Source organism: Enterococcus sp. S183_ASV_20 (assembly GCF_018919685.1).
Classification (GTDB): Bacteria; Bacillota; Bacilli; order Lactobacillales; family Enterococcaceae; genus Enterococcus; species Enterococcus faecalis.
Genome location: NZ_JAHLRI010000002.1, coordinates 115344 through 173014, shown reverse-complemented (window position 1 = coordinate 173014; position 57671 = coordinate 115344). Strand labels below are relative to the sequence as shown.

General features: G+C 37.5%; 52 protein-coding genes and 1 pseudogene (2 of these 53 cut by a window edge). 43 read left to right on the top strand and 10 right to left on the bottom strand.

Translation table 11 applies throughout. The features are described from left to right. A protein-coding gene (locus KQI94_RS02000) for a hydroxymethylglutaryl-CoA reductase, degradative (protein ID WP_002390162.1) crosses the window boundary here: on the top strand, positions 1-1806 show its 3' portion. 606 nt of this gene lie to the left of the window's left edge; 1806 of the gene's 2412 nt are visible here — the last part of the coding sequence; its start codon lies off the left edge, out of view; its stop codon occupies positions 1804-1806. Between the two features lie 19 nt (positions 1807-1825). Here the strand turns inward: KQI94_RS02000 and KQI94_RS01995 are convergent, their stop codons facing one another. The 5 genes from KQI94_RS01995 to KQI94_RS01975 all read right to left on the bottom strand — a co-directional run bounded on the left by KQI94_RS01995 (position 1826) and on the right by KQI94_RS01975 (position 6564). Then, positions 1826-2878: an AI-2E family transporter gene (locus tag KQI94_RS01995; RefSeq protein WP_002357754.1), complete on the bottom strand. Its 1053-nt coding sequence runs from the start codon at positions 2876-2878 to the stop codon at positions 1826-1828. A gap of 16 nt (positions 2879-2894) precedes the next feature. Continuing rightward, positions 2895-4100 (bottom strand): YdcF family protein, encoded by a 1206-nt coding sequence (locus KQI94_RS01990; protein ID WP_002382277.1) that lies wholly within the window; start codon positions 4098-4100, stop codon positions 2895-2897. Positions 4101-4255: 155 nt separating this feature from the next. Further along, positions 4256-4456, bottom strand: coding sequence for a cold-shock protein (locus KQI94_RS01985; RefSeq protein WP_002357750.1), 201 nt, complete (start codon positions 4454-4456; stop codon positions 4256-4258). 297 nt (positions 4457-4753) lie between these two features. After that, a complete protein-coding gene (locus KQI94_RS01980; protein WP_002369484.1) occupies positions 4754-5875 on the bottom strand; it encodes a hypothetical protein in 1122 nt (373 codons plus the stop codon). Between the two features lie 338 nt (positions 5876-6213). After that, on the bottom strand, positions 6214-6564 hold the full coding sequence (locus KQI94_RS01975; RefSeq protein ID WP_002357747.1) for a helix-turn-helix transcriptional regulator: 351 nt from the start codon (positions 6562-6564) through the stop codon (positions 6214-6216). 191 nt (positions 6565-6755) lie between these two features. Between KQI94_RS01975 and KQI94_RS01970 the strand changes: the two genes are divergently transcribed. The 5 genes from KQI94_RS01970 (at position 6756) to KQI94_RS01950 (ending at position 11816) form a co-directional block, all read left to right on the top strand. After that, the gene (locus tag KQI94_RS01970) at positions 6756-8189 is read left to right on the top strand and encodes an MFS transporter (protein ID WP_002369482.1); all 1434 of its coding nucleotides are present in this window, start codon (positions 6756-6758) and stop codon (positions 8187-8189) included. Positions 8190-8393: 204 nt separating this feature from the next. Further along, entirely contained in the window at positions 8394-9068 is a 675-nt protein-coding gene (locus tag KQI94_RS01965) for a metal-dependent hydrolase (protein WP_002357744.1), read from the top strand. Between the two features lie 9 nt (positions 9069-9077). Then, the gene (locus tag KQI94_RS01960) at positions 9078-10397 is read left to right on the top strand and encodes a DRTGG domain-containing protein (RefSeq protein WP_002357743.1); all 1320 of its coding nucleotides are present in this window, start codon (positions 9078-9080) and stop codon (positions 10395-10397) included. A 13-nt stretch (positions 10398-10410) separates the two neighbouring features. After that, positions 10411-11364 carry a bifunctional oligoribonuclease/PAP phosphatase NrnA gene (locus KQI94_RS01955; RefSeq protein ID WP_002357742.1) on the top strand — a complete coding sequence of 318 codons (954 nt, stop codon included), beginning with the start codon at positions 10411-10413 and terminating at the stop codon, positions 11362-11364. A 113-nt stretch (positions 11365-11477) separates the two neighbouring features. Beyond that, entirely contained in the window at positions 11478-11816 is a 339-nt protein-coding gene (locus KQI94_RS01950; RefSeq protein ID WP_002357741.1) for a zinc ribbon domain-containing protein YjdM, read from the top strand. A 60-nt stretch (positions 11817-11876) separates the two neighbouring features. Here KQI94_RS01950 and KQI94_RS01945 read toward each other — a convergent pair whose 3' ends face one another. Beyond that, entirely contained in the window at positions 11877-12188 is a 312-nt protein-coding gene (locus tag KQI94_RS01945) for a hypothetical protein (RefSeq protein ID WP_002357740.1), read from the bottom strand. Between the two features lie 142 nt (positions 12189-12330). Here KQI94_RS01945 and KQI94_RS01940 point away from each other — a divergent pair, with 142 nt between their 5' ends. The 33 genes from KQI94_RS01940 (at position 12331) to KQI94_RS01780 (ending at position 49460) form a co-directional block, all read left to right on the top strand. Further along, positions 12331-13512 carry a VanZ family protein gene (locus tag KQI94_RS01940; protein ID WP_002369481.1) on the top strand — a complete coding sequence of 394 codons (1182 nt, stop codon included), beginning with the start codon at positions 12331-12333 and terminating at the stop codon, positions 13510-13512. Between the two features lie 62 nt (positions 13513-13574). Further along, a complete protein-coding gene (locus KQI94_RS01935) occupies positions 13575-14924 on the top strand; it encodes a DEAD/DEAH box helicase (RefSeq protein WP_002357738.1) in 1350 nt (449 codons plus the stop codon). Positions 14925-15470: 546 nt separating this feature from the next. After that, positions 15471-16154: a helix-turn-helix domain-containing protein gene (locus tag KQI94_RS01930; protein ID WP_002381934.1), complete on the top strand. Its 684-nt coding sequence runs from the start codon at positions 15471-15473 to the stop codon at positions 16152-16154. 345 nt (positions 16155-16499) lie between these two features. Beyond that, entirely contained in the window at positions 16500-19142 is a 2643-nt protein-coding gene (gene alaS / locus KQI94_RS01925) for an alanine--tRNA ligase (RefSeq protein WP_002369479.1), read from the top strand. 202 nt (positions 19143-19344) lie between these two features. Beyond that, a complete protein-coding gene (locus tag KQI94_RS01920) occupies positions 19345-20061 on the top strand; it encodes a tRNA (adenine(22)-N(1))-methyltransferase TrmK (protein ID WP_002369478.1) in 717 nt (238 codons plus the stop codon). Then, positions 20045-21163: a Nif3-like dinuclear metal center hexameric protein gene (locus KQI94_RS01915; protein ID WP_002369477.1), complete on the top strand. Its 1119-nt coding sequence runs from the start codon at positions 20045-20047 to the stop codon at positions 21161-21163. Before KQI94_RS01920 ends, KQI94_RS01915 begins: the two co-directional genes overlap by 17 nt. A 29-nt stretch (positions 21164-21192) precedes the next feature. After that, the gene (gene pepT / locus KQI94_RS01910; RefSeq protein ID WP_002360428.1) at positions 21193-22422 is read left to right on the top strand and encodes a peptidase T; all 1230 of its coding nucleotides are present in this window, start codon (positions 21193-21195) and stop codon (positions 22420-22422) included. Positions 22423-22567: 145 nt separating this feature from the next. Then, positions 22568-22834, top strand: coding sequence for a DUF1294 domain-containing protein (locus KQI94_RS01905; RefSeq protein WP_002360427.1), 267 nt, complete (start codon positions 22568-22570; stop codon positions 22832-22834). Between the two features lie 19 nt (positions 22835-22853). Further along, positions 22854-23882, top strand: a complete 1029-nt coding sequence (locus KQI94_RS01900; protein WP_002360426.1) for a lysylphosphatidylglycerol synthase domain-containing protein — start codon at positions 22854-22856, stop codon at positions 23880-23882. 140 nt (positions 23883-24022) lie between these two features. Further along, positions 24023-24595 (top strand): molybdenum cofactor guanylyltransferase, encoded by a 573-nt coding sequence (locus tag KQI94_RS01895; protein ID WP_002369476.1) that lies wholly within the window; start codon positions 24023-24025, stop codon positions 24593-24595. Between the two features lie 18 nt (positions 24596-24613). Continuing rightward, positions 24614-25438: a formate/nitrite transporter family protein gene (locus KQI94_RS01890; RefSeq protein ID WP_002366617.1), complete on the top strand. Its 825-nt coding sequence runs from the start codon at positions 24614-24616 to the stop codon at positions 25436-25438. Next, positions 25428-26009, top strand: coding sequence for a hypothetical protein (locus KQI94_RS01885; protein WP_002363879.1), 582 nt, complete (start codon positions 25428-25430; stop codon positions 26007-26009). The genes KQI94_RS01890 and KQI94_RS01885 overlap by 11 nt, the downstream gene beginning before the upstream one ends. Beyond that, entirely contained in the window at positions 25997-26485 is a 489-nt protein-coding gene (locus KQI94_RS01880; protein WP_002357722.1) for an NAD(P)H-dependent oxidoreductase subunit E, read from the top strand. Before KQI94_RS01885 ends, KQI94_RS01880 begins: the two co-directional genes overlap by 13 nt. 11 nt (positions 26486-26496) lie before the next feature. Continuing rightward, the gene (locus tag KQI94_RS01875; RefSeq protein WP_002390285.1) at positions 26497-27795 is read left to right on the top strand and encodes an NADH-ubiquinone oxidoreductase-F iron-sulfur binding region domain-containing protein; all 1299 of its coding nucleotides are present in this window, start codon (positions 26497-26499) and stop codon (positions 27793-27795) included. 2 nt (positions 27796-27797) lie between these two features. After that, positions 27798-30518, top strand: coding sequence for a formate dehydrogenase subunit alpha (gene fdhF, locus KQI94_RS01870; RefSeq protein WP_002369472.1), 2721 nt, complete (start codon positions 27798-27800; stop codon positions 30516-30518). Positions 30519-30535: 17 nt separating this feature from the next. Then, positions 30536-31738: a molybdopterin molybdotransferase MoeA gene (locus KQI94_RS01865; RefSeq protein ID WP_002369471.1), complete on the top strand. Its 1203-nt coding sequence runs from the start codon at positions 30536-30538 to the stop codon at positions 31736-31738. A gap of 832 nt (positions 31739-32570) precedes the next feature. Next, positions 32571-33080 (top strand): cyclic pyranopterin monophosphate synthase MoaC, encoded by a 510-nt coding sequence (gene moaC / locus KQI94_RS01860; RefSeq protein ID WP_002369470.1) that lies wholly within the window; start codon positions 32571-32573, stop codon positions 33078-33080. Continuing rightward, on the top strand, positions 33077-34051 hold the full coding sequence (gene moaA / locus KQI94_RS01855) for a GTP 3',8-cyclase MoaA (RefSeq protein ID WP_002369469.1): 975 nt from the start codon (positions 33077-33079) through the stop codon (positions 34049-34051). The genes moaC and moaA overlap by 4 nt, the downstream gene beginning before the upstream one ends. A gap of 2 nt (positions 34052-34053) precedes the next feature. After that, complete coding sequence (locus KQI94_RS01850) at positions 34054-34488, top strand: MOSC domain-containing protein (RefSeq protein WP_216454308.1); 435 nt, start codon at positions 34054-34056, stop codon at positions 34486-34488. Continuing rightward, the gene (locus tag KQI94_RS01845; RefSeq protein ID WP_002361756.1) at positions 34481-34963 is read left to right on the top strand and encodes a MogA/MoaB family molybdenum cofactor biosynthesis protein; all 483 of its coding nucleotides are present in this window, start codon (positions 34481-34483) and stop codon (positions 34961-34963) included. The genes KQI94_RS01850 and KQI94_RS01845 overlap by 8 nt, the downstream gene beginning before the upstream one ends. 3 nt (positions 34964-34966) lie before the next feature. Further along, a complete protein-coding gene (locus KQI94_RS01840; protein WP_002369467.1) occupies positions 34967-35938 on the top strand; it encodes a molybdopterin-binding protein in 972 nt (323 codons plus the stop codon). Positions 35939-35956: 18 nt separating this feature from the next. Further along, positions 35957-36757, top strand: a complete 801-nt coding sequence (gene modA / locus KQI94_RS01835; protein WP_002369466.1) for a molybdate ABC transporter substrate-binding protein — start codon at positions 35957-35959, stop codon at positions 36755-36757. 8 nt (positions 36758-36765) lie between these two features. Further along, positions 36766-37437: a molybdate ABC transporter permease subunit gene (gene modB, locus KQI94_RS01830; RefSeq protein WP_002360415.1), complete on the top strand. Its 672-nt coding sequence runs from the start codon at positions 36766-36768 to the stop codon at positions 37435-37437. Beyond that, positions 37434-38438, top strand: a complete 1005-nt coding sequence (locus tag KQI94_RS01825) for an ATP-binding cassette domain-containing protein (RefSeq protein ID WP_002390519.1) — start codon at positions 37434-37436, stop codon at positions 38436-38438. Before modB ends, KQI94_RS01825 begins: the two co-directional genes overlap by 4 nt. A 121-nt stretch (positions 38439-38559) precedes the next feature. Beyond that, the gene (locus KQI94_RS01820) at positions 38560-40662 is read left to right on the top strand and encodes a heavy metal translocating P-type ATPase (protein ID WP_002369464.1); all 2103 of its coding nucleotides are present in this window, start codon (positions 38560-38562) and stop codon (positions 40660-40662) included. Between the two features lie 268 nt (positions 40663-40930). After that, positions 40931-41374: a cell division protein ZapA gene (gene zapA, locus KQI94_RS01815; RefSeq protein ID WP_002357706.1), complete on the top strand. Its 444-nt coding sequence runs from the start codon at positions 40931-40933 to the stop codon at positions 41372-41374. Between the two features lie 19 nt (positions 41375-41393). Beyond that, a complete protein-coding gene (locus KQI94_RS01810) occupies positions 41394-41942 on the top strand; it encodes a CvpA family protein (RefSeq protein ID WP_002369463.1) in 549 nt (182 codons plus the stop codon). Between the two features lie 110 nt (positions 41943-42052). Beyond that, the gene (locus KQI94_RS01805) at positions 42053-44419 is read left to right on the top strand and encodes an endonuclease MutS2 (protein ID WP_002369462.1); all 2367 of its coding nucleotides are present in this window, start codon (positions 42053-42055) and stop codon (positions 44417-44419) included. A 97-nt stretch (positions 44420-44516) separates the two neighbouring features. After that, positions 44517-44831 (top strand): thioredoxin, encoded by a 315-nt coding sequence (gene trxA / locus KQI94_RS01800; protein ID WP_002357703.1) that lies wholly within the window; start codon positions 44517-44519, stop codon positions 44829-44831. 164 nt (positions 44832-44995) lie between these two features. Then, the gene (gene uvrC, locus KQI94_RS01795) at positions 44996-46792 is read left to right on the top strand and encodes an excinuclease ABC subunit UvrC (RefSeq protein WP_002366633.1); all 1797 of its coding nucleotides are present in this window, start codon (positions 44996-44998) and stop codon (positions 46790-46792) included. Between the two features lie 151 nt (positions 46793-46943). Next, entirely contained in the window at positions 46944-47201 is a 258-nt protein-coding gene (locus tag KQI94_RS01790) for a DUF3884 family protein (protein ID WP_002369461.1), read from the top strand. 104 nt (positions 47202-47305) lie between these two features. Continuing rightward, on the top strand, positions 47306-48205 hold the full coding sequence (locus KQI94_RS01785; protein WP_002357699.1) for an ABC transporter ATP-binding protein: 900 nt from the start codon (positions 47306-47308) through the stop codon (positions 48203-48205). Next, positions 48198-49460, top strand: a complete 1263-nt coding sequence (locus KQI94_RS01780; RefSeq protein WP_002369459.1) for an ABC transporter permease — start codon at positions 48198-48200, stop codon at positions 49458-49460. The genes KQI94_RS01785 and KQI94_RS01780 overlap by 8 nt, the downstream gene beginning before the upstream one ends. Before the next feature lie 35 nt (positions 49461-49495). Here the strand turns inward: KQI94_RS01780 and KQI94_RS01775 are convergent, their stop codons facing one another. After that, a complete protein-coding gene (locus tag KQI94_RS01775; protein ID WP_002357697.1) occupies positions 49496-50494 on the bottom strand; it encodes a LacI family DNA-binding transcriptional regulator in 999 nt (332 codons plus the stop codon). Between the two features lie 141 nt (positions 50495-50635). Here KQI94_RS01775 and KQI94_RS01770 point away from each other — a divergent pair, with 141 nt between their 5' ends. Further along, on the top strand, positions 50636-52030 hold the full coding sequence (locus tag KQI94_RS01770; protein ID WP_002357694.1) for a 6-phospho-beta-glucosidase: 1395 nt from the start codon (positions 50636-50638) through the stop codon (positions 52028-52030). A 25-nt stretch (positions 52031-52055) separates the two neighbouring features. On the opposite strand, the gene KQI94_RS01765 is transcribed toward KQI94_RS01770, so the two are convergent. After that, positions 52056-52562 carry a hypothetical protein gene (locus KQI94_RS01765; RefSeq protein ID WP_002357693.1) on the bottom strand — a complete coding sequence of 169 codons (507 nt, stop codon included), beginning with the start codon at positions 52560-52562 and terminating at the stop codon, positions 52056-52058. 9 nt (positions 52563-52571) lie between these two features. Here KQI94_RS01765 and KQI94_RS01760 point away from each other — a divergent pair. Next, positions 52572-53240: pseudogene (locus KQI94_RS01760) on the top strand (ATP-binding cassette domain-containing protein); the annotation flags it as partial. A gap of 40 nt (positions 53241-53280) precedes the next feature. On the opposite strand, the gene KQI94_RS01755 reads toward KQI94_RS01760, so the two are convergent. Continuing rightward, a complete protein-coding gene (locus tag KQI94_RS01755; protein WP_216454307.1) occupies positions 53281-54567 on the bottom strand; it encodes an NAD(P)/FAD-dependent oxidoreductase in 1287 nt (428 codons plus the stop codon). Between the two features lie 137 nt (positions 54568-54704). Here KQI94_RS01755 and gdhA point away from each other — a divergent pair, with 137 nt between their 5' ends. Continuing rightward, positions 54705-56051 (top strand): NADP-specific glutamate dehydrogenase, encoded by a 1347-nt coding sequence (gene gdhA, locus KQI94_RS01750; protein ID WP_002369453.1) that lies wholly within the window; start codon positions 54705-54707, stop codon positions 56049-56051. Between the two features lie 181 nt (positions 56052-56232). Next, positions 56233-57582 (top strand): glucose-6-phosphate isomerase, encoded by a 1350-nt coding sequence (locus tag KQI94_RS01745; protein WP_002369451.1) that lies wholly within the window; start codon positions 56233-56235, stop codon positions 57580-57582. Positions 57583-57647: 65 nt separating this feature from the next. Here the strand turns inward: KQI94_RS01745 and KQI94_RS01740 are convergent, their stop codons facing one another. Further along, a protein-coding gene (locus KQI94_RS01740) for a hypothetical protein (RefSeq protein ID WP_002357684.1) crosses the window boundary here: on the bottom strand, positions 57648-57671 show its 3' end. It continues 156 nt past the right edge of the window; only the last 24 of its 180 coding nucleotides appear in the window; its start codon lies off the right edge, out of view; the stop codon is at positions 57648-57650.

Genomic DNA, 57671 nt, shown 5'->3' with positions numbered 1-57671 from the left:
TCAGGAACGCTTGTAGAGAAAGATGAAGGGATTCGCCCTAATTCGAGCGTTGAGAAGCTAGGAACGCTTAAAACAGTTTTTAAAGAAGACGGTACCGTGACAGCAGGGAATGCATCAACCATTAATGATGGAGCTTCTGCTTTGATTATTGCTTCACAAGAATATGCCGAAGCACACGGTCTTCCTTATTTAGCTATTATTCGAGACAGTGTGGAAGTCGGTATTGATCCAGCCTATATGGGGATTTCGCCGATTAAAGCCATTCAAAAACTGTTAACGCGGAATCAACTTACTACGGAAGAAATTGATCTGTATGAAATCAACGAAGCTTTTGCAGCAACTTCAATTGTGGTCCAAAGAGAGCTGGCTTTACCAGAGGAGAAGGTTAACATTTATGGTGGCGGTATTTCATTAGGTCATGCGATTGGTGCCACAGGTGCTCGTTTATTAACAAGTTTAAGTTATCAATTAAATCAAAAAGAAAAGAAATATGGAGTGGCTTCTTTATGTATCGGCGGTGGCTTAGGACTCGCTATGCTACTAGAGAGACCTCAGCAAAAAAAAAACAGCCGATTTTATCAAATGAGTCCTGAGGAACGCCTGGCTTCGCTTCTTAATGAAGGCCAGATTTCTGCTGATACAAAAAAAGAATTTGAAAATACGGCTTTATCTTCGCAGATTGCCAATCATATGATTGAAAATCAAATCAGTGAAACAGAAGTGCCGATGGGCGTTGGCTTACATTTAACAGTGGACGAAACTGATTATTTGGTACCAATGGCGACAGAAGAGCCCTCAGTGATTGTGGCTTTGAGTAATGGTGCAAAAATAGCACAAGGATTTAAAACAGTGAATCAACAACGTTTAATGCGTGGACAAATCGTTTTTTACGATGTTGTAAATCCCGAGTCATTGATTGATAAACTACAAGTAAGAGAAGCGGAAATTTTTCAACAAGCAGAGTTAAGTTATCCATCTATCGTTAAACGCGGCGGCGGCTTAAGAGATTTGCAGTATCGTGCTTTTGATGAATCATTTATATCTGTCGACTTTTTAGTAGATGTTAAGGATGCAATGGGGGCAAATATCGTTAACGCTATGTTGGAAGGTGTGGCCGAGTTGTTCCGTGAATGGTTTGCGGAGCAAAAGATTTTATTCAGTATTTTAAGTAATTACGCAACGGAGTCGGTTGTTACGATGAAAACGGCTATTCCAGTTTCACGTTTAAGTAAGGGGATCAATGGCCGGGAAATTGCTGAAAAAATTGTTTTAGCTTCACGCTATGCTTCATTAGATCCCTATCGGGCAGTCACGCATAACAAAGGGATCATGAATGGCATTGAAGCTGTAGTTTTAGCTACAGGAAATGATACACGCGCTGTTAGCGCTTCTTGTCATGCTTTTGCGGTGAAGGAAGGTCGCTACCAAGGCTTGACTAGTTGGACGCTGGATGGCGAACAACTAATTGGTGAAATTTCAGTTCCGCTTGCTTTAGCCACGGTTGGCGGTGCCACAAAAGTCTTACCTAAATCTCAAGCAGCCGCTGATTTGTTAGCAGTGACGGATGCAAAAGAACTAAGTCGAGTAGTAGCGGCTGTTGGTTTGGCACAAAATTTAGCGGCGTTAAGGGCCTTAGTCTCTGAAGGAATTCAAAAAGGACACATGGCTCTACAAGCACGTTCTTTAGCGATGACGGTCGGAGCTACTGGTAAAGAAGTTGAGGCAGTCGCTCAACAATTAAAACGTCAAAAAACGATGAACCAAGACCGAGCCATGGCTATTTTAAATGATTTAAGAAAACAATAAAAAAACAGTTCAGCAGAAATTATTCTGCTGAACTATTTTTTTTCACATTAGGTAGCCGTTTCAGGCCACGAATTGGTTTTACTTTTAAGACATCTAAGAAGAAAGTGAACACAGGGATTCCTACAATAAGTCCCCATACACCAAAGAGACGCTCACTAACTAATAAAATGACAAACGTATAAAAGATTGGTAACTCTGTTTTACTAGACATGAATTTAGGATTTAGCACGTAAGATTCAAATAAATGGACGATTGTAATTAAAGCTAAGATATAAATCACATCGTTCAAGCCACCTTGGGAATAAGCGATGAAACTTAGCGGAATGCAGGAAATAATCACACCAGCAACTGGGACTAAGCTCAAAATGAAGATCATAATGGCTAAACTAGGTAACTGAGTAAAGCCGATTATCGCCAAGGCCAAGGTAGTAATGACTGTATTCACCACAGCAATGAAAAACTGAGCTTCCATTACGACACCAAATGTGTTGACGAACTTGTTGGCAAAATAATAGATATCCTGAAAAAACCAATCAAAATCACTTTTTAAAAATAACTTAGAAAAATCGGCCATTTGCTTCTTCTCAATCATAAAGAAGAAACTTAAAATAAAGGACATGACAAATGATAAACCGACAGCGCCAATATCTTGAATGTAGCGTAAAATCATTGAAGCACCATTCTGGAGTTGAGAGAGTAAGTTAGATTTTTCCAAGTATTGATCAATAAATTGCAATACTTGATTTGTATCTGTATGTGGACTTTGATAAAAATCAACTACAGAATTAATCATTTGAGTCGTTTGGTTAACTAGAACGGGAACATATTTAGTAATCGCTAAATAGATTAGAAAAACAACCAATGCATAGGTTAAGAGAACGATGACAATCGTCGGGATTTTCATATAGCGTTGAACAAAATGGACCAAACGAACAGCTAAATAGGTAAAGATAAATGTTAAAAGAATTGTTGTAATCATGCTTCTGGATAAATAAAGCACAAAAATAATCAAAGCAAGGACGCAAAAACGTCGCAAACGTTCATTTTGAATAAATTTTTGATACAAACTCATAGGGGAAACTCCTTCTTTACTGAATAATCAATCCTGTTAAGAATAACATAACCATACCGATGGCAGCTAGGCCACAAACAATAATATGGCGGCGTTTGTACATCACTACAATGGCGATGAACTCTCGAATAAACGCGTTAGGTAAAAAATAAAAAGCGGTTTTTGCACCAATGCCATCAGCTTTTAAGCCAGCCATTCGAGCGAAAAGACCCGCTCGGAAAAGGTGATAATTGTTTGTAGTAAAAATGGCTTGGAAATTAGCATTTCCAAAATCCTCAATCATTGTTTCTTTGGAAAAACGCATATTTTCTAGTGTGTTTTTTGAATGAGCTTCTACTAAAATATCATCATCAGGAATACCTTGTGTCAAAGCATACATTTTCATCGCGACACTTTCAGGAAGTAATTCATCAGGGCCTTGGCCACCAGACATGACGATTTTTGGTGGATTTAACGTTGCGCGATTTTGAGCCTTGTAAAATTGAATGGCTTTGTTGATACGGGCTTGCAATAACGGCGGCACAATCTCACCATTGATTAACCCCGAACCTAACACAACAATATAATCCTGTGTATATTTTGGCTGATTAAATTGATACAACGTAGAAACAGTTAAAAAATTATAAAAAACAAACGCGAAATAAGTCAAAATAAATGGCGCAATAGTTAAGGGTAAGGAGAGCCAAGTTGGTAACAACGATTGAAAAAAGAAATTATAAATTAATAGTAATGTTAAGCCAATTGCTAGCAACAATGTCAACAAGTTCCCTAGAGACCGACCTTCTTTTCTCATAACAACGACCGCATTCCAATAGAGGAAAATAATTAAGGCATAGAGTCCTAAAGCCAAAGCGATAAAAATTGCCAGCAGGGCAATAATTGCTAAGGTGATTAGAAAGTAGTTGTTTGTACGAATCGCAGTAATCCCTAAATAAGTCGCTAGAACCACAAGAAAAATATTAAATAATGTTCCATTCAGTAAACGCCTTTTTTCTTTGAAGTAGAAGAGCGCAAACAAGCCAAAAAAAGCAATGGGAATTAAAAAGAAGGCTGTGCCACGAATGATTTCTAAATATAAAACATATGAGAAGAACATAAAGACGGTCCAGCCAAACATCCACGGCAACCAATCGTGTTCTTTTTTCTTTTTCCGCCACGAGGGAATGAAAAAGAGACCCAATAAATAAACACCTAAAAAGGTTAAATCACCATAAAATTGCATAAATAAACTCCTTTAAAACATTTTTCCTCTTCAGTATAACGAAAACTCTTCAAAAAAAATAGAGGAAGCACTTAGTTTCAGAAGGTTTTCTTGTTCTTTTTTTTATAAAAAAAACCTGACGATTAACGTCAGGTTTTTGAGTCAGTATTGTTTAATTAAGCTTTAGTAACGTTAGTTGCTTGAGGGCCACGTTGACCTTCTTCGATTTCGAAAGTTACTGCTTGACCTTCTTCTAAAGTTTTGAAGCCGTCACCTTGGATAGCTGAGAAATGTACGAATACATCGTTTCCGTTTTCTGCAGTGATGAAGCCAAAGCCTTTGTCTGAGTTAAACCATTTTACTGTACCTGTTTCCATAATAAATATCCTCCTAGATGTGTGTTATAACACATTCATATTTTGCAATTACTTGAAAGGTGAAAAATGTGGAAGATGTTTATTTGAAACAGCTACCCATATTACCGAACAAAAACTACATCTATTACTATAGCATACTAACTGGTTTTTGTATAGCGATAACCTTATTTTCTTTTTTATCGGATGTTTTTTAAAAACTAGAAAGTGAAGATAAGGCTGTTATAGTGCTGTTTCAATAAGTCTCAGAAAAAAAGCCCATTGTAAGGCGCTTTCTTACAATGGGCTTTTTGCCTGTTTTTAATAACGGAGGATAGCTGCTAAAGATTTTTCATCTGGTGCAGCTTTTTGGTCTAAAACAAAAACTTGCCCGCCGTTTTGAATGACTTGGTAAGCAATGGTGTTTAAAAGTTTGCGACGATCGTACTCTTCAGATGACATTTCATTGTTTTCAGTAACAAAGAGTGACGTTGCAATAAAAAGATGGGAAATTTTGCCGTCAGCTGCCGCTGGCGAAATATCTGTAAATTGATCTAAGAATTTACGATCTAGTAATTTGTTATAAGAAGCTGTTTCTTTTTCTGTTAACTCTGCAGCTATTTTTTCACTAGCGCTGCGGATATCTTGAATGGTTGCTTGTGCAGGTGAAGCAGCAACTGAAATTGAGCAATCATAATAAGGGTTTTTAGCAATCTTTTTAAAGAGTGTTTGGTTTTCTGGTAAAGCATAAAGATAAAGCGGTAATTTTTCAGGATTATCCAGTTGATCTTTTAAGAAAGTATCGACTGCTTGATAGTAGTTCACCCAATCAATTTCAACTTCTTTATCTTTAGTATTGATGCTATGATAAGCGACACCTTCTTTAGAACCGTTAGAACTACCTTGAGTTGAAAAGTTTAAATTACCACCCGTTAATTCATCACCTAAAGCTGTGACCACGTCTGTTGGCGCGTCTTTAGGCAATTCAACAGGAGTCACAGTCGTATGATCGACCTTGTAAAGTTTCATTGAATCACGATTTAGAGCAAGTAGGTAATAATGGTAGTTAAATTGTTTGTCTTTGACTAGTCCAAGTAAATAAGGAATCGTGTCCACGTAATATTGATCGTCAACGGGCACATCTAATCGTTGAACAAAGGTGTTTTCTGGAGATAAGATGATTGAAACACTTGCTGTGCCGTTGCGCCAGAAGGAAGCATCAGCTAGAAGTGCGTCAACTTTTTCTTGGAAAACAGCCCATTTTTCCTCAGGAAATTTTTTTTCAAAGCGTGTTTTTGCCGCTTTTGCAAAATTTTTCAAAACAAGCGAATCTTTTTCTACGTTTTGATGAGCGACATGGGTGTTAAACAAGAAAGTAACAAACGGTCCATGAACTTCTTCAGAAAATAATGTTGATAAGCTATCTTTTTTTTGATTTGCCATAATAAAATCCCCCTTCTAAAAGTAAGTGTAGCACAGGAAATCGAATGTTTAAAACAATATGTTCAATAAAAGAAAACGCTTTAAAGAATCTAAATAAAGGACTGTTAATGGTGTTCTAATAAAAGTTTTATAAAAAATATAGCTGAAACTCATGATAAAAAAGGCACAAACCACTATACTTACGTTATGCCAATTATCCCGAATTGGTTTTTTCATACTTACTCCTACCAAGAGTAAATAACAACCTTCATTTCCACCACAGACGACGGTCGTGGTGGTTTTTTTTGTTTAGGTTCTAGTTTTTTTGCTATCAATTGACTAGGAGAAGTGAACGTTCTTTAAGAATTTGTCATTTCAAATTTACGGAACCGCAAGAAACGATTTGCTTCTTCCTCTAACTGAGTAATTTCTTCTTCTGTTAACTCTTCCGTAGTAATGTGAATATGTAACTCTTTTTGTGTGCTTGTCATAGGTGCCTGATGATTGATCTCTGTTTGTTGGGTGCGGCCCATTAAATAGTCCAAGGAAACAGAAAAATAGTCTGCTATTTTTAAAAGATTCTCTACTTTAGGCGAAGAGGTATCCCAACGACGAATTTGTCCATTGGAAATGCCGACGTTTCTTTCTAATTGGGCGAGGGTTAATTGCTTTGACTGAGCTAGTTGTTTAATGCGAGAAATTAAGGTCATTTCAAGTCCTCCTTGCGTTTTTCGTTTGCTAATTTTAAATTAGCGTAAAAGCGAATGTTTGTCAATTGCGAGCGTGTAATAAGAAGGTGAACATCTCATGAGTGATTTTTTAGAAAATTTCCGATGAAAAAAAGAAGAAATAGAGTTATTATTAGTAAGTAAACTGTTTTGGAGCGAGAGGGGATGAATCAATGGAGAAAATTAAAAGTTACCAAGAGGATTCTGAAGTGCAGAAAAATCGTTGGTGGATCTTAGTTTCTGTGGCTATGTTTACCTTCATGTCTACATTAGATTCCAGCATTGTAAATATTGCTTTACCGACTATTTCAAAAGAAATGTCCGTACCCATGAATCAAGCAGAATGGGTCGTATCTATTTATTTAATGGTTGTCTGTGCTTGTTTATTATTATTTGGAAAAATTGGCGACAGTTTTGGAAAAATAAAAGTTTATCGAATTGGCACGGTTATTTTTACGATTGGTTCATTACTTTGTGGCTTTAATCAATCGCTGAGCTTTCTATTATTTGCGCGAGTCGTTCAAAGTATTGGTGCTAGCATGACCATGGCGACCAATTCAGGAATTATTACGGAAGTATTCCCTTTAAATGAAAGAGGGCGGGCGCTTGGTGCAGTAGGTGCCTTTGTCTCTTTAGGCGCGATTGCTGGTCCTGGGATTGGTGGATTGATCTTATCAAACTTTTCTTGGTCGTATATTTTTTGGATTAATGTTCCTGTGGGGCTAGTTACAATTTTAATTGGCGAAAAGTTTCTACCAAAAGATATTACAAAAACAAAAGAAAAAATAGATTTTCCAGGATTTGCTTGTATTGCCATTGCGATTATGACGTTCTTCGGCGGGATTTTCCTCGGACAAGAGAGCGGGTTTGGCTCGTTACAATCCTATTTATTGTTCATTATTGCAGTAATCGCATTAGGATTATTTATAATGGTTGAACGAAAAAGAAAAAGCCCACTTATTAAGTTCGCAATTTTTAAAAACAAAATTTTTACTTTAAGTTTATTGTCCGCCGTTTTAATTTTTGCCTCAAACTTTTTTGTAAATGTTGTCATTCCATTTTATTTGCAGGATGCACGCAAACTAAGTGCTAGTTATGCTGGTCTATTAATGATGGTATTTCCGTTATTAATGGTGGTTGGGGCTCCTCTGAGTGGCTATTTGACGGATAAAATTGGCCCAGGTATTTTAACATTTGGCGGATTGTTGCTTTTGTGCTGTACGTCGTTAATGTATATGTTTTTAGATATGAATTCGCCCATCTGGTATTATGTGATTGCAACAGCCATTATGGGCTTGGGAAATGCACTTTTCCAGTCTCCAAACAATACAATGGTTATGAGCAGTGTTGAAAAGCAAGATTTAGGTGTAGCAGGAAGTATGAATTCTTTTGCTAGAAACTTAGGAATGGTCATTGGGATTGCGTTGTCAACGACCATTTTATATCGTGGCATGAGCGAAGCCTATGGTGAACGAGTAACCACGTATCTGGCTAATCGCCCAGATATATTTATTGTGGGAATGCGTGAAACCTTTTTTGTCGCCTTTCTATTATGTGTGGCGGCCTTTATATTAACGATTTTACGTTTTCGGAAAACAACCAAATAAGTAAAAAGAAACAGACGAGAAAGATTCATGATTTTTCTCGTCTGTTTCTTTACTAGCTAAGAAAATAAGCAAATGCGATTGTATATTTCTAATTCTCTGTTACAATAAAGAAAGTAAACTGTACTAAACTGTACTACTTTTAAGAATGAATTTGACGATTAATTATCATAAGATTGTGTAGAAAATACCGTAGGAGGAATACAAATGGAACTGATAGGACATGGACATTCATGTATTGAAATTCGTCTAAACGACGGCACGAACCTTTTATTTGATCCTTTTATTAATGGCAACCCTTTAGCGGACGTTTCACTTGAAGATTTACACCCTGATTACATCTTAATCACCCACGGACACAGCGATCATATTGGCGATATGCTAGCAATTGCTCAAGCCAACAAGGCAACGATTATTGCGATAGCTGAAGTGGCTACGTATGCGCAGTCGCAAGGGGTAAAAGCGCATGGAATGAATCTAGGTGGGCGTTATGTCTTTCCTTTTGGTTCGGTTAAATTTGTGCCAGCTTTGCATAGTTCCGGTTATGAAATAGACGGCGTAATGACCTACATGGGCGAAGCAAGTGGGATTATTTTAGAAGCAGAAGATAAAAAAATTTATCACGCTGGTGATACGGCGTTGTTTTCAGATATGCGCCTTTTTGCAAAAGACAAATCCATTGATGTAGCGTTCTTACCAATTGGTGATAATTACACGATGGGACCAGAGGATGCGCTACAAGCAGTCTCTTACTTAAATCCCAAAATAACCATTCCAATTCATTACAATACCTTTCCTGTTATCCAACAAAATCCAGCAATATTCGTAGAGCAAGTAGTTGGCGGGAAAGTATTAAACCCAGGAGAGACGATCCTAGTTTAGGAGGAAATTATGGCGACGAAACATGATCAAATTTTAAAACATATTGAAGAATTACCAATTGGCGATCGAATCTCTGTTCGAAGTATTGCCAAAAGTTTAAGTGTTAGTGAAGGAACAGCCTATCGGGCCATCAAAGATGCAGAAAATATTGGGCTTGTTTCCACCATTCAACGTGTTGGTACGATACGAATTGAGCGGAAGTTAAAAAAACATATTGAAAAATTAACATTTGGTGAAGTGGTCCGGATTATTGAAGGGGATGTGTTAGGCGGTAGCTCTGGTCTAGACAAAGTCCTTAATAAATTTGTAATTGGTGCGATGACAGAAACCGCGATGACGCGATATATTACTCCCGGATCCTTAATGATTGTTGGTAACCGCCAAGGCGTGCAAAAGCTTGCTTTAGAAAATGGGGCAGCCGTTTTAATTACAGGTGGATTTGAAACATCTGAAGAGATTGCGCAGTTAGCAGATCGTCTGGGTATGCCTGTCTTGAGAACCACATATGATACATTTACTGTGGCTACTATGATTAACCGTGCTTTAAGTGATCAGCTGATTAAAAAAGATATTTTACTCGTCAGTGATATTTATACAGCGCTTGAAAAAACCAATTATTTATTGACAACTCAAACGATTGCAGATTATCAGGCATTATCTGAAAGTACCCATCATTCTCGTTTCCCAGTAGTAAATAAGAAATTACGTTTAGTAGGGATTGTCACAGCCAAAGATGTCATTGGTAAAAGTGAACATTTAACCGTGGATAAAGTCATGACAAAGGACCCCAATGTTGTGAAAAAGATGATGAGTGTAGCGAGTGTCAGTCATCAAATGATTTGGGATGGTCTAGAAGTCATGCCGGTGGTGGAAGATGATTTAGCGCTTGTTGGAATTGTTTCTCGCCAAGATGTGATGAAAGCCATGCAATTGGTGCAACGACAACCACAAATTGCAGATACAATTTCAGATCAAATTTCCGGGGAAGTGATGCCTGTTGAAGAAAATGGCAAAGAAACAACCCGTTTTCGTTTTTCGGTTGCGCCCCAAATGGTTAACAGTGTTGGTACCATCTCGTTCGGTGTCCTAAGTGAAATTATTTCTAACGTGACACAACGAACAATGTTGATGAATCAAAAAAGAAATGTACTAATTGAACAAGTGAATCTACATTATTTGCGGCTAATCCAGTTGGAAAGTGAATTGGACATTCGTCCACGTATTTTAGAAATTGGTCGTCGCTCTGCAAAATTAGATATCGAAGTTTATTTAGAAAATGTCATTGTGGCAAAAGCAATTGTTGTTTGCCAAGTGATGGAGAGAACGTAGGAGGCTACAAAGAATGGACGTAGTAAAAGAAATTATGGCAGCAATTAAACAATATGAAACAATTATTATTCATAGACATCAAAGGCCCGACCCAGATGCGATTGGCTCACAGGTTGGGTTAGCAGAACTCTTAAGAGCGAGCTTTCCTGAAAAAAATATTTATCAAGTAGGCGGACCAGTGGAAGGCTTAGAGTTTTTAGCTGAAATGGACGTTATTACTGACGATGTCTATCGAGGTGCATTAGTCATTGTAACAGATACTGCAAATGCTCCACGAATTAGTGATGCGCGTTTTTCTTTAGGCGATCAATTAATTAAAATCGATCATCATCCGAATGATGAACCCTATGGAGATTTAGTTTGGGTGAATACAAATGCAAGTAGTTGTAGTGAAATTATTGTTGATTTTTGGCAACAGCATTTAGCAGAATTAACGATGACAGATAATGCAGCTCGTTTATTGTATGCTGGGATTGTGGGGGATACAGGACGTTTTCTTTATCCTTCCACTTCGGCGCATACACTCGCTGTCGCTGCGCAATTGCGTACGTTTAACTTTAATGCCGCAGACTTAAATCGTGAGTTAGACCAAATGCCTTTAAAGGTTGCTAAATTAGCGGGTTATATTTATCAAAATTTAGAAATCGATGCAAATGGCGCTGCTCGTGTCGTTTTACCACAAAGTATTTTAAACAGTTATGATATTGTCGATTCTGAAACGGCAGCCATTGTTTCAATGCCAGGAAAAATTGAAGATGTTCTCTCATGGGCAATCTTTGTTGAACAGCCGGAAGGTTATTATCGCGTTCGGTTACGTTCCAAAGGACCAATCATTAATACAATTGCTAAAAAACATCATGGCGGCGGCCATCCTTTAGCAAGTGGCGCTAATGCACGTGATGCGGCTGAAATTGAAGTGATTTACCAAGAAATCCAAGCAGCTTGCCAAGAGTGGGCTCAAAAATAAATAAGTAATTAGAAAGTAGTTATCGGTCGTTGATAAATCATTCGGACTACTTTTCATTCACTAGAAAATAAGGTAAAATGAAAAAGAATTATTTTTTACAAAGGAGAACGTTAATGACAGAGCAATTACCAAACTGCCCTGAATGTGGGTCGGCATATGCCTATGAAGATCGCGGATTATTTATTTGTCCAGAATGCGGTCATGAATGGTCACCAACAGAAGAAGTTGCAGAAGAAGGCTTAGTAGTCAAGGACTCAAATGGCAATCTTTTAGCGGATGGTGACAGTGTTACTGTAATCAAAGATTTGAAAGTTAAAGGTGCCAGTGGCGCAATTAAACAAGGCACAAAAGTGAAAAACATTCGTTTAGTGGAAGGTGATCATAACATCGATTGTAAGGTAGATGGCTTTGGTCCAATGAAGTTAAAATCAGAGTTTGTTAAGAAAAATTAAATTTCATTTGAATGATGAGACAGTAAGAGTCTAGGACACAACCATCGTCCTAGACTCTTACTAATGTTTATCGGTCTTGTATTTTATCATTGTACGAAGGCCGTGCCAAGCGTTGTAAAGTGTGAGGATTAACCCGATACCTAAAGGAATCCATAACCATTGCGGAGAATAAGCGGCATCTTTTAACGTTTCAGGGTTGATGGTCCATGATTCTTGCAATACTTGGAAACTAAAAACCATGAGAAATGTTGAAATAAGTAACAAAATAAACCGTAAATAATGAATCGTTGTTTGACGGTGAATCAGTGCAAAGAGTAAGTAGAGCACAAGTAAAAATAGCGGCACTCCAAACGCAAAATATGGCTGTAACATGAGAACGTCCTCCTTTTTCTTAATGATACTGCAAAGGAGAGGATTTGCAAAATAAAATTTATTGTTGGTACATTTTTTTAGAAACAAGTATAGTGTTATTGAGGCATTCATACTTGAAATTGTTTATCTTGGAGGAATTTTTATGGCAGTATATAGCGAACCAATTAAATGGGCAATCATTATTTTCCCGTTTCTAGCATTTTTTATTTCTGGGGCATTATTAATCTATGAATACCGCAAATATGGTTCATTTGTTTGGACACGAGCAATGATTTTGTATTCATTTGTTTTTTATTTATTATGTGCCTATTTCTTGGTAATTTTACCGTTGCCATCTCGGGCAGAAGTGGCTCAATACACAGGACCAACAATGGAACTGCGGCCTTTTCATTTTATTTCAGGGATTTTAAACGAAACTGTTTTTTCGCTCAAAGATCCTAGTACGTATTTGCCAGCATTAAAACAGCATGCCGTTTTAGAACCACTGTTTAATGTTTTATTAGTTTTACCTTTTGGTGTGTATTTACGGTATTATTTCAAATGTTCATTTTTAAAAACAGTTCTTGCGAGTTTTTTATTGTCATTATTTTTTGAATTAACACAGTTATCTGGCCTTTATTTTATTTATCCACGTTCGTATCGCTTGGCGGATGTCAATGATTTAATTAATAATACCGTCGGAGGCATGGTCGGTTATTGGTTGACGCCGCTCTTTACCTTTTTATTGCCAACACGAGAAGAAATTGACGCCACCTCTTATGAAAAAGGGCAGACAGTTAGCCTGTTGAGACGTTTCTTTGCATGGGGGATTGATTGGTTGGTGATTGGCTTTGTGCAAGGCCTGCTCGTTTTTGGACTAAATTTCATTCCAGCTTATAAAAATTGGGCAACCAATTATCCGATTTTTTCAGATCGGATGTGGTTATTTATCATGGTTTTTGCGGTCTTTATCGTCATGATGAAACTGACAAACGGTCAAACGTTAGGGAAAAAAGTTGTTCGCATTCGGGTGGTTGAAACAGGACATGAAAAAATTCGTTTAAAAGCCTTGTTTGTTCGCTACGGTTATTTGTATTTTGTGTATGGTTTAATTAGTATTTATCTAGCCAATGCTACTGATTTATTGAATTCTTCTAATCGGATGTTGCAAATGGTGTCACTGCTTCTGTATTTGTTCTGTTTAATTTTATATTTATTGTTTTTGATCAACGTTTTGTTAACCTTGATTCGTAAAAAACGGCGTTTGTTTTATGAAAAAGCCAGCCATACTTATACAGTCAGTACATTAGAAGTTGCGAAAACAAAGGAATCAGCAGGTGAGTAAAAGTTGTTTTTGTGTTATAATGCCAAAGTGCATAAAGAATTTAACGAGAAGAGGTGAGGCAAGTGCCTTCATTTAAACAATTTCAATTTCAACCTTTTATCAACGAAGCACTCGCAGAAAAAGGGTTTGAAGAACCAACAGAAGTCCAAGAAAAATTAATCCCAATCATTAAGAAAGGGAAAAGTGTCATTGGACAATCGCAAACAGGAAGTGGAAAGACGCATACTTTTTTACTTCCATTAATGGATAAAGTTAAGCCAACTATCGACGAAGTACAAATTGTGATTACTGCGCCTAGTCGTGAATTAGCCAATCAAATTTATCAAGAAGCGCAGCAACTGGCTCGTTTCAGTCAACCAGAAATTCGAGTGTCAAATTTTGTTGGCGGAACAGATAAACAACGTCAATTAAATAAATTAAAGCATCAGCAACCTCATGTGGTGATTGGTACACCAGGGCGTATTTTAGATATGATGAATGAACAAGCCTTGAAAGTGCATACGGCTTTTGCCTTTGTTGTCGATGAAGCAGACATGACATTAGATATGGGCTTTTTAGCAGAAGTCGATCAAATTGCTGGTCGTTTGCCAGAAAAATTACAAATGCTCGTTTTTTCTGCAACCATTCCAGAAAAATTACGACCATTTTTAAAAAAATATTTAGAAAATCCAGTGATTGAACATATCAAACCAAAAGCAGTTATTTCAGAAACAATTGACAATTGGTTGATTTCCACCAAAGGAAAAAACAGCAATCAAATAATTTATCAATTATTGACTATCGGGCATCCTTATTTAGCGATTGTTTTTGCAAATACTAAACAAAGAGTTGATGAAATCACCGATTACTTAAAAGATCAGGGCCTAAAAGTTGCCAAAATTCATGGAGACATTACACCACGCGAAAGAAAACGTGTGATGCGTCAAGTTCAAAATCTTGACTACCAATATGTAGTAGCTACTGATTTAGCCGCACGTGGGATTGATATTGAAGGGGTTTCACATGTCATCAATGCAGAAGTTCCACATGAATTGGACTTCTTTATCCATCGGGTTGGCCGCACAGGACGTAATGGATTGAATGGGACTGCCATAACATTATATTCACCAGCAGATGATGAAGCGATTACTCAGATTGAGCAGTTAGGTGTTTCTTTCAAACCAAAAGAAATTAAAAATGGTGAGATTGTAGAGACGTATGATCGTAATCGTCGAACAAAACGAGAAAAATCTCGAGAAGAATTAGACCCAACGTTAATTGGTTTAGTGAAAAAGAAAAAGAAAAAAATTAAACCAGGATACAAGAAAAAAATTAATTGGGCAATTGAAGACAGCAATAAGAAAAAACGTAAAATTGAACGTCGTCAAAAAGATCGTTCTGCTAGAAAAGCAAAAAAGAATTCTTCTAACTAAAAACGTTGTGGATTATAAAAAGTAAGGGACTAGAATCGTAAAGATTTTAGTCCCTTACTTTTTATATGATAAATATTTAAGTCACTTTTAAAATAACTCTTTTTTAAAAGTAGTTATCGTTAAAAGTAGAGAAAATTACCGATTAATTGTAAAGATTTTTGTCGAAAACATCAAAATGTTAGTGTTAAACATCAACATTTTGATGTTTTCTCGAGAAAAAAATAATAAAATTACAGAATTTTTGGCGTGTTTTAGCAAAAAGTAGGAAGTTTCGGCACTTTTTTTGTTAAAAAATCAGCTTTATTAGTTGATATTAAAGGAAATTCATTTTTTTTTACGGAGGATAAAAAAATTTTACACACAAAAAAAATCATTTTCTAATATAATATAAATAACCACCAAAATAAAGAATAAAGGAGCGAAGAGAGATGAAGATAAAAAGGTGTTTATTAACCAATCGATGGAGAAAACACGCGATTTGGTAACGTATTTTGATTGGTGCGTTTAGTTATTGGTAGCAGAAAGAGTTCTAGGAGGAAAGAAGAAATGAGAAGGATTTTGGTATTAACAAAGAACATTTTAGTTGAGCAAACATTTCAGCAGCAATTACAACATTTAAATTATGAAGTCTTTTGTACGAACTGCTGTGAAGAAACTATAGAACATGAGTTAACTTTTTTTAATTATTTTGATGCAATTGTATTAAGCGAAACACTTTCTCAGAACGATTGCTTGAGATTATTAGGAAGTCTTTCATCGTTAGAGAAGCCGATTTATCGACGTTCACAATCGATGTGTAATAAACGTGAAGCGGAGATTTGGCAGGAAAGAGGTATTATCCGGTGGTTAGGCCTCAAAGATTCATTGGAAGATATTCGTGAAAAAATTGACACGGTCGATCAAAGTTTTGCCGAAGTCACAGCCGAGCTACTTGATGACCAAGTAAAAAAGATTCGCTTTACAAAAAACGAGCAACGCTTTTTAAAAATCTTGTATCAGCATGCCCACGAAGGGTTGGATCGTGATCAAATTTGTCGCTTGCTTTGGCAGAAAGAACCAGATGCTTCTACAAAATCGCAGCTGTCTTTCGTATGTAAACGAGTGAAACAAAAATTTAGTGATGCAGGTATGAACGAAGAGATTATTACAACCTCTTGGGGAAAAGGGTATCAAATAAATGAACAAATTTTGCCTTATTTAGAGCAAACGTTATTTGAAACAGCTCAGTAAGGAAAGATTCCTACGAAAACAATTGACTTTTTAGCAGATCTTTCTTATACTTTTGACTATAAGCTAAAGGATATGAGGAATCTTATTTTGATCACAGAAAGCCGTTCATTGCTGAGAGAAGGGCATCAGATAAATTTACTTGCTCCCTTTAGATGGACTTGATAGAAATATCAACGCGACTCTGCGTTATAGAGCTTAAGAGGTAATGATCCAACATCATTGCAATCAAGGTGGTACCGCGAGCAATCGTCCTTGACTGCAATGGTGTTTTTTGTGTTCACAATCTGCCACTTAAGAGGGTACAAAATATAAATAGTTAATTATTAATAGAAAGTAGGAAAATCAATGAAAGAATTAACAAGTAGTCAAGTTCGCCAAATGTATTTAGACTTCTTTAAGTCTAAAGGACATTCAGTAGAACCAAGCGCTTCTTTAGTACCAGTAAACGATCCAACATTATTATGGATTAACTCTGGTGTTGCAACCTTGAAAAAATATTTTGATGGCTCTGTTGTGCCAGAAAATCCAAGAATTACGAATGCTCAAAAATCTATTCGTACAAATGATATTGAGAATGTTGGGAAAACGGCTCGTCATCATACAATGTTTGAAATGTTAGGGAACTTCTCAATTGGAGATTATTTTAAAAATGAAGCGATTCACTGGGCTTGGGAATTTTTAACTGGTGCTGAATGGCTTGCTTTTGACCCAGAAAAATTATATGTGACTGTTTATCCGAAAGATACAGAAGCAAAACGCATTTGGCGTGATGAAGTTGGTTTATCTGAAGACCACATTATTGATGTAGGGGATAACTTCTGGGATATCGGTGCTGGTCCAAGTGGTCCGGATACGGAAATCTTTTATGATCGCGGCGAAGAATTTTTAGATATTCCAGAAGATGATCCAGAGAATTATCCTGGTGGCGAAAATGAACGCTATTTAGAAATTTGGAACTTAGTGTTCTCTGAATTTAATCATACACCAGAAGATACGTACGAACCATTACCACATAAAAACATTGATACGGGCATGGGCTTGGAACGTGTTGTATCTATCATTCAAGATGCACCAACAAATTTTGAAACTGATTTATTTATGCCAATCATTCATGCGGTAGAAGCTTTAGGAACTAACGTGAAATATGGAGATGCACCACAAACGGATGTTTCCTTTAAAGTGATTGCTGACCATATTCGTGCCTTATCCTTTGCAATTGGTGATGGTGCGCTTCCTTCAAATGAAGGTCGTGGCTATGTGTTACGTCGTTTATTACGTCGTGCGGTAATGCACGGGAAAAAATTAGGCATTAATGAAGCCTTTTTATACAAATTAGTGCCTGTTGTTGGCGAAATCATGGTAAGCTACTATCCAGAAGTATTACAACAAAAAGACTTCATCGAAAAAGTGGTTCGGACAGAGGAAGAACGTTTCCATGAAACCATCAATGAAGGTTTAAGCATGTTAAATGAGGTTATTAAAGAAGTTAAAGATGCAAAAGGCGATACATTAGATGGAAAAATTATCTTCAAACTTTATGATACTTTTGGCTTCCCAGTAGAATTAACGGAAGAAGTTGCAGAAGATGAAGGCTTGAAAGTCGACCATGCTGGGTTTGAAACAGAAATGGAAGCACAGCGTGAACGCGCTCGTTCTGCCCGCAGTAAAGAAACTTCAATGGGTGTTCAATCTGCTTTATTAACAGATATTAAAGTAGAAAGTAAATTTGTTGGCTATACAGAATTAACACATGATAGTGAATTATTTGTTATTATTCAAGGTGACGCACTAGTAAATGAAGCATCTGCAGGAACAGCCGAATTAATTTTTGCTGAAACACCATTTTATGCTGAAATGGGTGGACAAATTGCTGACCGCGGCTATGTAAAAAATACCGCAGGGGAAGTCGTTGCCAACGTGGTGGATGTGAAAAAAGCACCAAATGGTCAATTTTTACACAAAGTAGAAGTTTTGGCGCCATTAGCTGAAGGCCAAATTTATCAATTGCAAGTGGACGAACGGATGCGGACACGTATTTTGAAAAACCATACGGCAACCCATTTATTGCATCGTGCTTTAAAAGATGTGTTAGGGGAGCATGCCAACCAAGCAGGCTCATTAGTTGCACCGGGACATCTACGTTTTGACTTTACTCATTTTGGGCAAGTTACATCAGAAGAACTAGCGCGGATGGAAGCCATCGTTAACGAAAAAATCTGGGAAGCTATTCCTGTTGTCACAATTGAAACAGATATTGATACAGCGAAAAACATGGGCGCAATGGCGTTATTTGGCGAAAAATATGGCAAAGAAGTCCGTGTAGTTAATATTGGGGATTACTCTATCGAATTATGTGGTGGAACACATGTTGCTAATACAGAAGATATCGGGATTTTCAAAATTGTTTCTGAATCTGGGATTGGTGCAGGAGTACGCCGTATTGAAGCAGTGACGAGTAAAGAAGCGTATCAACTTTTACAAGAAGAAGAACGTCAATTGAAAGAGATTGCTACATTAGTTAAATCACCTCAATTAAAAGAAGTGGTTACGAAAACAGAGCAATTGCAACAACAATTACGTGATCTACAAAAAGAAAACGAACAATTGGCAGGCAAATTAGCGAACCAACAAGCTGGTGACATTTTTAAAGATGTCAAAGACGTCAACGGTGTTCGTTATATTGCCGCTCAAGTCAATGTTAAAGACATGAATCAATTACGCCAATTGGCTGACCAATGGAAACAAAAAGAATTGTCTGATGTACTAGTTCTAGCAACTGCACAAGATGAAAAAGTAAGCTTGTTAGCGGCTATGACAAAAGACATGAACGGAAAAGGCTTAAAAGCCGGTGACTTAATTAAAGCAATTGCGCCAAAAGTTGACGGTGGCGGCGGTGGTCGTCCTGATATGGCTCAAGCTGGTGGGAAAAATCCAGCAGGGATTGCGGATGCCTTAGCAGAAGTTGAAAACTGGTTGGCAAATGCCTAATTAAAAATGTTTTCCCTATTATTAATATAAGGAGAATGCTCTTTATAGCAATAATGACAGCCCTCTTCAAAGTTATGAAATTGATTTTGGAGGGGGTTCTTTTTTATAAGTGATTACGGAGAGAAAACAGTAGATTGCACGAATGTGTAAGTTTTCATCTTCAATTGACAATGGTATAATAAGCAACGGAGGAATCAAAAATATGAATGAAAATCAATTATCAAAACGTCTCGCAACGGTTGGTGATTTAATCCCTAGAGGAAGTCGCTTAGCAGACATTGGTTCAGACCATGCTTATTTACCAGTTGCTTTAATGTTAGAAAATAAACTGTCTTTTGCTGTGGCTGGGGAAGTGGTAGAAGGTCCCTATCAATCTGCCAAAACCCAAGTCAGTAAATCCAATTTGACGGATAAAATTATCGTACGTTTAGCGAACGGGCTAGATGCAATTGAACCTGAAGATCAAATAGACGTCATTAGTATTTGTGGAATGGGCGGCACATTAATCCGAGATATTTTAGAAGCTGGACGCAAAAAAAATCGTTTAACAGGGAAGGAGCGCCTTGTTTTACAACCGAATATTGGTGAACCAACTTTACGCCGCTGGTTAATGGCAAATGACTACAGTATTATTGATGAAACAATCGTGGAAGAAAACCGTAAATTGTATGAAATTATCGTAGCCGAAAAAACAGAGCAATCCGTTTCTTATACGGACCAAGAATTACTATTTGGGCCAGTTTTAATTAAAAAACAAGGACCGGTTTTTACCAAAAAATGGCATCGAGAATTAAAACAGCGCAAAACTGTTCTTGCACAACTAGCAAAAGCAAGTGGAGAACATATTGAAAAACAAGTAAAACTACAGCAAGACCAACAATTAATTGAGGAGGTGCTGGCCAATGGCTGTGAACGGTAAGACATTGATTCGACGCTTCAATGACTATTGTCCCGAATGGTTAGCAGAAACGGGAGATCCTGTGGGCTTGCACATTGGTACGTTAGATAAACCAATTGAAAATGTGATGGTTACCTTAGATGTTCGTCCTGAGGTCGTTGCAGAAGCAATTGAGAAGCAGGTTGATTTAATTATTGCGAAACACCCACCTATTTTCCGCCCAGTTAAGCGATTAACTACAGATAATTTTCAAGAAAAAATGTACGCTGATTTATTAAAACACGATATTGCTGTTTATGCAGCGCATACTAACATGGATATTATTGACAATGGGCTAAATGATTGGTTTTGTGAATTATTGGGAATTAAACAGACCACCTTTTTAACTAAAACACATACTGTTCCTTATAAAAAATTAGCCGTTTTTGTGCCAATTGATGAAGCTCCGCAAATGAGAGAAGCTTTAGGTCTAGCTGGCGCCGGGTCTCAAGGTGATTATTCTAAAACAAGTTACTCTTTAATTGGAACAGGACGTTTTACGCCAACACAAGGAGCAAATCCCACGATTGGCGAAATTGGTCAAGAAAGTGTCGTCCAAGAAGCAAAAATCGAAGTGATTTTCCCTGAAACTAAACAAGAACAAGTTCTTGCAGCTATGTTACAGGCGCATCCTTATGAAGAACCGGCGTATGATGTTTATACCATTGAAAATCAATCAAAAGAATTTGGTTTAGGTCGGGTTGGAGTATTAGACAAGCCTGTGAGATTCTCTGATTTTGTACAGCAAGTCAAGGAAGCTTTCCAATTGGACGGCTTGCGGGTCATTGCAAAAGATGATACTAAAATGATTCAACGGGTAGCCATTTGTGGTGGAAGTGGTGAAAAATTCTATCATGATGCATTACGTAAACAAGCCGATGTCTATATTACTGGTGATGTGTATTATCATACGGCACATGACATGATTGCTGAAGATTTACCAGTCATCGATCCTGGTCATTACATTGAAGCGCTTTGTAAGCCAAAACTTGTGGAATTAATGAATCAATGGAAACAAGAAAATGAGTGGGCTGTATCCATTTTTGAATCAGAAGCGAATACCAACCCATTTCGTTTTAAATAAAAAAATGAAGATTAAAGGAGTGTTCTTTTATGTATGAAAATTTATTACCTCGTTTTTTACGCTATGTGAAAACAGAAACACGCTCAGATGCAACTAGCACAACGACACCATCAACACAAACACAAGTAGCCTTTGCACAAACCTTAAAAAAAGAATTAGAAGAATTAGGGATGAGCGATGTTATTTATAACGAAACAAATGGTTTTGTGATTGCTACGTTACCTAGTAACGTGGAGAAAGACGTTCGTTCAATCGGCTTTATTGCCCATATGGATACGGCTGATTTTAATGCAGTGAATGTTTCTCCGCAAATTGTTGAGAACTATGACGGAGAATCAACGATTCCTTTAGATAAAGAAGGCAAATTCACTTTAAATACGAAAGACTTTCCTAACTTAAAAAATTATCGTGGTGAAACACTTATCACAACAGATGGTACCACTTTATTAGGGGCTGATGATAAATCAGGTATTGCGGAAATAATGACAGCCATGGAATATTTAATTAATCACCCAGAAATTAAACACGGCACCATTCGTGTGGCTTTCGGTCCTGACGAAGAAATTGGTGTAGGTGCCGACAAATTTGATGTCGCTCAATTTAACGTGGATTTTGCTTATACAATGGATGGCGGACCAGTAGGTGAATTACAATTTGAAACGTTTAATGCGGCGCAAGCAGAAATTACAATTCAAGGGAAAAACGTTCATCCAGGAACAGCCAAAAATACAATGATTAATGCGTTACAATTAGGAATTGATTTCCATAATGCCTTACCTGCTGACGAAGTTCCAGAAAAAACAGCAGGTGAAGAAGGCTTTTATCATTTAGCAGCGTTTGCTGGAACGCCAGAAGAAGCTACAATGACGTATATTATTCGCGATCACAATCGCGAGATTTTTGAAGCACGTAAAGCTAAAATTAAAGAAATTCAGCAAACATTGAATGCACCATTTGATGAAGAACGAATCAAAGTTGATTTATTTGATCAATACTATAATATGCGAGAAGTGATTGAAAAAGATATGTCCATTGTCGAAATTGCTAAACAAGCAATGGAAGAATTGTCAATTCAACCAATTATTGAACCTGTTCGCGGTGGAACGGATGGCTCAAAAATTTCTTATTTAGGGATTCCAACACCAAATATCTTTGCTGGTGGCGAAAATATGCATGGCCGTTTTGAATTTGTTTCATTACAAGCCATGGAAAAAGCGACCAATGTGATTATTAAAATTGCTGAATTAAATGCAAAATAAATGAGGTACTCAATAGGAAAGTAAGAAAACGGGCAACCGAGAGCTTACTTTCCTGTTGTAGTTTCATGAGTCATTGAAATTTTTTTTGCAATTAGAATCAGAACAAGGTATCCTAGTACAGTAACTAGTTAGGAGGCCAGAAAGAATGCTTCAGTGGATAGTAATCATTTATTTCCTCGTCATTAATTTAGTATTGTTTAGTATGATGGGTTATGATAAAAAACAAGCAAAACGTGGGAACTGGCGTATTCCAGAACGCCGCTTATTGACGATAGGACTTGTCGGTGGCGGTCTAGGTGGGCTAATGGGACAAAAGAAATTTCATCATAAAACCCAAAAACCAGTTTTTGCATTGTGTTATTCAATTGGCGTAATCGCGATGATTAGTTGCATCTATCTAACGTTTAAGTAAGAACAAAAAAGGAGAAGCGATGAAAGGAAAAGTAAAAATTGGCTTAAATATGTTGTTAATGATTATCGTTTTAGGCGTAATCTTTTATGTCATGGATAATTCATTAAGTGATATTTTTGCTCAACTGATGGAAACGAGTTGGCTGGTGCTGATTGCTGTTATTTTTTTTGGAGTAGTTTATCAATTTGCAGAAGGGCGCTCAATCAAGGAAATAGCTCGTTATTTTAACAAAGACTTTACAACAGTGGATGGTTTTTTTACTTCTTGTTATGTAGCATTTTATCGGATTATTTCATTTGGCACGGGAACCTTGCTTTCAGAAATTTATTTTTATAAGAAAAAAGGAATTCCTGTTTCTAAAAGTGTGGGGATAACGGCATTACATATGATTATGTACAAAGCAGCCGTAATTTTTTTAGCAATTATTGGTTTGATTATTCAATTTTCCCTGTTTTATGAAAATGCGCCTAAAATGATTCCATTCATTTTAGCAGGTGTTATTTTAACATTAGTAATAATTGCAGCATTACTTATTTTATCTAGTAGCTTAAAGTTGCAAGTTTTATTGGTTAAGTTTGCCAATCGTTGGTTTAAACGACCAAAACTAAGAGATTGGGTGGATAATTGTAATTTACAAATCTATTCCTTGCGGGCAGCTGTCCAAACAATTACACAAGATCGCTCAGCGTTGCTTCGAATCTTTTCATGGAATGTATTTAAATTATTATTTTGGTACATTATTCCTTACATTGTTTTAGTAGAAAATCACCCGAATATTGATTTATTATTAGTGATGTCCTTTACCAGTTTTGCTGTTATTCTTTCAGGAGTTATTCCGACACCTGCTGGCATTGGTCCATTTGAATTTGTTTACTTATTGTTGTTTAAACCATTGGTCGGAAATGTTGATGCCGTAGCATCTGTTTTACTGTATCGATTTGGTAGCTTTGTGTTACCCTTTTTGATTGGCTTGGTTTATGTCGCCATTGAGAAACGAAAATCATTACGCATTGAGATTGAAGAAATAAAACGTCAAACAGATGAATAAGGTAGAACGAGAAAAAGAGTCGCTCTTTTTCTCGTTCTTTTTTTTTAAAAGGAATTGACTTGTACGAGGGATGTCTTATAATAGACTTAACACATGACTAAAAAATATTTTTTTGAACTAATAAAAATTATGGTAAAGGGGTGGCGAAAATTATTGCTGATTGTACAGCAGTGCTGTTATGCGGCGGGAAAAGTTCACGGATGGGATTTGATAAAGCATTATTGAAAATTCAAGGGCAATACGTGATCTTGCAAACAGCTGAAAAGTTAATGGAACTGTTCGAAGAGGTTATTTTAGTAACGAATGATAGTCAAAAATTTCCTAAGGCGTTTAGAAAATGCACAATCATTCAAGATATGTATCTTGGAAAGGGGCCATTAGGTGGGATTGTGACAGCAATGAACTATACTCAGAAAGCTGAAGTGTTTGTAATTGCCTGTGATATACCAACTTTTTCTCCTAAACTTGTGTATCAGTTAGCCTCTAAGCGTGGACAAAATCAAGTAACAATCTTTGACTTTGAAGGTCGTCAAGAACCATTATTTGGCTTTTATCGATGTTCTTGTTTACCAACATTTCAAAAACAGCTTGCGCAAAATAACTATCAGATTCGGCAAGAATTTGAGCATCTATCTGTAAAAACGGTGCAACTATCAAAAGAGAATCAACTTAAAAATGTCAATCGAAAAGAAGAATTGTCTCAGTGGTATTGATAAAAAGGAGGAATCGTAATGGATTTTTTCAGTAGTGAAGAAATAGTTGCAAGCTTAGGTGATAAGGCAAAAATGAAAGGGAAATTATCGTTTGTTCGACTCTGTATTTTAGGCATCATGGCTGGTTTTTGTATTGCACTAGGTTACTTGGCGTTTATTCGTATCACTGGAACCGCCCCCACAGAATGGGGAAGTTTTAACAATTTTCTGGGTGGAGCTTTATTTCCAGTTGGATTGATAGCGCTTACTTTTGTTGGTGGTGAGTTAGCAACAGGCAATATGATGGTAATGACATTAGGCGTATTACAGAAAAAGGTTCGAGTGGGCGCTCTTTGTTATAACTGGCTAGTTGTTTTATTGACCAATTGTCTAGGCGGATTTCTTGTGGCGTATTTATTTGGCCATATTGTTGGGTTAACTGAAGGTGCGTTTCTGGATAAAACAGTCGCAGTTGCTCAGGCGAAAATTGCTGATCCACCGCTAGTTGCTTTTGTTTCAGGGATTGGCTGTAATATTTTTGTTTGTTTAGCGGTTTATCTCGGAGCGTTGGCAAAATCATATTTAGGTAAAATGTTTGGCTTATGGTTTCCTGTCATGGTTTTCGTTGTTTGTGGGTTTCAACACGTGGTCGCCAATGCATTTATTATTCCAGCGGCAATTTTTTCACAAAGTACCACAATCAGTTGGTGGGATTATTTGCAGAATACATTATGGGTATTTTTAGGCAATGCAGTAGGGGGCAGTCTTTTTATGGCCGTACCATTGATCTTTATGACAAAACCAGCAACTGTCAAACCAAGAGTTGAGAAAACGATTCAGACGGAGGAGCTCTATGGCAATTGAGGTACCAAACATGATTCAAATTGGTTCTACTGGTCGGAATAGTGGCAAAACGACATTAGCCGAAGCCCTTATTAAACAGTACCAAGAAGTCTATCCAATTTATGGCTTGAAGATTATTACGATTAGTGGTCAACGAGGGGTGTGTCAACGAGGCACAAAAGGATGCGGAATTTGTACCAGTATTACAGCTGGTTATGAATTAGTAGAAGAGCAAGAGACGATTGGCAATAAAGATACCATGAAATTATTAGCTGCAGGTTGTCAAAAAGTTTTTCTATTGAAAGTTTTTCAAGAAAATTTGGCGGAAGCCATTCAGCAATTTCTGAAAGCTGTGCCGGCCCAAGCATTAATCATTTGTGAATCAAATTCATTACGTAATGTTGTGCAGCCAGGACTATTTCTTATGATGAATAACCAGAATCGTCAAAAAGAATCAGCAAAAAAAGTCATAGATAAAGCCGATTTTTGTTTACTATCTGCTGAAATACCAAAAGAATTGCGTATCTATTATCAAGGAGAACAACTTCAAGTTTCACTAAAAAGGGGGAATAAAAAGGAATGTGTGCATTAAGCTTAATTGAAAAAGAAGCGATTATTCTAGAAAACGATGCTGATCCACAACGAATTTTAAATATTTTAATTGAATTACAATTTGCTTCAGAGGAAGGGTATATCGATCAGGAAACAGCTCAATTAGTTGCAGAGCATCTACATTTAACGGAAGCGCGAGTCTATGAAATCGTCAGTTTTTATGCCATTTTAAAGACGGAACCGCAAGCGAAGTATGTCTTGAAGATTTGTAACAGTACGCCGTGTCATTATACTGGTGGAGCGATGGTTGCAGAGGTTTTAGAAACCATTTTAGAAGTGCCAGAGAATCAGCCGACACCAGATGGCTTATTTATGTATCACAGTATTCCTTGTATCGGGGCTTGTGATTTAGGTCCAGTAATTAAAATTAAGGACACCGTTTTTAGTCAACTAACAGAAGAGAAAATTTATCAATTAATTCAACATTTACAAAATGATTGCTATGAAGGATTGTAGGAGGTGAGTCAATGCTTAAGAGAAACCAACCAATGTTATTAGAGAGAATGGGGAAAATGCAATCTGCGACCGATGTTTCTGAATATTGTAAATACGATGGATTTGATGGTTTAAAAAGAGCAATTTCACTATCGGATGAAGAAATTTTAAACGAACTGGATATTGCGCACTTAAGAGGTCGCGGTGGAGCAGCCTATCCTTTAGGAAAAAAATGGCGCCATCTTTATCATGCAAAAGGAACCACAAAGTACATTGTTTGTAATGCTGATGAAGGCGAACCAGGGACCTTTAAGGATAAAGTACTTTTATCTGAAGATCCATTGAGTGTGATTGAAGGAATGATCATTGCTGGCTATTTATTTTCAGCAAAAGCAGGTTATATTTATATGCGAGGAGAATATCGCAGAATTCAAAAAACATTTCAAGAAGCACTCGATAATGCACGACAAGCTGGCTTTTTAGGGGAAAACATTTTAGGAATTGAAGGATTCAATTATGATATTACGATTATTTCTGGTGCTGGCGCCTATATTTGTGGGGAAAATTCAGCACTTTTAAATTCAATTGAAGGAAAAACGGGACGGCCGCGTGTCAAACCACCACACTTAGCAGATGTTGGTTTATATTTGCAACCAACATTAGTAAATAATGTTGAATCATTTGCAAGTGTTCCTGTAATTTTACGAGAAGGTGGACAAGCCTTTTTAGAGATGGGTACTGCCGATGGTGGCGGAACAAAGCTAATTTGTTTGTCTGGACATATTAAAAATCGGGGCTTATACGAGGTCAACCTTGGAACACCATTAGAAGAAATAATTTATGGCGAGCAATACGGCGGAGGCTCTGCAACTGGTCGAGCATTAAAATTTATTCACTTCGGTGGACAATCCGGTCCAATTGGTGCTGTCGCAACGTTAAGGGATTGTTTGTATTCCTACGAAGATTTATGGGCGCATGACTTATCTGTCAGCTCTGGCGCAATTGTAGTAATGGATGATTCAGTCAATGTTGTGGACTATTTAGTACACGTGGCGGCCTTTTTTGCTCATGAGTCCTGTGGTAAATGCACCCCTTGTCGATTGGGAACAACTAGGATTTTGGAATTATTGAGTAAATTCAATCGGAACGAGGCAACAGCTAGTGATTTGCCACGATTGGAAAAGATGCTCACGCATGTCACGCGATTATCAGCTTGTGGTTTGGGCCAATCCGTCGCAAATCCAATGAAGAGTGCATTGGCTTTGTTTCCAGAAGAATTTGAAACGACTGCTGAAACAGAAATCTATGCCACCAGCAAAGGAGGTTGGTAAAAATGAAAACAAAGTTGCATACGCAAACAGTTACATTGTCTATTGATAACCAAGAAGTAACTGTGCCTAAAGGGACTACCATTCTCGAAGCAGCGAAAGGGCTAGGTGTTGAAATCCCAACGCTCTGTCATTTAAAGGAATTAGCGCCTGATGGTTCTTGTCGGATGTGCGTGGTTGAGGTGGAAGGCGGCCGACGTGGTGGCTTAACAACTGCTTGTACGGCACATTGTCAAGAGGACATGGTTGTGTCAACACATTCTGAAAAAGTTGCTGATTCCAGACGTTTTATTCTTGATTTATTATTGAGTAATCATAAATTAGAATGTTTTTCTTGTGGAAAAAACGGGGATTGTCAATTACAACAGTATGCGCTAGATTATGGGATTGATGCCACTAGCTTTACCGAGGGAAAAAGAATGCCTTGCCATCAAGAAGATACCAGTAATCCATTTTTCTCTTATGATCCAGAAAAGTGTATCATGTGTCGTCGTTGTGCCCGTGTCTGTCAATTGCGGCAGGGAAGAGATGTACTCAGTATTGCTAATCGTGGCTTTGAAACAAAAATGATGCCGAGTTATGGGCAGGCGTTTGATCAATCTATCTGTGAATCATGTGGCAATTGTGTCTCTTCCTGTCCTACAGGAGCGTTAACAGCAAAAGATACGAAAGAGTACCGCAAATGGGAAACCCAGAAAATTCCTACAACTTGTCCGCATTGTGGGACAGGCTGTCAGATGAATTTACTCGTTAAAAACAATCGTTTGGTGGGTGTTGAACCCCTAGATGGACCAGCTAATAAAAATTTACTTTGTGTGAAAGGAAAATTTGCTTCATATAAATTTGTTGGGTCAGGAGATCGCTTAACGGAGCCATTAATTAAACGGAATGGGATTTTTGAACCTGCTTCTTGGGAAGAAGCCTTAACGCTTGTTTCGTCAAAATTTAACGAAATTAAAGCAGAAAACGGTCCGGATGCTCTTGCTGGTTTTTCGTGCTCTAGAGCGACAAATGAAGATAATTATGTCTTTCAAAAAATGGTGCGTGCTGCTTTTGGTACCAATAATGTTGATAACTGTGCCCGTGTTTGTCATTCGGCTTCGGTCCATGGTTTAGCCCAAACCTTAGGCTCTGGTGCGATGACTAATCCTATTGCTGATATCACTGAAGATGTCGACATGATTTTATTAGTAGGTTCCAATCCAGAAGAAGCTCATCCAGTTATTGGTGCGCAAATTCGCCAAGCCATCCAAAGAGGAACGCAAGTTGTTGTTGTTGATCCGCGGAAAATTAACTTAGTGAAGGATAGTGCGCTGCATTTACAAGTTCAGGCGGGAACGAATGTCGCATTTGCTAATGGCATGATGCATGTGATTTTGAAAGAAGGTTTAGCAGATCGCCACTTTATTGAAGAACGGACAGAAGGATTTTTAGATTTAGAAAAAATGGTGGCTGATTATACGCCGGAAAAAGTCGCAGAAATTTGTCATATTCATCCAGAAGATTTAATTCAAGCAGCACGCATGTATGCAAAAGCAGAGAAAGCACCAATCATTTATTGTTTAGGCGTAACGGAACATTCGACAGGAACTGAGGGTGTTATGAGTATGTCTAATTTGGCAATGTTGGTTGGTAAAGTTGGAAAACCAGGCTGTGGTGTCAATCCTTTGCGAGGTCAAAATAATGTTCAAGGTGCTTGCGATATGGGCTGTATGCCTTATGATTTCCCAGGCTATCAAAAAGTCAATAATCCAGAAGTAATCGACAAATTTGAAAAAGCTTGGCATGTGCCGTTAAATCGAAACACAGGTTTAACTTCTACTAAAGTCTTGCCAGCAGCAACGGCAGGAAATGTCAAAGGCCTTTATATTTTTGGAGAAGATCCAATTGTTACGGATCCAGACACAGGACATGTTCGTCAAGCTTTAGAAAGTTTAGACTTTTTAGTTGTTCAAGAATTATTTATGACAGAAACGGCTGCTTATGCAGATGTCGTTTTACCAGGTATCAGTTATGCAGAAAAAGACGGGACATTTACAAATACAGAACGGCGCGTGCAAAGAGTCCGTAAAGCTGTTGAACCAAGAGGACAAGCGCGAGAAGACTATGAAATTTTTTGTGAAGTCATGACACGAATGGGCTATCCTTGTGCGTATGAATCTGCAAAAGAAATTATGGAAGAAATTTCAGCTGTGACGCCTTCGTTTGGTGGAATTAATTATGAACGATTAGAGAAGGAGAGCTTACAATGGCCTTGTCGTAGCTTGACAGATCCAGGTACGCCGATTATGCATGTGGGCAGTTTTGCTCGTGGGAAAGGTTTATTTAAAGCAATTCCGTATAAGCAAGCACAAGAATTACCAGATGAAGAGTACCCGTATTTAATGTCGACAGGCCGAATGCTTTACCATTACAATACCCGAGCAATGACAGGACGAACGGAAGGGATTAACCAAATAGCGAATCACTCTTATATTGAGATAAATGCAGTCGATGCACAAGCTCTGGGAATCCAAGAAGGTGACAAAGTTGAAGTTCATTCTCGACGTGGCAAAATCGAAACCTATGCGGCTGTCGGAAATCGAGTATTTCCGCAAGAAGTCTTTATGACATTCCACTTTCCAGATGGGAATGTTAACGAAATCACCAATGCTGTATTTGATGATATCGCCACAATTCCTGAATATAAAGTTTGTGCCGTTGCGATTAAACCAGTGAATAAATAAAAAAGGATGGTTAAAACATGATCGAGTTGGAAGAAGCACGAGAGAAAATGACCCAACATATGAAGAGTCAATGTGAAACAGAAGAAGTGGCGCTGCTTGATTCCTTGGGACGGATTAGCGGAGAAACCATTTTTGCAGAGACAGCGATTCCTCATTTTCCTCGTGCCGGGATGGATGGGTATGCCGTTCGTGCAGTAGAAACACGAGGTGCGACTGCTGAAAGCCCAAGTTGTTTAAAAGTCGTCGGTTCTTTAGTGGCAGGGGATTCCATGTTTTATTGTAATCAGACGAATAACTGTGCGATTAAAATAACAACAGGTGCTTTTATTCCAACCGATTTTGATGCTGTAGTGCCACAAGAATGGACGGATTTTGGGCAAGACCATGTTAAAATTTTTCGCTCTGTCACTGCGGGCCAAAACTATGCGGAAATTGGAGAAGATATTGCTTTTCAGCAAAAAATTTTAGCAAAACATCAACAGATTAATAGTCGCATGATTGGTTTGTTGGCAATGCAAGGGATTGATAAAGTTGTTGTTTTGAAGCGCATGAAAGTGGGGATTTTAGCGACCGGTAGTGAGTTAGTTTCTTTGGAAGAACCGCTGTCAGTTGGGAAAATTTATAATAGTAATCTCTACATGTTAGCAGCTTTTGTCAAAGCGAGTGGTAATGAAGTAATCCACCTAGACCATTGTTCAGATGACCCTGAAGAATTAGCGAAGAGGCTGATTGAGATTTCACCGAAACTTGATGTATTAATTACTTGTGGTGGTATTTCGGTAGGTGAAAAGGACAATTTACCTTTAGCGATTAAACGTATCGGAGGAACAGAGTTGTTTCATTTTGTAAATATGAAACCTGGAACCCCAGTTATGGGAAGTAAATTTCAAGAAACACTCATTTTAAGCGTTTCAGGCAATCCGTTTGCGGCAATGGTTAATTTACATCTTTTTTACTGGACATTATTAGCTACTTTTTTTAATTGTGTCGAGTTAAATCTCAAGGAACGAACAGTAATTTTAGCGCATGAATTAGCACCAAGTAGACTACGTCGATTTTACCGATCGAAAGAAATAGATGGCACAGTAAATTTAGTGACAAAAAGTCATCTTTCATCCAATTTATCAAATACTTTAGAAACAAATTGCCTGCTAGAACAACCAGCTGGTGTACTACTCAAAAAAGGCGCGCTTGTAAAAGTCTATTATTGGCAGACTTGATGACAACCTGACCTAAGATTAGTATGAAAGTAAGAGCCTGGAACAAAAATCACTTTGGATTTTTGTTCCAGGCTTAAAAATTGATAAACGGCGGGAACAGAAGCAACACTACGCGTTGCTCCGATCTCAACAACTTCTAAGGTGTTTTCTCGACATGCGTCTCGTCACAGTACAGCCTTCAAAAGAGCTACAGCTCTAAGAGTTGCGATGTTTCACTGTGAAGCATGAACAGATGAAATCATCGTACCTACTTGGTGAAGGTCCTTCGGAAATAAGCCGAAATTGTTGAAAATCACGAAGAACGTAGTGATTCGATGATGAACAATACCTACTTCGCAGAGCTCCGATCTCATCAATCTCTAAGTGATAAATCACTAAGAATTGAAGGACTTGGTCTCCAAAAATTAAAGAACACCGGGTCCTTCAATTCTAGCATGTTCCATGCGTAGAAATTGATGCGAACGAAACGGAGTGTAGTGTATCATGCAACATCAACTCGTTCCTCGTTGTGTTTTATGACAATTTTCGGAAATTTCTTCTTATTGCTGAGAAACACTATTTGCAAAGCAAATAGATGTTGAACAGTACCTACTTGGTTCTCGGAGTTAAGCACTTCTGTCCCGACCTCTTATTGCTTATCAAGTTTTAAGACTTAGACAAAAGTCTGGTCGGGCTAAGCAAAGCACGTAATTTTTGTCGCTTAACTTTTTTAACTTCGATTTCTCGCTAAAAAAAATTATGGATGCCAGATTGTTTTTTTGATGCAAGAGTGATACACTTGAAAAAGAAGTATTGTGTAAACGTTAACAAATGTCAAATGTGAGGTGGAGAAATGGTTCAAAGTAAGGAATTTACGCACTTGAATACACAAGGAGAAGTGCATATGGTTGATATTTCGGAAAAAAATGACACTCAAAGAACAGCCCTCGCTTATGGAGAAATTCACATGTTGGAAGCGACAGCAGAAGCGATCCAGACCCAAATGATTAAAAAAGGTGAAGTATTACAGGTAGCAAGAGTAGCTGGGATTACCGCCGCGAAACGAACGTTTGAATGGATTCCTTTGTGTCATTTGGTTGCTTTGACAAAGTGTGAAATTCAGTTTGATTGGCGCAATCAAACTTGTTTAGAAGTACGTTGCTTTACAAAAACAGTGGGTTCAACTGGCGTTGAAATGGAAGCGCTAACAGGTGTGCAGGCAGCACTCTTAACAATTTATGACATGTGTAAAGCAATTGATCGCGGAATGACAATGACAAACATTGGTTTATTAGAGAAAAATGGTGGACGTAGTGGTCATTTCATTCGTTCTTCAATTAAATCAAAGGAAAGTGATGAGTGAACAGCATGAAAGATGCATTTAACCGTGAAATTGATTATGTTCGTTTGTCTTTAACAGATCGTTGTGACTTACGTTGCACGTATTGCATGCCAGCAACAGGTCTTTGCTTTTTAAAAAAAGAGCAGCTTCTAACAGATGATGAGATTATTTTTTTACTGAGGATATTAGCGAAAGAAGGCATCAAAAAAGTTAAATTAACAGGTGGTGAACCGCTTGTTAGACCGAATTTACTCTCTTTAATTAAAAGGATAAAGCAAATCTCAGGCATCGAAAAAGTAACCCTAACGACTAATGGCATGAAGTTAGCTCGTGAGGCTCAAGGGTTAAAAGAGGCGGGCTTGGACGGCATTAATATTAGCTTAGACACTTTGGATCCAGAAGAATTTCGAGAAATAACAAGAGTTGGTCAGTTAAGGAATGTTCTGGCGGGCTTAGAACAAGCGATTGATGTGGGATTACCTAATATCAAAATTAATACTGTAGCTAGGAAAGAGCTAAGTGAAGCAACAATTGTAGAACTGGCTGAAATCGCTAAGAAAGAGACTGTGCATCTTCGTTTCATTGAAATGATGCCAATTGGATTAGGGAAGGCGCATCCAGGTATGCAACAAGAAGAAGTAGAAGCCATTTTAACCAAACATTATGGAACGTTGCAACCATACCAAAAACCATTGGGCAATGGCCCTGCTAGTTATTACGCCTTAAAAGATTTTAAAGGAAAAATAGGTTTTATTAGTGCATTAGGGCATTGTTTTTGCGAGACGTGCAATCGAATCCGAATTACTGCAGACGGCCATTTAAAAACGTGCCTGCATTCTGCAGACGGCTACTCGTTAAAGGAAGCTTTAGCTAAGGAACAAACAGCAGAATTGTTAGGGATTATTAAGAGTGGCATTGCCTGTAAGCCTGAAAAACATCTTTTCTTGGAACAACAAGGAGAACAACGATTTATGTCACAAATAGGAGGGTAAGTATGAAAACAGGAGAAATTATTGCAATAAATATTAGCCAGCGAAGAGGCACACAGAAAAAGGAAATTCCTGAAGTCAACTTAATTAAAGGTTTCGGATTAGAAAATGATGCGCACGGCGGGAATTGGCATCGACAAGTCAGTTTGTTATCTTTTGAAGAAATAACGGCTTTCAATGAAAAAGGAGCTCGGGTTGGCAATGGTGCTTTTGGGGAAAACATAATCGTCTCAGGGATTGATTTACGTCAATTACCTGTTGGAACGAAAATGAAAATAGGTGATTCCGAATTGGTGGTTACTCAAATTGGGGAAGAGTGCCATAAACACTGTCAGATTTACGCGCGAGTGGGCGATTGCATCATGCCTAGAGAAGGAATCTTTGCAGTCGTTGTGACAGAAGGTCATATTAAAAAAGGAGACCAGTTAGACGTTGTTTAAAGTGGGCATTGTAACATTAAGTGATCGTTGCTTTCAAGGGCTTGCTGTCGACCAATCGGGTCCCTTGATTCGTGAACAGTTACCTGCGCTCTACCAGGTAACCAAACAAACCATTTTACCAGATGAAGAAAATCAATTAGTAGAGCTATTGCAAGAGTGGTCTAAGACCTGTGATTTGATTTTAACGACAGGCGGCACAGGGTTGAGTGAACGGGATCGGACCCCAGAAGCTACCTTACGTGTAGCAGAGCGAATCATTCCTGGGATCAGTGAGGGCTTGCGTCAACTTAGCTTGGAAAAAACACCATTTGCTATGTTAAGTCGAGGCGTTTCTGTTCAAAGAGGACGCACGCTCATTGTTAATTTGCCTGGTAGCCCGAAAAGTGTAACAGAACATTTGCATTTTTTGTTGCCTGTTTTGCCCCACGCTTTGGATTTAATCACAAATAAAAAAATCATACATGATGAGGAATAAACCATGAAAACAATTCGAACAGAAGAGGCAGTTGGCCTTCCATTGAGTCATGATATTACGCGAATTGACTATGGGAAGACCAAGGAAGTGTGTTTTAAAAAAGGACATATAGTTGTTCAAGAAGATATTCCAATTCTTTTATCATTAGGGAAAAAACATCTGTTTGTTTCCTTGGATCCAGCAGAAATACATGAAGAAGAGGCAGCGACATTTTTGTATAACCTGTTAACAGATGACTCATGTCAGCCGAGTGAAGTCCATGAAGGGAAAATTGTTGCTAAAGCTAGCACGAGAGGTCTTTTAAAAGTCAATCGAGAAAAATTAATTGCTTTAAATGAAATTGAAGGTCTTGCCTTGTCAACTAAAATTACCAATATAGAAGTTCAGAAAGATGAAAAAGTTGCAGCCTTTCGAGTGATTCCACTAACAATTTCTAGAGGGCAATTAGAAAAGGCACGCCAGCTCAGCACGTCTGAGCCACTAATCTCTGTGAAACCTTTCAAAAAAATACGGGTCGGGATTGTAACTACTGGCAGTGAAGTTTACACAGGATTGGTTGAGGATGCTTTTTACCCTGTGTTAAAAGCCAAGTTCTCCGCGTATCCTTTAGTTACGATTGTCAAGCAAGAAATTGTCGATGATCAGCCGCAAAAAATTACTGTTGCGATCAAAAAGATGTTAGCACAAGGGCTTGATCTGATTGTTTGTACAGGTGGTATGAGTGTAGATCCTGATGATTTGACACCGTTAGCAATTAAGCAGACAGGTGCTGAAATCGTAACCCATGGGACACCAGTCTTACCAGGCTCAATGTTTTTGCTAGCTTATAAAGGAGAGCAAACGATCATTGGCTTACCAGGTGGTGTTTTATTTTCAGAAAAAACGGTTTTTGATTTGTTGTTACCAAGATTAATGGCCAAAGAAGTGATTAAAAAATCTGAAATTATTGACTTGAGTTATGGCGGGTATTTATAAAAGAAAAGAGGCGTTCAAATGTCTAAACAAAAAAAGACTGTGTTCTTGCTTAGTTTATTCAGTTTAGTTGCCCTAATTGCTGCATGTACAAATCAGCCGCAAAAAGAAACAGTTTCAACAAAAAAAGAAGAAATAACCCTTGCGGCAGCAGCTAGCTTAGAATCAGTCATGGAGAAGAAAATTATTCCAGCCTTTGAAAAAGAGCATCCAGATATTCAGGTAACTGGAACCTATGATAGTTCTGGAAAATTACAGATGCAAATTGAAAAAGGCCTAAAAGCCGATGTATTTTTCTCGGCTTCGACAAAACAAATGAATGCATTGGTTGCAGAAAAACTAATTAATAAGAAAAGTGTCGTTCCTTTATTGGAAAACCAGCTCGTTCTTATTGTGCCTAACCAAGATCAAGCAAAGTGGCATGATTTTTCTGATTTAAAAAAAGCCCAAATGATAGCAATTGGTGATCCTGCAAGTGTTCCAGCTGGTCAATATGCCGAAGAAGGCTTAAAAGCTTTAGGCGCTTGGTCTTATGTAGAAAAACACGCAAGCTTTGGCACGAATGTAACAGAAGTCCTTGAATGGGTAGCTAATGCAAGTGCAGAAGCTGGCTTAGTTTATGCGACAGATGCAGCAACCAATTCAAAAGTAGCGATTGTTGCGGCCATGCCTGAAGCTGCTTTGAAGAAGCCAATCATCTATCCAGTTGGTAAAGTTGCCGCCTCTAAGAAACAAAAATCAGCGGATGCTTTTTTTAATTTTTTACAGAGTCAACAATGCAGAAAATATTTTGAAAATATTGGCTTTAAGTTAACAAAGTAGGTGGGAAAATGGATGTTCGACCAATTCTTTTATCTTTTCAGACAGCAATAATCGCCATTTTATTTACTTTTATTTTAGGAACAGGCGTTGCATATATTGTTTTTCGTTTGAAAAATCGTAAATTAAAAATTCTTTTGAATAGTTTATTTACGTTACCATTAGTTTTACCGCCGACTGTTTTTGGTTTTTTTCTCTTAACTATTTTTGGTGTTCAGCAACCAGTGGGCCAGTTTTTACTTGATTTTTTTGCCATTCAAGTTGTTTTTTCATGGCCAGCTACGGTTATTGCTGCCGTTGCTGTTTCATTTCCTTTAATGTATCGTTCAGCCTTAACGGCGTTTGAACAAATGGATAGTGAATTGTTGGCTGTGGCCCAGACACTCGGATTTTCGGAAAGTCGATATTTTAGAAAAATTGCGTTACCTTTGTCGATGAACGGTCTCTTGGCCGGTGGCGTGTTAGCCTTTGCCCGCGGGTTAGGTGAATTTGGAGCGACGACAATGTTAGCAGGGAATATTGCTGGCAAAACAAGAACGCTTCCTTTAGCTATCTACTCTGCTGTAGCAAGTGGGGATTGGCGTTTAGCCAATCAATATGTTGTGATTATGTTATTACTTTGCCTGATTATTTTATTTTTTACGGAATTTTTTAGTCAGCGCGCTTGGAGAAGATCGGAATGAGATTAATTGTTGATATTCAAAAAGAATTGAAAAGTCATACTTTGCAAATTCAGTTTGAAACAAAGACGCAAACAACAGGAATTTTAGGTGCTTCTGGTTGTGGCAAGAGTATGTTATTAAAATGTATTGCGGGTGTTGAGACTGCGGATAAAGGTCAGATTGTTTTAAATGATCAAGTCTTATTCGATGCTGAAAAAAAGATCAATTTGTCGCCGCAACAACGAAAAATTGGTCTTTTGTTTCAGCAGTATGCGTTGTTTCCTCATTTATCGGTAGTAGAAAATCTCACGTGCGTGACAAAAGATTTACAATTGGTCACTCAATTGCTTGCGTCTTTTCACTTAACTAAAGTCCAACAACAATATCCTAGTCAACTTTCTGGAGGACAAAGACAACGAGTGGCTTTTGCGCGAATGCTAGCGGCTCAGCCGGCTTACCTATTATTAGATGAGCCATTTTCCGCATTAGATGCACCCTTAAAGGAAGAGCTGCAAATTGAACTTCAACAGCGATTAAGTAATTTAAATCAACATGCCTTAATTGTGAGTCATAGTTTAGATGAACTGTATAAGTTATGTCAGAGTTTAGTGATAATCACAAAAAACCAAACACTTTTTGGTGCAACAAATCAATTATTTAACCAACCTCAAACGATTGAAGCAGCTAAACTCACTGGTTGTAAAAATATTTGGCCTGTCAAACGCATAGATGCGCACAGAGTCCAAGTGATTGGCTGGCAACAAACACTAATGGTTACACAAGAAGTTCCTATTTCTTGTCATTCTATAGGTATTCGGGCCCATGATTTCACAACAGAACCGCAGGCAACCAATCAAATCGAAGTGCATCACTTACAAACATTGTCAGCACCTTTTGAACAAAGTGCTTGGTTTCAACACCAACAAACCAAAATTTGGTGGAAAGGGAGCAATAGACTCAATCCGAAAGTTATTACTCAGTTATCCATTCCACCTACAGCAATTATGCCATTATGTCTATAAAATAGAAAAAGATTACGTGAAGCGGTTGACATATGATTGCATCTTCATTTATAATAGATTCATGAAAGGTTATTCATGTAAACGGAATAATCGCTATTATATAGGGAGTGAAGGTGTTTAAATGCAAAAGAGTTATAAACTAGAAGGACTTGATTGTGCAAGTTGTGCAGACAAAATTGAAAAATCTGTCCAAAAAATTCACGGAGTAGAAAAAGCGCGTGTGGACTTCATGGCTGAAAAAATGACACTGGAAGTTGAATCAGGACATGATTTAGAAGTCGAAAATGAAGCGCGTGCAGTGATTGGTAAGTTAGAACCAGATGTCAAAGTTATTTCTTTAAAAGATGTCAAAGAAGAAGAGGGACGTAATCCAAATAAGAATCGCTTAATTCGTATCATTATTGCATTTGTTTTATTTTTAGCACTTATTATCATTAAACCAAGTAATAATTGGGTTGCTTTGGCGTCTTATTTAGTCGTTTATGTCTTAATTGGTGGCGACATTGTCAAACGAGCGGTAACGAATATTTTTCGTGGGGAAGTGTTTGATGAAAATTTCTTAATGTCTGTGGCAACGATTGGGGCATTCTTTATTGGGGAATATCCCGAAGCTGTGGCAGTAATGTTATTCTACCAAGTCGGCGAATGGTTCCAAAGTGCTGCAGTTGATCAATCCAGAAAATCAATTGCCAAATTAATGGATATTCGTCCAGATTCAGCAAATCTTTTAGTAAATGGACAAATAAAAGCGGTCGCTCCAGATACAATTGAAATTGGGCAACAAATATTAGTGAAACCAGGTGAAAAAGTTCCGTTAGATGGCCACATTATTGATGGATCAAGCATGGTAGATACCTCTGCGTTAACTGGTGAATCCGTTCCAAGAACGGTCAAAGTCGGCGATGAAATCTTAGGTGGTTTTATCAATAAAAATGGGGCCTTGACCATTAATGTTACGAAAAAATTTGGGGATTCAACAGTTAGCAAAATTTTAGATTTAGTTGAAAATGCTAGCAGTAAAAAAGCCCCTGCAGAAAACTTTATTTCTAAATTTGCTCGTTACTATACACCAGTTGTCGTTGTTTTAGCTATCCTATTGGCAGTGATTCCACCATTTATTTTCCCTGATACTTCTATTAATGAATGGGTTTATCGGGCATTAACGTTCTTGGTTATTTCTTGTCCATGTGCCTTAGTCATTTCTGTTCCTTTAAGTTTCTTCGGTGGAATTGGCGGAGCTAGCAAACTAGGTGTTTTAATTAAAGGAAGTAACTATTTAGAAATTTTAGCGAATACGGAAACAATTGTTTTTGATAAAACTGGTACGCTAACAAAAGGAAATTTTGTGGTTCAAAACATAACTAGTGTTGTTTTGCCTAAAGAAGAGTTGTTACGTTTAACAGCAACAGCAGAACAATTATCCACTCATCCTATTGCTATTTCTATTAAAGAAAGCTATGGCAAAGAAACTGTTCCAGCAACAGCAATTGAAGAGGTTGCCGGACACGGTATCAAAGCCACAATTGAAGGCAAAACAGTTTTAGTCGGTAATGCGAAGTTAATGAAACAATTTGGTATCGAAGCACCAGAAGTGAAGGAAGCGGGAACTTTAATTTTTGTCGCTATTGATAATCAATTTGCAGGCTACTTAGTGATTGCGGATCAATTGAAACCAGACGCCATTTCAGCAATAAAAGAATTAAAAGCTGAAGGGGTCAAACAAACTGTTATGCTGACTGGAGACAATCAACAAGTTGCAGAAGCTATTGCAAAAGAAGTTGGTGTTGACAAAGTTTATGCAGAACTTTTACCAGATGGCAAAGTGGATCGTTTAGAAGAGTTGTTAAAAGCATCCTCACCTAAAAACAAAGTTGCCTTTGTTGGTGACGGCATGAATGATGCACCTGTTTTAGCCCGGGCTGATGTTGGGATTGCCATGGGTGGTTTAGGAAGTGACGCGGCAATTGAAGCTGCTGATGTGGTGATTATGAATGATGAACCAAGTCGTATCGCCTCTGCGATTAAATTATCAAGAAAAACATTGAGAATTGTTAAACAAAACATTATCTTTGCGATTGCTGTTAAAATCATTGTTTTGGTACTAGGTGCATTAGGCTTGGCTTCAATGCAAGCAGCAGTGTTTGCTGATGTTGGTGTAACTATTATCGCTGTTTTAAATGCTATGCGTTGTTTACGTGTAGAAAAGATGAAAGATAATAACTAAGCCTTAAAAAGTACAGCTGAGACGAACGTTTTTAGCTGATTATCAGGTTTTGAGCGTGGGACAAAAATCACTTTGACTTTTTGTTCCACGCTTTTTCTCCTACACAATTTCTATTCGTTCTTAAATTGCCAGAGTTCTTGTAAAGAAATCTTTAAATTTTTCGCTTTGTGGCATATAATAAGAGAGAATTTGTACGAAAATTGCGCTTCGCTTTTTTTTCATGGTACAATAAGCAAGAATGGATTGATTTACAGGAGGGAACCTCAACATGGCATCAAATGAAAAAACACGATATAAAGCAATCATTGCAGACCATACGTATACAATTATTGGCCAAGAGTCAAAACAACATATGGATTTAGTCACAAAAATTGTCAACGAACAACTGGCGGAAATTAAACATCTTTCTCCGCAAACTGATACGGAACAAGCTTCTGTTTTATTAGCAATTAATGCAATTTCAGATCAACTAAAAAAACAAGAATATGCTTTAAAATTGGAAAAACAAGTAGCAGATTTAAAACAGAAAACCATTCGTTTGGCTGAATTAGAGAATCGTGTGCGCCGAATGGAAATTATCGAAGAAGAAGCACGGGATGTTTTGAAAAAGAATGGACAAGAAGATGTAGAAATTCATAATCATGTGGAAGCCCAACAAATTTTGAATGAAAATCGAAAACAGCAGATTCAAAATAAAGGTGTTTCGGAGTAGTTCCTGAAAGGATGACAAGATGTTAACAATACTTATTTTATTACTTTTAGCCTTTGGATTTTATACAGGAGCTAAACGAGGCTTGATTTTACAAGTGCTCTATTCGGTAGGTTACTTAATTTCATATTTTGTTGCTCGAACTTATTACAAAGAGGTCGCCTCTCATTTAGAATTGTATATTCCATATCCATCGGTTACGCCAACGTCAAAGCTTGTCTTTTTTAATCAAGAGATTTCTTTAGACTTGGACAAAGCCTTTTATTCAGCGGTTGCGTTTCTATTATTGCTGTTTGCAGGCTGGTTAGTCGTTCGTTTTTTAGCGATCTTTTTACATGGATTAACATTTATTCCAGTTTTGAAACAGGTAAATGGACTATTAGGTGGCGTATTAAGTGTTCTTGTGTTATACGTGGGTCTTTTTCTAGTGTTAGCTACGGCGTCAATGATTCCGTCAGATGTTGTCCAAAATCAGTTTCGGTCAAGTGGCTTGGCACGAGGCATTGTAAAAAATACCCCAATTCTAACAAAACAAGCATATGAATTATGGGTTGAACCAATTACGAAATAAAGCTGAATGGGACTGAGATAGAGATAAGAAGTAAGTGAGCAAAGCGAAACTTCTTATGTTATGTCTCAGTCTTTTCAACAAATGAAAAAGTTAGAAAAGTAGGTGGAAAAATGAATCAGCGTATTCTATCAACATTAGGGTTTGATAAAGTAAAACAACAGTTGTTGCAATTTATTGTGACAGCTCAGGGGACAAACGAAGTTTCGGAATTATTACCGATTGCTGATGAAAATAAAATTCAATCATGGCTAAATGAAACACAGGATGGTTTAAAAGTTCAACGATTACGTGGTGGAATCCCCATTCCTAAATTAGAAAATATCCAACCACACATGAAACGGATTGAAATTGGTGCGGATTTAAATGGCATAGAATTAGCACAAGTAGGCCGTGTCTTGTCGACTACTTCAGAACTGACTCGTTTTTTTGATGAGTTAAGTGAAAATGAAGTGGATTTTGAACGTTTATATATGTGGCGAGAGCAACTAGAAGTTTTGCCTGAATTAAATCGCCAACTCAAACAAGCCATTGATGATGATGGCTACGTCACAGATGAAGCTTCGCCAGCCTTAAAGGCAATTCGGCAAAATATTCGACGTAGTGAGCAGACCATTCGAGAAGAACTAGATAGTATTATTCGTGGGAAAAACGCACGTTACCTTAGTGATGCCCTTGTTACTATGCGAAATGAACGCTACGTGATTCCAGTCAAACAAGAATATAAAAATATTTTTGGTGGCGTGGTTCACGACCAAAGTGCTTCAGGTCAAACCTTATTTATTGAACCTAAACAAATTTTAGAAATGAATAATCGCTTGCGACAACAACAAATTGCCGAAAGAAATGAGATTACTCGCATCTTGGCAGAACTGTCGGCCGAGTTGGTCCCTTATCGCCGTGAAATTACGCATAATGCTTATGTCATCGGTAAACTTGATTTTATTAATGCTAAGGCGCGACTTGGAAAAGAACTAAAAGCAGTTGTTCCAGAAATTAGTCAAGCAAATCATGTAGTTTTTAAACAAGCCCGGCACCCACTATTGGATCCAGAAAAAGCTGTAGCCAATGACATTGTGATTGGAGAAGAATATCAAGCAATTGTGATTACAGGGCCTAATACCGGCGGGAAAACCATTACTCTGAAAACGTTAGGTCTTTTACAATTAATGGGCCAAGCTGGATTACCTATTCCAGTGGAAGAAGAGAGTAAAATGGGGATTTTTACAGAAGTATTTGCGGATATCGGGGATGAACAATCGATTGAACAAAGTTTAAGTACTTTCTCTTCACATATGACGAATATCGTGTCTGTCTTAAAGAAAGTCGATCATCAAAGTTTAGTACTATTTGATGAATTAGGTGCTGGGACAGATCCGCAAGAAGGGGCCGCTTTAGCGATTGCCATTTTAGATTCATTGGGTGCTAAAGGAGCCTATGTGATGGCAACAACCCATTATCCTGAATTAAAAGTGTATGGCTATAATCGAGCTGGAACAATCAATGCCAGTATGGAATTTGATGTAGATACTTTGAGTCCAACCTATCGTTTATTAATTGGCGTGCCTGGCCGAAGTAATGCTTTTGAAATTTCGAAACGTCTTGGATTAGACAACAGTATTATTGAAGCTGCAAAACAAATAATGGACGGTGAAAGTCAAGATTTAAACGAAATGATTGAAGACCTGGAAAACCGTCGCAAAATGGCCGAAACTGAATACTTAGAAGCTCGCCACTATGTCGATGAATCGGCAGCTTTGCATAAGGAACTAAAAGAAGCCTATCAAGTATTTTTTGAAGAACGAGAAAAAGAATTACAAAAAGCGCGGAAAGAAGCAAATAAAATTATTGCAGAAGCGGAAGAAAACGCAGAAACCATTATTTCTGATATTCGCAAAATGCAATTGGAAAGTGGCCAACAAGGTGGTGTCAAAGAACATCAGTTAATTGATGCGAAAACACAACTTTCTCAATTACACCATGAAGAAACCAAGCTTGCTAAAAACAAAGTGCTGAAGAAGGCGAAAGAACAGAAAAAATTAAAAGCTGGCGATGAAGTAATTGTCAATACTTACGGCCAACGAGGGACCTTATTAAAAGACAACGGCAAAGGACAATGGCAAGTCCAATTAGGCATTTTAAAAATGAACGTATCTGAAGAGGATATGACGCCTGTCGCTCCACAAAAAGAAGCAAAACCAAGAGTTACAACGGTTCGTTCTGCAGAAAGCAGTCATGTTGGCACACAACTAGACTTACGTGGCAAACGCTACGAAGAAGCATTGGCAGAAGTTGACCAATACATTGATGCTGCGATTCTAGCGGGCTATCCACAAGTAACCATTGTTCACGGCAAAGGAACAGGTGCATTAAGAACCGGAATAACGGAATTTTTAAAAAATCACCGCAGTGTGAAAAGCTATGAATTTGCACCACAAAACCAAGGTGGTAATGGTGCGACTGTCGTAAAATTCCAATAAACAAGGACTTACAATAAGTAAGCAGAACACTCGCTATCTTAGAGATGACGTGTTATACTAAGCATGTAATAAGAGTAAAGAGTAGGAGGTTTGTGAAATGACACAAGCAATTACCGATAAAGATTTTGCAACAGAAACAGATGAAGGATTAGTCTTAATCGACTTTTGGGCAACTTGGTGTGGCCCTTGTCGTATGCAAGCACCCATCTTAGAACAATTATCTGAAGAATATGATGAAGACGAAGTAAAAATCGTCAAAATGGATGTGGATGAAAATCCTGCAACACCAGCAAGTTTTGGAATCATGAGCATCCCAACATTGCTATTGAAAAAAGATGGCGAAGTTGTTGAAAAAGCAGTCGGTGTTCATACAAAAGACCAATTGCAAGCAATGATTGCCAAACACTTATAAACGTTGATTAGTCATTACGAATAGTCTGATTCAGTCTGAAGAGAAATCATTAGCGATTGTCTTTTCAGGCTGTTTCTTTCGTACATAAAGTAGCGGCTTTTTTTGTTTAATTACAAAAAGAGGTGTATAATAGATGAAGCATTTTGTTAGAAAGGAAGTATCGTATGAACGAACGAATAAAAAATAAATTAGCACTGCTTCCTGATCAACCTGGTTGTTATTTAATGAAAGATAAAAACGGCACGATTATCTATGTTGGGAAAGCCAAAATTTTGAAAAACCGTGTCCGGTCTTATTTTCGTGGTAGCCATGATACTAAGACAGAACGATTAGTCAGTGAAATCGATGATTTTGAATATATTGTGACAGAATCGAATATTGAAGCACTTTTATTAGAAATTAATTTAATCCATAAAAATAATCCCAAATATAACATCATGTTAAAAGACGATAAAACCTATCCTTTTATCAAAATCACAAACGAAAAATATCCTCGTTTAATGATTACTCGAAAGGTTTTAAAAGATAAAGCGTTATATTTCGGGCCATATCCAGATGTAAATGCAGCGAATGAAACAAAGAAACTGTTAGATCGGCTTTTTCCTTTGCGAAAATGTAATCCATCGCAAAAAACACCTTGTTTGTATTATCATTTAGGACAATGTCTGTGTCCCTATGCTTTTGATGTGGATCCGCAAGTCTACAAAGATATGGTGGAAGAGATTAAAGGGTTTCTCTCTGGTGGACATACAGAAATTCAGGACCGCTTACAAGAAAAAATGGCTTATGCAGCAGCACATATGGAATTTGAAAAAGCTGCAGAATTTCGCGATCAAATTAAAGCGATTGAAACAGTTATGACCCGCCAAAAAATGACGAATGTAGATTTAATTGATCGTGATGTGTTTGGTTATGCTGTTGATAAAGGCTGGATGTGTGTCCAAGTATTCTTTGTCAGACAAGGAAAATTAATCGAACGTGATGTATCGATTTTTCCATTTTATGATGATGCCAGTGAAGCATTTTTAACTTTTATTGGACAATTTTATCAAGAGAATGAGCATTTTGTGCCAAAAGAAGTCTTGATTCCTGATGACATTGATAAAGAAAGCGTTGAAGCTTTATTAGCTACGAAAATCTTGCAGCCGCAACGGGGAGAAAAGAAAAAACTGGTTAAATTAGCCAGTAAAAATGCTGCAGTTGCTCTAAATGAAAAATTCGATTTGATTGTACGGAAACAAGAACGAACAATTGGCGCAGTTGAAAAATTAGGCAATGCGATGAACATACCTGCGCCCATTCGAATTGAAGCATTTGATAATTCAAATATTATGGGAACCAACCCTGTTTCTGCGATGGTTGTGTTTATTGACGGACGGCCAGCTAAAAATGAGTATCGAAAATATAAAATAAAAACTGTGCAAGGTCCTGATGATTACGCTTCTATGAGAGAAGTCATTTATCGCAGATATTCACGAGTTTTAAAAGAAGGCTTGCCTTTTCCTGATTTAATTTTAATCGATGGTGGTAAAGGCCAAGTCGATGTTGCTAAAGATGTGTTAGCCAATCAACTAGGAGTCGATATTCCTGTAGCTGGATTAGCCAAGAACGACAAGCACAAAACGAGTGAACTTTTATTTGGTCCAAACTTAGAAGTTGTACCATTGGAAAGAAACTCACAAGAATTTTTCTTGTTGCAACGAATCCAAGATGAAGTCCATCGTTTCGCCATCACATTCCATCGTCAATTACGTAGTAAAAATAGTTTTGCTTCCAAATTAGATAACATTGAAGGCTTGGGACCGAAACGCAAAAAAAATCTTTTAAAAGAATTTAAATCGCTTAAAAATATTACGGCAGCCAGTGTTGAAGAATTAAGAAAAGCTGGGTTACCTGAAACTGTCGCAAAGAATGTGTATCGTCATTTACACCAAGAAACAACCTCTGAGATAGAAAAATAAATGAAAATGAACCAGACCAATTAGGTGCTTTTCCTAATTTGTCTGGTTTTTTTATTCAATTTTTTCATGAAAAGTTGAACTCTCAAGAAAATATGATAACGATTTCTTTCGTGATATACTAAAACTAACTTAAAAGAGAGGACGTCTGATCATGAAAATACTAACACCCGTTTATCAAATAAAATTTAAAAAAGTACCAAATCAATTACTGATTGATGAGCGTTTGATGAATGAATTGGGTACGTGGTTGAATCGTACAGGTCGAATTTGGGCCTGTCAATCATCAAAATCGGCAAAGGAATTTAAAAATACATTTTATGAAAGCACAGGCTTGACCGCAAATGAAGTGCATATTTCTGCCGAGACGGATGGCCTTTTTCGTTTAGCAGAAAATAAAGCGTCTGATTAAAGTGCAACATCTTTCCATAACAATTGTCATTGACAAGCCAACACAGGAAAGATACGATATGAGTAACTAAACAGCGGTTTAGAAAAAGTGAAGGGGGCGTTTATGTGTTAGAGGTAAAAGAGTTAGTCAAAACCTTTGGGGATTTTAAAGCAGTTGATCATGTATCCTTTACGATACCGGACGGGAAAATTTTAGGATTAATTGGCCAAAATGGTGCCGGGAAAACAACTACGTTTCGCTTGATTTTAAATTTTTTAACACAAGATAGCGGGTCAGTTTTATGGAATGGTCAACCATTAAACGAAAAAGAGTACAATATTATTGGTTATTTACCAGAAGAACGGGGTTTATATCCTAAAATTACGATTGAAGACCAACTAATTTATTTCGCTTCGTTGCGGGGAAAAACTAAAAAAGAAATTGAACCTAAAATTGACTTTTGGATGGAAAAATTTCAAGTTAAAGGCAAAAAAACGGATAAAGTTAAATCTTTATCAAAAGGAAATCAACAAAAAGTTCAATTGATTGCGACACTTATTCATGAACCGAAGTTAATTATTTTAGACGAACCATTCAGTGGCTTGGATCCAGTTAATGCAGAATTATTAAAAGACGGCATTATTGAATTGAAAAATCAAGGTTCTTGTGTCATTTTTTCCAGTCATAATATGGACAATGTGGAGAAAATCTGTGACCATTTAGTCATGTTAAAAAATGGACGCATGGTTTTAGATGGTCAGGTTCATGAAATTCGACAACAATTTGGTCGAACAAAATTATTCTTAGAATCACCGTTATCTGTTGAGGAAGTTGCTGCTACAGCAGGTGTGAAAGAAGCACACTTGCGACAAGATGGCGTCTTAGAAGCAACATTAGAAAACGCTGAAGTGGGCAAAGTGTTGTTTGATAAAGCGACAGCCAACGGCTACATTCCAATGTTTAATCAACAACCACCAACATTGGAAGAAATTTTCAAAATGAAAGTAGGTGGGCAAGATGAGTAAATTTTGGATTATTGCGACTGATGTCTATAAGAAAAATGTGAAGTCGCTGTCTTTCTTAATCATGATTTTAGCGCCATTTCTTCTTGTAGGAATTGTTTACTTAGCGGGCTCTCTAGCTAGCGGTTTTTCAGGAGATACTACCATTGGTCTGGTTTCGGAAAATCAAGCGCTCGTTAAAGAGTTGACAAAGAATAAAACAGAGGACTTTTCTTTCAAAGCTGTTTCTTCTGAGAAAAAGGCCCAAGAACAATTAAAAGACGAGAAAATTGATGCCTATTTACTTTTGGACACTACAGATAATCAGATTTCTGGTCAGCTTTACTCTGAACGCTCTTTAGGAAATGCAACCGAGATGCTAATTCCTCAAATGTTAAACCAATTACAAACAATGGCGAATGCCAATCGTTTAAACCTAACAGCTGAGCAAGTTGCCATGTTGAATCAACAAGCAACATTTAAAAAAGCCAAAATTAGTTTTGATGAAAATGGCAAAATAAAAACAGGAGAAGATAACACAGGGATTCAAATGGCGTTAGCAATGGGGATAACAATTTTGTTATTTGTCTTCATCAGCAGTTATTCTTCAATTATTGCCCAAGAGATTGCTTCTGAAAAAGGCACTAGAATCATGGAAGTTATTCTCTCTAGTACAAAAGCGCAAACCCATTTTTATGGCAAATTAACTGGGGTTATTCTAGTAGCTTTAACACAAATTTTCATTTACGGAGTGGCGTTTGTTCTCGGCTATTCTCAATTGAAAAATCTTGATTTTATGAAAAGTCTATTAAGTGGTATTTCACCACAAAGTATTTTTTCATCAACCTTTATTTTTACATTAGGCTTTTTCATTATTGGTATTCTCGTTTTTGCTGTTTTGGCAGCACTTTGTGGTTCTCTTGTTTCCAAACCAGAGGATACAGCAAAAGCAGTTCAGCCCATCATGTATATTGGTTTAATCGGTTATATGATTGGCATTACGTTTGGGACGAATGATCCACAAAATATCGTGGTGAAAGCGACTTCCTTTATTCCGCTGATTTCGTCATACATTATGCCAGTACGCTTGGCGACCGAAACGGCATCAACAATGGAAGCAATTGTCTCATTAGTGATTTTGGCAGTCTTTGGAATTATTTTAACAATCTTCTCTGCTCGTTTATACAAATCAAACGTTCTTGTATACAGCGAAGGCGGCATGATTCAATCCTTAAAACAGTCAATTTCTATTTTAAAAAATGAACAAAAGCATAAATAATTTTTGTTTAACTCTAAAAGGACCCGGTAAATCAGTCAAAGTGACTGATCTGCCGGGTCTTTTTTAGGCACCGTTCGTCGTTCAACTAGACGAACGGTTAATTTTTTTTCAGGAATCTTCGTCTGATTTAATTGGTTGTATAGGTAAATAAATGAGTTTTCGGCTTGATACTGAATGGCATAATCAACAGTCGTAATATGCATCAACTCACTGACATAACTATTATCAAAGCCAATGACAGCGACATCGCGAGGAACGGCATAATTTAGATTTTCAAGTTCTGAAATAAACTCAGCTGCTACGTGATCATTATAAAAGGCCAAAGCTTCTGGCTTGTCGGTTAATTGTTGCCAGTAATGGGCAATTTTGCGACCAGAATGGTTAGTATACTGATCATTAATCAGCCACTCAGCTTGCCAAGGCGCCTGAGTGTTTTCATAAAAATCTTTCATTGCACGTTTTCGTGCGTGCGTGTTTAAATTTTCGGGATTACCGAGGACATGACCAATTTTTTGGTATCCTTGTTGTTGTAAATATTCTAAGGAACGATAATAACCAGAGTAATGATCAATGTAGGAAGAGTATATATTAGGTGAATCGATACGATGCCAGGTTGCTAAAGGACCATACGCGCTGTAAGGCTCAATCACCGACCATTCATTTGTTCGTGTCAATAAAAACAAGCCATCTAATTGTTTGTATTTTAATTGGTTCAAGGCATCAATTTCTTTCTGCTGATCGCCATCTGTAAAAAATAAGGTTACGGAATAATTGTATTTTTTGGCAATTGAAATAAAGCGATTCAAAAAAATACCTAAGGAACCTAAATAGCTAGGGGCTAAAAAGCCAATGGTTTTTGTGGCACCTGCTCGTAAATTCCGCGCCACATAATTCGGGGTATAATTTAATTCTTTCATTGCTTTGAGAATTTTTTCTTGACTATCGGCACTCACATATCCTTTTCCAGAAATTAAGCGAGAAACAGTCGATTTCGAGACACCGGCAACTTTTGCTACATCAATGATAGACGTCATTTTTTACCTCCAAAGTGGAATGTATTCTTATAAGAAGTATAGCATACATTTTTTTGAAAATAGTGCTTGACATGGGAACATTCCCATAATTTATCCTAAAGATGTAAACGATAACAATTTAATCAAGGAGGAAGAAGACGGATGACAAGAGGAGCATTAAAAATTGCAACAATTGGTGGCGGTTCTAGTTATACACCTGAATTAATTGAAGGATACATTAAAAGAAAAGATGAACTGCCAATTAAGGAAATTTGGTTAGTCGATATTGAAGCTGGTAAAGAAAAATTGGAAATCGTAGGTGCAATGGCGAAGCGCATGATTAAAGCTGCTGGTTTAGATTGGGAAGTTCATTTAACATTGGACCGTGAAGCAGCCTTAAAAGGGGCGGATTTTGTTTCAACACAGTTCCGTGTAGGATTATTAGATGCTCGCATTAAAGATGAACGGATTCCTTTGTCCCATGGAGTATTAGGCCAAGAAACAAATGGCGCGGGAGGAATGTTTAAAGCATTTCGAACAATTCCTGTCATTTTAGCTATTATTGACGATATGAAACGTCTTTGCCCAGATGCTTGGTTAGTGAATTTTACTAATCCAGCTGGAATGGTTACGGAAGCTGCAATTAAACATGGCGGTTGGAAAAAAACAGTTGGCTTATGTAATGTGCCGATTGGTCATAGAAAACAAGCGGCCGAAATGCTGGGAATTCCAGAAGAAGACTTATTCTTTAAATTTGCTGGAATTAATCATTTCCATTGGCACCGCGTTTGGGACAAAGAAGGACAAGAGCGAACACAAGAACTCATTGATTTAATTTACGGACCTAAGCAAGAGCAAGAAAGTCATTTGAAAAATATTTTTGATGCGCCGTTCCATTATGAACAGTTAAAAGATTTAGGAATGTTACCATGTGGTTATCATCGCTATTATTATATTGAAGATGAGATGTTGAAGCATTCCATCGAAGAGTATGAACGGGGCGAAACAAGAGCACAAGTGGTTAAAGAAACGGAAGGTCGTCTGTTTGAATTGTATAAAGATCCCAAACTAGATTACAAACCAAAAGAATTAGAAGAACGGGGCGGCACACACTATAGCGATGCAGCTTGTGAAATGATTGCATCAATTTATAATGATAAACGAACGGATATGGTTGTTTCTACTGAAAATAATGGGACAATTACTGATTTACCGTATGATTGTGTTGTAGAAGTATCTGGACCTGTGACAGCTCATGGCCATGAACCTTACAACTGGGGGGCCTTTCCGCCAGCAGCAAGAGGAATTATTCAAAATATGAAAGCTATGGAAGAAACGGTTATTCGAGCAGCCATCAATGGTGATTACGGCGCAGCATTGCATGCTTTCACTATTAATCCATTAGTTCCTGGCGGCGTTATGGCGAAGACCTTGTTGGACGAATTATTAATTGCCCACAAAGCGCATTTACCGAATTTTGCAGATGCGATTAATAAAATTGAAGAAACACAACCAGAAACAGTCACATATGTGGCCGAATTAATGAAAAGTAATTAAAAAGTATCGCACGCTAAAGATTCGTTTAGTGTGCGATACTTTTTTTAGAATAGGAAGCAAAGGATTCCGTTTTTTTCTTGACAGTAAAATGATAGGTTTGTTGCCGGAACAGCCATTGAATACCAGAGTAAATTAAAATTTCAGCAATAATAAATGTCGAAAGTTTCTGTGCGGAAAGGAATAATAGCGTTAAAATTAAAAATAAGACGACACAGGTATAAAAAACGTGTTGCAATTTTTTAGAATTGATAATCGTGATTTCTTTGGTATCTTCAGTAACTTCAATGCGCCGATAAAATTGGAACCAGCCTTCATAGAACGTTAAAACATCCCCAGGATCAGCCTCAATTTCAATAGGTACATTAGTAAAAAGTTTCCCTTGATGCACACCATTTTTATAAAATGTAAAATAGCGTAACGCGCCCCAAGCTGATGTTTTTCGTGTCAATGTAATCTTCATGGTTTTCACCTCCGTCTTTATTTTGCCATAGTTTCGGTAAAATTGTATCCTACTAAAGTCCGATTCTCTCATTTTAGGGGCAGAATTGACAGATTACCCGATGTTGCGCAAGCAAAACAAGAGCGAAAAATTATTTTTCCTACTAATAATCAGTTCTCTTTATACAATCCATATCCAATTAGAATTGAAAATTTAACTTTCGCTTATGAGAATCGAACAATTCTTAACCAAGTGAACGTTCAAATTCCTTTAAACGAAAAAATAGCACTTTGTGGAAAAAATGGTGCTGGGAAGAGTACTTTTCTTCAACAAATTGAAGCCCGTCACCCAGCCATTTACTTTTCTCCCAAAGTCCGGTTAGGAACGTATCATCAATTAGATTATCGATTAAAAAATGATGAACCACTGTTGACTTATTTATTGAAGCGGACAAATTATTCTGAAAAGATTGTGCGTTCACTTTTATATCGGCTAGGTTTTCAACAAGAAAATTTACAGACAAAGATATCTTCTCTAAGTGGTGGCGAAGCCATAAAAATTACTTTGGCGCAATTGTTTATAGAACCAAATAATATCATCTTATTGGATGAACCCACCAATTTTCTTGATTTAGAGACAATCCAAGCACTTGAAGAATTTATAAGTGCCTATCAAGGAACAGTAATTTTCACTTCGCATGATGAAACGTTTGTGGAAAAAGTAGCCACCCGCACTATTTATTTAGAAAACGGGAAAATTATTGATAAATAAAAAAAGTAAACAAAAAGTCGCTAAAATAGCGACTTTTTGTTTAGACTTCTTCAATTGGTAAATAGGTGTATTCTGCAATTTCTGCGGCATGGGAGCCAGCAACATGTCCAGTGACAAACGCAGCTGTAACATTGTAGCCTCCAGTATAGCCATTAATATCTAAAAGTTCACCAGCAAAAAATAAACCATTGACTAATTTGCTCTCCATTGATTTAGGGGTCACTTCTTTGAGGGAAATCCCACCGCCTGTGACAAAAGATTTTTCCAAAGGCAATGTTTTCGTAACAGTGAACTGAAAGTCTTTCAGTAGTTCCACAAAGGAAAGACGTTGCTTTTCTGTTAGTTGTTTGGCAGGCACTTCTTCAATTGCTAGTTTCTCTAGATAAAAAGTAAGCAGCCGTTCTGGTATTAAAGAATGAAAGGCATTTTTTGCCACTTTATTTGGCTGTTCCTCAATCATGTAATCAACGTTTTTCAGCACTTCTTCAAAAGATTTTGTCGGAAACACATCCAAGGCTACCGTGACAGGTTGATTACCGTTGCGAGTTAATTCTTGGTTAATAAAACTAGAACAGCGGAGCGCGGCAGGTCCTGAAATGCCAAAATGTGTAAACAGCATATCCATTTGATGATTAACTAAAGGTTTTCCTTTTTGGTTCAAAACAGTTAAATTAACATCTTGTAAAGAGAGACCTTGCAACGTTTTATCAAGGATAAAAGGTTCTTCAGAAATAATAGGCGATTCGGTAGGGTAGAGTGGGCTGATGGTATGCCCCATTTTTTTGGCTAGTTTATAGCCATCACCAGTTGCTCCTGTGGAAGGATAAGTGCGGCCGCCAGTTGTTAATACAACACACGGTGCATAAATTTTTTCCAGTTCGGTTTCAACGCCAATTATTTGATCGTCTTTTCGTAGTAATTTTATGACCTGTGTTTTTGTAAAAACAGTGACTCCTAATTCGTTAATGCGGTTAAATAGCGCATCAACAATTGACTTCGATTTATCTGTGACAGGGAACATGCGTCCGTGATCTTCTTCTTTTAAGTGAATACCATTGGATTCAAAAAAGTTCATGATATCATAGTTATCAAATTGTGAAAATGCGCTGTATAAAAATTTTCCATTTCCAGGAATAAATGAAATGATTTCTTCTGCGGGCCGATTATTAGTTACATTACAGCGGCCGCCACCAGTCATTAATAATTTTTTCCCAACACGGCGATTTTTTTCAATTAATAATACTTGAGCGCCTGCTTCGGCGGCCGCAATCGTGGCCATCATACCACTTGTCCCAGCGCCGACAATAATTACATCAAATTTCTTCATAGTTCTCCTCCAATTCAATAGGTAGTGTACCATAATTACGGGATTTTTTCTGGATTTAAGGAAAAAATAAACGTTTGACTATGGTAATTTTTGAATTTTCAGTTAAAATAAGCCTATAACAATGAGAGGATGATTAAATGGACGCAAAACAATATGTTAAAAATATTCAAGAAAAGATTCACCAATTAGACCAAGGTCAAACAGAATATTTACAAGCAGTCGATGAGTTTTTACCAACCGTAGAAGGTTTTTTAGAAAAAAATCCTCAATACATTGAAGCAAATGTTTTAGGTGTCTTGATTGAACCTGAACGTATTTTTCAATTTCGTGTGCCGTGGCAAGATGACCAGGGCAATTGGCATGTGAACAGAGGCTATCGTGTCCAATATAATTCAGCGATTGGACCATACAAAGGTGGTTTGCGGTTTCATCCAAGTGTGAATTTAAGTGTGATGAAGTTTTTGGCCTTTGAACAAATTTTTAAAAATAGTTTAACTGGTTTGCCAATCGGTGGCGGCAAAGGCGGTAGTGATTTTGATCCAAAAGGCAAGTCAGATGCTGAAGTGATGCGCTTTTGTCAAAGTTTCATGACCGAACTTCAAAAACATATTGGTCCAAGTACAGATGTTCCAGCAGGCGATATTGGCGTAGGCGCTCGTGAAATTGGTTATTTGTTTGGCATGTATAAACGCTTGCGCAACTATGATGCAGGAGTGTTGACTGGCAAACCTTTAGGATACTGGGGAAGCCAAGCAAGAACAGAAGCGACGGGTTATGGAACGGTTTATTTTGTTAAACATTTATTAGCAGATAAAAACGATACGTTTGAAGGCAAAAAAGTCGCTGTTTCTGGTAGTGGGAATGTCGCAATTTATGCCATGGAAAAAGCAACTGAGCTAGGCGCCACAGTAATCACATGTTCCGATTCGTCTGGTTTTGTCTATGATCCAGAAGGAATTGATGTGTCGTTAGTAAAAGAACTAAAAGAAAAAAATCGTGAACGCATTTCAAAATATGTTGAAATACGTAAAGGCGCAACTTATTATGATAAAGAATCTGTTTGGGATTTCGAAACAGCGTATGACATTGCGTTACCATGTGCAACACAAAATGAAATCAACGAAAAGCAAGCCGCTATTTTAGTGAAAAACGGAGTGAAAGTCGTGGCAGAAGGCGCAAATATGCCTTGTACACTAGAAGCAGTCGCCGTTTTTGCTAAATCAGCTGTAATTTATTGTCCAGGCAAAGCCGCTAATGCAGGTGGTGTTGCGGTTTCTGCATTAGAGATGAGCCAAAATGCTGAACGTTTAGCTTGGTCCTTTGAAAAAGTTGACGGTATGCTAGATCAAATTATGCAAAACATTTATGAGACTTGTCGTGATACAGCTAACGAATATCAGGCACGAGATAACTTTGTTTTAGGTGCGAATATTGCTGGCTTTGAAAAAGTAGCGGCAGCGATGCTGAGTCAAGGACTCGTTTAATAACAAAAAATGCTAGGATTTCCTAGCATTTTTTCTTGGTTTGTTTGATTAAGAGAATAAATATCTCTAATTAAATAGTTAAAATTAAACAATTGGTCTATCCAAAAGAATTTGCTTGAAAAAATGTCTAAAAACACGTAAAGTATACATGTAGTAAGTTTACTTTCGAGGAGGAAAAGGAATGTCACACATTCAATTAGATTATTCCAAATTAGCACCATTTGTTGCTGACCATGAATTGGAATACATGCAAACACAAGTCACTGCAGTGGACAAAGCATTACGTGAAGGTACAGGAGCTGGTAATGATTTTACTGGCTGGATTGATTTACCAGAAAACTATGACAAAGAAGAATTCGCGCGCATTAAAAAAGCAGCAGCAAAAATTCAATCTGACTCTGAGGTATTAGTAGTCATTGGTATCGGTGGTTCATATTTAGGTGCCCGTGCAGCAATTGAATTTTTGACACATTCATTTAATAATCTATTATCAAAAGAAGAACGAAAAGCGCCACAAATCTTCTTTGCTGGAAATAGCATCAGCTCAACTTATTTAGCTGATTTAATCAATGTGATTGGTGATCGTGATTTTTCTGTCAACGTTATTTCAAAATCTGGAACGACGACAGAACCAGCGATTGCTTTCCGCGTCTTTAAAGAGTTATTAATTAATAAATATGGCAAAGAAGAAGCCAATAAACGTATTTATGCGACAACTGACCGTTCTAAAGGAGCAGTAAAAGTTGAAGCTGATGCGGAAGGTTGGGAAACATTTGTGATTCCTGATGATGTGGGCGGCCGTTTCACTGTTTTAACGCCAGTAGGTCTTTTACCAATCGCTGTTAGCGGCGCGGATATCGATCGTTTAATGGAAGGTGCAAATGATGCACGTAAAGAATACGGCGCAACGAGCGACTTAAAAGAAAACCAAGCCTATCAGTATGCTGCGTTACGTAACATTTTATATCGTAAAGGCAAAACAACTGAAATGTTAATTAACTATGAGCCTGGCATGCACTATTTCTCTGAATGGTGGAAACAATTATATGGTGAATCAGAAGGAAAAGATGGCAAAGGTATTTTCCCAGCAGCCGCAGACTTTTCAACTGACTTACATTCCATGGGTCAATATGTTCAAGAAGGTATGCGTAACTTATTTGAAACAGTGGTTAAAATTGAAAATCCACGCCATAGCATTTCAATTCCAGAACAAAATGAAGATCTAGATGGCTTAGGCTATTTACAAGGAAAAGAAATTGACTTCGTCAATACAAAAGCGTTCGAAGGTACGTTGCTTGCTCACACAGATGGTGGTGTGCCAAACATGATCGTTAAAGTGCCAACAATGGATGCTTATTCATTAGGTTATGTTATGTACTTCTTCGAAATTGCGGTGGGCATCTCAGGTTACTTAAATGGGGTTAATCCATTTGACCAACCAGGTGTTGAAGCTTACAAACGCAACATGTTCGCTTTATTAGGTAAACCAGGATTTGAAGAATTAGCAAAAGACTTAAATGCACGTCTATAATTTGTAAATAACAGAAGAAAAGAGCCAGAAACACTTACGTTTCTGGCTCTTTTCTTCTGTTTAAATTATTTTTCCAATGGTTCGTTCCA

What these genes read in the sequence shown, in the direction of transcription:
- KQI94_RS01900 (WP_002360426.1), top strand. Translation starts at nt 22,854, where the DNA reads ATGAAAGGAAAAGTAAAAATTGGCTTAAATATGTTGTTAATGATTATC.
- KQI94_RS01875 (WP_002390285.1), top strand. Translation starts at nt 26,497, where the DNA reads ATGCTTAAGAGAAACCAACCAATGTTATTAGAGAGAATGGGGAAAATG.
- KQI94_RS01850 (WP_216454308.1), top strand. Translation starts at nt 34,054, where the DNA reads ATGAAAACAGGAGAAATTATTGCAATAAATATTAGCCAGCGAAGAGGC.
- KQI94_RS01955 (WP_002357742.1), top strand. Translation starts at nt 10,411, where the DNA reads ATGGACGTAGTAAAAGAAATTATGGCAGCAATTAAACAATATGAAACA.
- KQI94_RS01755 (WP_216454307.1), bottom strand. Translation starts at nt 54,567, where the DNA reads ATGAAGAAATTTGATGTAATTATTGTCGGCGCTGGGACAAGTGGTATG.
- KQI94_RS01960 (WP_002357743.1), top strand. Translation starts at nt 9,078, where the DNA reads ATGGCGACGAAACATGATCAAATTTTAAAACATATTGAAGAATTACCA.
- KQI94_RS01995 (WP_002357754.1), bottom strand. Translation starts at nt 2,878, where the DNA reads ATGAGTTTGTATCAAAAATTTATTCAAAATGAACGTTTGCGACGTTTT.
- KQI94_RS01905 (WP_002360427.1), top strand. Translation starts at nt 22,568, where the DNA reads ATGCTTCAGTGGATAGTAATCATTTATTTCCTCGTCATTAATTTAGTA.
- KQI94_RS01890 (WP_002366617.1), top strand. Translation starts at nt 24,614, where the DNA reads ATGGATTTTTTCAGTAGTGAAGAAATAGTTGCAAGCTTAGGTGATAAG.
- moaC (WP_002369470.1), top strand. Translation starts at nt 32,571, where the DNA reads ATGGTTCAAAGTAAGGAATTTACGCACTTGAATACACAAGGAGAAGTG.
- trxA (WP_002357703.1), top strand. Translation starts at nt 44,517, where the DNA reads ATGACACAAGCAATTACCGATAAAGATTTTGCAACAGAAACAGATGAA.
- KQI94_RS01775 (WP_002357697.1), bottom strand. Translation starts at nt 50,494, where the DNA reads ATGACGTCTATCATTGATGTAGCAAAAGTTGCCGGTGTCTCGAAATCG.
- alaS (WP_002369479.1), top strand. Translation starts at nt 16,500, where the DNA reads ATGAAAGAATTAACAAGTAGTCAAGTTCGCCAAATGTATTTAGACTTC.
- KQI94_RS01985 (WP_002357750.1), bottom strand. Translation starts at nt 4,456, where the DNA reads ATGGAAACAGGTACAGTAAAATGGTTTAACTCAGACAAAGGCTTTGGC.
- KQI94_RS01880 (WP_002357722.1), top strand. Translation starts at nt 25,997, where the DNA reads ATGTGTGCATTAAGCTTAATTGAAAAAGAAGCGATTATTCTAGAAAAC.
- KQI94_RS01965 (WP_002357744.1), top strand. Translation starts at nt 8,394, where the DNA reads ATGGAACTGATAGGACATGGACATTCATGTATTGAAATTCGTCTAAAC.
- modB (WP_002360415.1), top strand. Translation starts at nt 36,766, where the DNA reads ATGGATGTTCGACCAATTCTTTTATCTTTTCAGACAGCAATAATCGCC.
- modA (WP_002369466.1), top strand. Translation starts at nt 35,957, where the DNA reads ATGTCTAAACAAAAAAAGACTGTGTTCTTGCTTAGTTTATTCAGTTTA.
- KQI94_RS01790 (WP_002369461.1), top strand. Translation starts at nt 46,944, where the DNA reads ATGAAAATACTAACACCCGTTTATCAAATAAAATTTAAAAAAGTACCA.
- KQI94_RS01765 (WP_002357693.1), bottom strand. Translation starts at nt 52,562, where the DNA reads ATGAGAGAATCGGACTTTAGTAGGATACAATTTTACCGAAACTATGGC.
- KQI94_RS01990 (WP_002382277.1), bottom strand. Translation starts at nt 4,100, where the DNA reads ATGCAATTTTATGGTGATTTAACCTTTTTAGGTGTTTATTTATTGGGT.
- KQI94_RS01980 (WP_002369484.1), bottom strand. Translation starts at nt 5,875, where the DNA reads ATGGCAAATCAAAAAAAAGATAGCTTATCAACATTATTTTCTGAAGAA.
- zapA (WP_002357706.1), top strand. Translation starts at nt 40,931, where the DNA reads ATGGCATCAAATGAAAAAACACGATATAAAGCAATCATTGCAGACCAT.
- KQI94_RS01780 (WP_002369459.1), top strand. Translation starts at nt 48,198, where the DNA reads ATGAGTAAATTTTGGATTATTGCGACTGATGTCTATAAGAAAAATGTG.
- fdhF (WP_002369472.1), top strand. Translation starts at nt 27,798, where the DNA reads ATGAAAACAAAGTTGCATACGCAAACAGTTACATTGTCTATTGATAAC.
- KQI94_RS01885 (WP_002363879.1), top strand. Translation starts at nt 25,428, where the DNA reads ATGGCAATTGAGGTACCAAACATGATTCAAATTGGTTCTACTGGTCGG.
- KQI94_RS01820 (WP_002369464.1), top strand. Translation starts at nt 38,560, where the DNA reads ATGCAAAAGAGTTATAAACTAGAAGGACTTGATTGTGCAAGTTGTGCA.
- KQI94_RS01970 (WP_002369482.1), top strand. Translation starts at nt 6,756, where the DNA reads ATGGAGAAAATTAAAAGTTACCAAGAGGATTCTGAAGTGCAGAAAAAT.
- KQI94_RS01950 (WP_002357741.1), top strand. Translation starts at nt 11,478, where the DNA reads ATGACAGAGCAATTACCAAACTGCCCTGAATGTGGGTCGGCATATGCC.
- pepT (WP_002360428.1), top strand. Translation starts at nt 21,193, where the DNA reads ATGTATGAAAATTTATTACCTCGTTTTTTACGCTATGTGAAAACAGAA.
- gdhA (WP_002369453.1), top strand. Translation starts at nt 54,705, where the DNA reads ATGGACGCAAAACAATATGTTAAAAATATTCAAGAAAAGATTCACCAA.
- KQI94_RS01945 (WP_002357740.1), bottom strand. Translation starts at nt 12,188, where the DNA reads ATGTTACAGCCATATTTTGCGTTTGGAGTGCCGCTATTTTTACTTGTG.
- KQI94_RS01805 (WP_002369462.1), top strand. Translation starts at nt 42,053, where the DNA reads ATGAATCAGCGTATTCTATCAACATTAGGGTTTGATAAAGTAAAACAA.
- KQI94_RS01840 (WP_002369467.1), top strand. Translation starts at nt 34,967, where the DNA reads ATGAAAACAATTCGAACAGAAGAGGCAGTTGGCCTTCCATTGAGTCAT.
- KQI94_RS01930 (WP_002381934.1), top strand. Translation starts at nt 15,471, where the DNA reads ATGAGAAGGATTTTGGTATTAACAAAGAACATTTTAGTTGAGCAAACA.
- KQI94_RS01810 (WP_002369463.1), top strand. Translation starts at nt 41,394, where the DNA reads ATGTTAACAATACTTATTTTATTACTTTTAGCCTTTGGATTTTATACA.
- KQI94_RS01940 (WP_002369481.1), top strand. Translation starts at nt 12,331, where the DNA reads ATGGCAGTATATAGCGAACCAATTAAATGGGCAATCATTATTTTCCCG.
- KQI94_RS01915 (WP_002369477.1), top strand. Translation starts at nt 20,045, where the DNA reads ATGGCTGTGAACGGTAAGACATTGATTCGACGCTTCAATGACTATTGT.
- KQI94_RS01770 (WP_002357694.1), top strand. Translation starts at nt 50,636, where the DNA reads ATGACAAGAGGAGCATTAAAAATTGCAACAATTGGTGGCGGTTCTAGT.
- KQI94_RS01745 (WP_002369451.1), top strand. Translation starts at nt 56,233, where the DNA reads ATGTCACACATTCAATTAGATTATTCCAAATTAGCACCATTTGTTGCT.
- KQI94_RS01825 (WP_002390519.1), top strand. Translation starts at nt 37,434, where the DNA reads ATGAGATTAATTGTTGATATTCAAAAAGAATTGAAAAGTCATACTTTG.
- KQI94_RS01975 (WP_002357747.1), bottom strand. Translation starts at nt 6,564, where the DNA reads ATGACCTTAATTTCTCGCATTAAACAACTAGCTCAGTCAAAGCAATTA.
- KQI94_RS01865 (WP_002369471.1), top strand. Translation starts at nt 30,536, where the DNA reads ATGATCGAGTTGGAAGAAGCACGAGAGAAAATGACCCAACATATGAAG.
- uvrC (WP_002366633.1), top strand. Translation starts at nt 44,996, where the DNA reads ATGAACGAACGAATAAAAAATAAATTAGCACTGCTTCCTGATCAACCT.
- KQI94_RS01920 (WP_002369478.1), top strand. Translation starts at nt 19,345, where the DNA reads ATGAATGAAAATCAATTATCAAAACGTCTCGCAACGGTTGGTGATTTA.